The following is a 57,109-nucleotide window of genomic DNA, read 5'->3' on the forward strand; positions in this document are numbered from 1 at the left end:
GGGTCGTGGCCTGGCCGTTCGGCAGGGTCGTGGGCTGGCCGTTCAGCTGGCCCGTCGGCTGGCCGTTCGACAGGGTCGTGGCCTGGCCGTTCGGCAGGGTCGTGGGCTGGCCGTTCAGCTGGCCCGTCGGCTGGCCGTTCGACAGGGTCGTGGCCTGGCCGTTCGGCTGGCCCGTGGGCTGGCCGTTCGGCTGGCCGTGTGCCGGGGCCGTGGCCCGGGTGTGTGCCGACGGTGTGCGGAGGGGTACGGACACCGGCCCGGCCTGGCCACGGCCCAGCAGGCCCGGCGGGATCCCGCCGGGGGCCGCGCTCCGGACCACGACGGCGCGGGGCAGCCCCAGGGGGTCGTCCTCGGCCATCCCGCGCGCGACGGCGTCGGCGACGATCACCTCGACCCCGGGCCCGGGAATCCGCCCTTCCTCCTCACCGGAGCCGTTCGACCCGCTCGCCCCGTTCAATCCGCCGGGCCCACTCGACCCGCTCGGCTCGCTCGCCCCTGGGCGCCCGATGGCCGCCGGGGCGGCCGCGGCCTCGGCAACCTCCCTCAACGCGGGCCCCGCCACACCGGGGCGCCCGAGGGCCCTCGCAACACCCGCCGGCTCGACAACCTCCTCCAACACCGGCCGCCCCACACCGGGCCATCCGATCGCCGCGGACGCGACAGCCGCTCCGGCCGGCTCCTCCAACGCCTGTACCCCAGCACCGGGCCGCCCGACCACGGCAGGAGCACCCACGGCCTCGGCCGTCGCCCCCAACGCCGCACCGGGGCGCCCGATCGCCGCCGGGTCGGTCGCAGCTTCGGCCACCTCCCGGAACCGCCCGATCGGAGCAGCCTCGGGCACGCGTCCGGGCCTGCCGTACCCGCCGGCAGCGGCGCTGACCCCGGCGAACGCCGAGGCAGCCTCCTCGGCGGCCCGGATCGCGGCGAACGCGACCTCGTCCGCCGAGGCCGGGGCGGCATCCTTTCCGCGCCCGGCGTGCACGACCTCGGGCTCCGCCTCCCGCGCGAACACCGGACCGGTCCGCTCCGCGGCCCAGCCGGGTGCGAGCAGGTCCGGCCCGGACCCCGGGGCGGTCGCCGCCGCGGCCACCCGCTCCGGGCTCCGGCCCGAACCCGCCGCCTCGGCCACCGGCGCTTCGGCAGCCTGCGCCCGGCCGCCCAGGAACGGGCCGAAGGCCCGGGCCTCCGCGGGAGCCGCCGCAGCGGGCGCTTCCGCATGGCCGAAGCCCGACCCGGCCCGCGCCACTTCCGGCACCCCCGAAGACCGCCCGCGCAGCGGGTCCGTGCCCTGGCCGACAGCCGCGCCGCGCGCGGTGCGCGCCACCTCAGGCTTCGCCTCACGGCCGAACACCGAACCGGCCCGCTCCGCGGCCCAGCCGCGCACCGGCGCCTCCCGGCCGGACTGCGCCCGGCCGGACTGCGGCAACGCCGGGTCGGGGCCCACCGCCTGGGCGGGAGCCGCCGCAGCCGTAGCCTCCACGTGGCCGAAGCCCGACGCGGCCACCGCCACTTCAGGCGCCGCCGAAGACCGCCCGGCGAGGGAGTCCGCACCCCGGCCGACCGTCGAGCCACGCCCGGCACCGGCCACCTCCGGCTCGCGGGCCCAGCCGGGCACCGCCGCCGCGGCCGCCCGCGCCGGGTCGATGGGCAGAGGTGCGGCGAGCGGGCCACTGTCCACCGTGGCCGGGGACGCCGCCGCAGGGGCGCCCAGGAACGGGCCGAAGGCCCGGGGTGCGGCCGGAGCCTCCGCGTGGCCGAAGCCCGGCCCGGCCCCCGCCACTTCGGGCGCCGCCGAAGACCGCCCGGCGAGCGAGTCCGCACCCCGGCCGGGGGTCGCCGGGGCACGGGCCGCTTCCGGCTCCCCTGCCCAGCCGGGCACCGGCGCCGCCGCCGGGGCGCCCGTAAACGGGTCGAAGGCCCGGGTTGCGGGCGGGGCCGCTGCGGCGCGGGCCGGCTCGGGGGCGGCCTGGGGCCGAGGAGCCGCCGCCGGGGCCGCGGACATCGTGCCCGTTGTGGAAGTCGTGCGCGTGGGGAACATGCTTGCCTCCGTCATGCGAACAGCCGTCGCCAGGTTTCCGGGCCGGGGTAGCCGTCGGCCGCAGCACCGCGCCAGCCCTGGGCGCGCTGGAAGGCCTCGACGTTGCGGCGGTCGGCCTCGGTCCAGCGGGAGCCGGGGCCGGGGCCGGTGCGGTAGTGCTTGCCGAAGCCCTTCTGGGCCAGCCGGCGGCCCAGCACTTCGATCGCCGGGTGGGTGCCGCCCGGCCGGAACACGCCCCCGCCCGGGTAGGGCGGGGCCTTCACCGGACGGGTGCTCGGCGCCGTGCCGCCGCCCACCGTGGGCAGGATGTCCTTGCCCTTGCCGGTGACCAGCAGCCGCCAGGTCTGCTGCCCGGGCATGCCGTCCGCGTCGTCACCGGTCCAGCCCTGGGCCTGCTGGAACGCCTGCGTGGCGAGCCGGTCCGCGTCGGTCCAGCGGGTGCTCGGCCCGTTGGGGTAGAAGCGGGTCGCCCCGCGGTTGATCAGCATCCGGGCGAGCTGGGCGACATACTGGTTGTCCGCCCCGGGGCCGAACTTCGACTCGCCGGGGAACTCCGCCGACCCGACGGGCACGGCCGGCGCGGCCGGGTTGGCGTCGTCCGGCTCCGGCGCGTCCGGCTTCGGGACCGTTGGGTTCGGGACCGCCGGGCTCGGCTTCGCCGGGTCCGGCTTCGCGGGGGTCTCCGGTTTCGGCGTCGCCGGTGCCGGCACCTCCGGCTTCGGGACCTCCGGGGTGCCCCCGCTGGTCACCCCGTTGAACCGGTACGGCAGGTACTTCGGCGCGTTCGTCCAGTACGTGTACGGCGTCGCCAGCTTCCGCGTCGCCGGCCGGGTCTGCTCGTACGCGATGTAGTGCGTCCGGGTCTCGTCGACCCAGCCGCCGAAGAGCGTCACGTGCGAGCCCTTGTTGGGGTCCGCCGGGTTGTGGAAGAGCAGCATGTCCCCCGGCAGCAGCTCCTCCTTCGTGATCTTGGTCGCGAACTTGTCGAGACTGCCGGTCCACTCGTTCGTCCCGAGGTTCCAGGCCATCGAGACGTAGCCCGAGCAGTCCTGCCGGTAGCCGTCCGACCAGTACGTGGTCATGCTGTAAGGGACCTTCGCGTCCAGCCACAGCTTGGCCCGGTTGATGATCGCGGCCCGGTCGATCCGCTTGACGGCGGGGTTCTTCGCCGGGTTGGCCTCCGGCGGGGGCGCTGGGGCGCCGCCCGGGCCGTGCAGCGGGCCGCGGGTGCCCTGCGGTGTGCCCGGCTCCCCGGACCCGGACCCGGGCCTGGCTCCGTCTCCGGCCCGCCCGGCACCGGAATCCTGGTTCGGCGGCGGCTCGGCCGCCGCGAGCGCCGAGGCACCGCTGCCGCCCAGCACCACTCCGGCGGCCGTCGCCAGGACCAGCGCGCGCCGGGCTCCGTGCGCCCCGGGGTGCCCGCCGTCGCGCAGCGGTATGGCCGGCGCCCCGGCCATGGCGCGGCGCCGCTGGACGCAGCCCCGGCATGCACAGTCGCCCGCGGGTTCGTATTCCTCGAAGACCGGCATCTGCATCTGCGTCGTCATGCGGTTCCGTCCACTCCTCACCCAGAGCTGGCGCAGCGTCAGATTCGACGCGACCAGAGATATAGTGCACGGAAAACCCCACGAAGATGGGTTAATCGGACAAGCCGGGCGTGGCTTGTCACGAGCACCACCGGAGGTGGGGTAGAGTTTTCCCTGTCAGCAGGCGCCGCTAGCTCAGTTGGTTAGAGCAGCTGACTCTTAATCAGCGGGTCCGGGGTTCGAGTCCCTGGCGGCGCACAGACGGAAGAAGCCCCTCGCATCAGCGAGGGGCTTTTTCGTCGTCGTCACCGGCGCGTCGCCGCCGTCAGGTAGGCAGAGACCACCACGTTCGCCGTGTACTCCTTGGCCACCTTGTCGTACGTACCGCCGCAGGTCACCAGCCGCAGCTCGGCGCGCCCCGGCACCCTCGGCCCGTACGCCTTGTGCGCGTCGAAGGACCGGCGCTCGAACACCCGGACCTCCTCGACGGTGAACTCGGCGACCGTGGCATCGGCCCGGACCACCCGCACCTTGTCGCCCGGCTTCGCCGAGCTGAGCCCGTAGAACACCGCCGGCTTCGAATCCGTGTCCACGTGCCCGACCATCAGCGCGGTCCCCGCCTCCCCCGGCCTGGCCCCGCCCGCCCACCAGCCGACCGTGCCCGGCTGGTCGTACGGCGGCGGCTCGATCGCCCCCTGGCGGTCCAGCCCCCGGGAGATCACCGGGGCCCGGATGCCCATCGACGGTACGTCGACCCGCTGCGGCGGCGCACCGGCCGGCAGCGGGGTCCGCGCGGCCGGCAGGCCGGCGCCGACCATCGCGCCGGCCTGGCCGGGGCGGCTGGGGGTCGGCATATCGGTGATCTCGCGGCCCCACATCCACAGGCCCAGGACGAGGACCGTCCAGGCGGTGACGGTCAGCAGCCTGCCCCCGCCGGAGGTCTTCGGCTCGGAGTCCGACATCGGTGCAGGTCCCTCCTTCTCCTCCTCCGTCCCGTCAGCGGCCGTCCGTCATTCGCCGCTGCGGCGGCGCCGCAGCTTCAGCGCCCGGGCCGCCACGGCGAGGGTGGCCACGGTGGCCAGGCCCGCCCCGATCAGGGTGTGGGGCAGGCTCGGGCCTTCCGGCTCGCGCTCCTTCTTCGTGGCGGCGAGCTCCGCCGCCATGCCGCCGCCGCCCGCGTGGACGGGCCAGCGCGGGGTGTGGTGGGGGTCCGGGCGGTGGTGGTCGGGGCGCTGGTGGTCCGGCCGCTGGTTCTGGTGATCAGGCCGCTGGTGGTCGGGACGCTGGTGGTCCGGCCGGTGGTGGTCGGGGCGGTGGTGCACGATCTGGAGGGAGCCGGTGGCCTTGCCTTCCCGGCCGTCGCAGGTCACCCGGATGTCGTGCCAGCCGGGTCGGGCGTGCGAGCTGATCATCGCCTCGCCGTACAGCGGGTTGCCTCGGCCGTCCCGGCCGGAGAGTTCCGCGTCCGCGACGAAGACGGAGGACTTGGCGAGACCGGTGGTGCCGTGGCACCCGCTGACGCGCAGCTCGATCTGCGCTCCCGGCTCCGCGGTGGACGGAGTGGCCCACACCGTTCCGCGGGGCTCTTCCGCGGCCAGGGCGCTGGGCACGGACACGGCGGAGACGGCGGTCAGGGTGATGACGGCCACTCCGGTGGCACGGCGAGCGAGCAGAGCAGTGCGCATGGTGAACCTCCTCGTCAAGGAGACTCACTCGCGGCACACCGCTCCGCATCCGGAGCAGCGCTCCACTGACCCGTACGGGTCCGCCAATCCGTCGACCGGCCCTGTCGGACGACGCTCGCAGTCGGAGACGATCTGTCGGGCAGTCACACAGTCAGACGGTCAGACGGTCAGACGAGGTCGACCAGGTCGGCGATCGAGTCGACCGTCTTGGTCGGCCGGTACGGGAACCTCTCGGTGTCCTCGACCGCGGTCAGGCCGGTCAGCACCAGGAAGGTCTGCATGCCCGCCTCCAGGCCGGCCAGCACATCGGTGTCCATCCGGTCGCCGATCATCGCGCTGGTCTCGGAGTGCGCGCCGATGGCGTTGAGGCCGGTCCGCATCATCAGCGGGTTCGGCTTGCCGCAGAAGTAGGGCTTCTTGCCGGTCGCCTTGGTGATCAGCGCGGCGACCGCGCCGGTGGCGGGCAGCGGGCCCTCCGTGGACGGCCCGGTCTCGTCCGGGTTGGTGCAGATGAAGCGGGCGCCGGCGTTGATCAGGCGGACGGCCTTGGTCATCGCCTCGAAGCTGTAGGTGCGGGTCTCGCCGAGGACGACGTAGTCGGGCTCGTGGTCGGTGAGCACGTAGCCGATGTCGTGCAGGGCGGTGGTCAGGCCGGCCTCGCCGATGACGTACGCGGTGCCGCCGGGGCGCTGGTCGTCGAGGAACTTGGCGGTGGCCAGGGCGGAGGTCCAGATGTTCTCGACCGGGACGTCCAGGCCCATGCGCTGCAGCCGGGCCTGCAGGTCGCGCGGGGTGTAGATGGAGTTGTTGGTCAGCACCAGGAAGGGCTTGCCGGACTCGCGCAGCCGCTTGATGAAGGCATCGGCGCCGGGGATGGGGGTGCCCTCGTGGATGAGGACCCCGTCCATGTCGGTGAGCCAGGATTCGATCGGCTTGCGCTCTGCCACTGGACTGTTCTCCGCTCTGCGGTGGCGTCTGACCACTGGTGACCACGGTGATCTCTGGTCTGAACCACCCTATCGATTCCGGTCCGCACCCGCCCCCGCCGTCCACAGGGCGGTCAGCTGCGGGTGCGCCGCCGCTCCAGGACGATGACCTCGAACCCGGCGCAGACGACCAACTCGCCGCCGGCGCCGAAGGCGACGGCGTTGCCGCGGAGGGGCAGGGCGATGTGGTGGAGGAGGCGGCCGGTGGCGAGGTCGTAGATGCACACACCGGCCCAGCCGGCAGTCACCACGACCTCCGTACCGTCCAGGACACCGCAGGCCGCGCCGGAGACCCAACCGCCGTCGTCGGGCAGGTCGTGCAGCTTCCGTCCGGTTCCGACGTCCCAGACCAGCGTGCCGGACAGGGTGGCGGCCACCACGACCGGCCGGAGGCTGAGGCTCCCGGACGCCACGGCGTTGATCTGTTCACCGGCATCCAGCTCCTGCAGGAGTTCCTGCCCTGCCAGGTTCCACAGCCTCACCGTCGTGGGGGAGGGATGAAAGTACCGCTCTCCGGCAATCGCGGCGATCGGCGCCCCGTCCCATGAGAAGCAAGCGGCCGAACCCCGCACGCCCAGGGGAGTGCCGATGAATCCCTCGACCGCCCCTGTTGCGAGGTCCCGGATCGCGGACCTTTGCGTGTACGGGTTCTCCCCGGCGTCCCCCGTCAGAACCACCGCACGGCCGTCCACCTCACAGCAGGCCGCGGTGTCCGCCCACACCTCGCCCCAGCCTCCGATCAAACTCCCCGCGGCCAGGCCCCAGATCCGGACCGACCGATCATGGGTGGCGGCGACGGCCAGCGCCTCCCCCGCGACGGTGATGCACGAGACGCTGCCCACCCAGCCGCAATGACCGACGAGCCGGTGCACCTGCCGACCGGTGGACAAGTCCCAGACCCGCACCGTGTGGTCGTGACTTCCGGTCACCGCGACCGCCGCCCCGTTCACCACGGTGCAGGCGACTGCCGACGCGTCATCGAGATGCCCGGCCCGCCCGGCCGGTTCCTGCTTCGGGTCCAGGCTCCACAGCCGCACCGAGCCGTCGGCACTGCCCGAGACGGCGAAGCATGCTCCGCCCATCGTGAAGGTGACGACCGTATCGATCCAGTCTTCATGCCCGTTCAACCTGCCGACGAGGCTGCCGTCGGCCAGGTCGCGCAGCTCGATCGCCCCGCTCGTGCATCCGACCACTGCCAGCTGCCGGTCCGCCACTTCGGCAATGGTGAGGGCGGCGACACCGTGGGGCGCGACGGAGTACGAGGCGACCCGGCGGGCCGCGGCGAGGTCCCACACGTCGAGCGTCCCGTCCGTCCATCCGAAGACACCGAACGGGACGCCGTCGCGCGTGGTGGACGCGATCGCCTGCGCATGGCGGGGGTCCGCGGCCAGCCGATCGCAGGTGCCGGTCGTCAGGCTCCAGCGGAACAGCGTGTTTTCCCGGGTGAGGAAGGCCACCGTGTCCTCCCCGGCGGGGCCCACGTGCAGGAGACGGCAGACTCCGTCCCCCGGCGACAGGCCTTCGGGCAGGCAGCCGCGCAGCGCCCCGGTGGCCAGGTCCCGGACCCAAGCACGCCCGCCGTCCCCGGAGCCGACGAACACAGGGGTGTTCCCGATCTCGGTGAAAAAGATGTCCCGGACGGTGCCGTCGACCGTGACATGCGCCGGTTCGGCCCGGCCCGCTAGGTCCCAGATCTTCAGCGTGTGGTCGAACGAGGCGCTCACCACGAAGGTCGTATCCCCTTCGGTCGTGCTCGCCAGAGCCGACAATGGCTTCGTGTGGCCCTCCAGCCTGCCGATGCGCGTCCGGTCGGCAGGGTCCCAGACGTCCACCGCGCCCGTGCCGTCGTCGGTGAGGAGCACGTCGCGGCCGTCGAGGCGGGCCACCGCAAGGGGCTCCGACGCAGCGGCGTCATCGGACGTCAACTCCGCGTGGAAATAAGGGCTCGTCTGACCCCCCGTCGCCCACCTCGGCGCCCACTCCAGCCGCTCCGCCAGCACGCGCCGGTGCGACTCCACCCCGTGCCGGGCCGCGTCGATCGCCAGGACCTGGGTGCGCTTCGCGTAGTCCACGCCCGCATACAGGTGCGCCGACGCCCGGTACAGCGTGCGGATGCGGCCGGCCTCCGGGCCCCGTACGCCCTCCAGTGCCGCCAGCAGCGCCGGCGGGTCGGCGTGGACCAGGAACCAAGGGTCCTCCAGGAGGCGTTCCAGGTCGCCCGAAGCCGCCGCGTGGCCCGGGAGGTGGGCACGGACGTACGGGTGGGAGCGGGCCCAGTCCGGGGTGCCGTCCGGGCGGGTCGGAATCGAGGTGAGGAGGGCGGAGGTCATCCGGCGCTGGTCCTCGGCCGCCCGGCGCGGGTCGCGCAGGTGTTCCGCCAGCGCCTCGTGGTAGAGGCGGAACACCGACCGGTCGCCGGACAACGGGACTTCGAGGACGTACGCGCCCGCGTGGCGCAGCAGCCAGTCCACGTCGTCGTCGGTGCACGGCACCCCCGACAGGGCGCCGGCCAGCGGCGCCCACAGCGAGTCCCAGGGCAGGCCGGCGCCCTCCGCGTACGCGAGGGGGCGCAGCAGGCGGCGGACCCGGCTCTCGTCGTCGCCGTAGCGGGCTAGGTAGGCGTCGAAGGCCTGGCCGACCTCGGACGGGAGGTCGGCCTCCCAGCCGGGGCGGGTGACGTCCACGGTCAGGTCACCGAGTGCGAGGGCGCGGACCGTCATCCGCGCGACGAGGAAGGAGCGGCCCGCGCGCCGCGTCACCGCCCGGGCCAGAGCGGCGCGTTCGGGGGTGTCGGGCAGCAGGGCGAGGGCGTAAGCGCCGATGTCGTCGCGGCCCGTGTACGCGTCGGTGTCGAGGTCGATGATCTCGACCGCCCGGCCCAGGTCGGCGACGCCGCTGCGCCGGGTGCCGACGATCAGCCGGATCCGGGGCAGTGCCGACAGCGGGCGCAGGAGTTCGCGGGCGATGCGTTGGGGTTCGCGGCCGCCGACGCCGGTGCCCGCCTCGTCCAGCGCGTCGATGACGACGGTGCGCAGCGGGGCGTCGGACTCGGCGAGGCGGGCCAGGAGTTCGGCCGGGGTGTCCGCCTCGACGCCGAGGGCTGCGGTCAGGCGGGCGGTGAGCTGTTCCAGGGTGATGCCGTGGGCGTGCACGGCTGCGGTGACGCAGCCGGTCGGCGGCAGGAGGTGGGCGGGGGCGGCGGGCCGGTTCGGGCGGGCGAGGGCGAGCAGCCGGCCGAGGACGGCGGACTTGCCGGAGCCGGGGGCGCCGGTGACCACGCGGGCCCGGGCGTCGTGCAGCGGGGCGCGTAGCCAGCCCGCCAGCGCGGCGAGGGCTTGGCGGCGGCCGGTGAAGTGGTCGCCCTGCTCGCTGGCGTACTCGACGCCCCGGCCGCGCGGGTCGAAGTGCGCGGTCCATTCCCGCTGGGCCTCGACGTCGAGCGGGTCCTCCGGCAGTCCCGGCCGGTGCTCGCGGTTGGGGAAGAACGGCGGGACCGCCTGGCCGGACGCCGCGTGGAAGGTGGCGGTCTGGTCGGGTCGGTGCTCCGCGAGGTGAGCGTTGATCCGGGCCGTGATCGTGGCGATGTCGAGGTAGGGCGGGCGCATGCCGGCGGTGCTGCGCCGGACGGCGTGTTCCAGGCCGTCCACGAAGGCGTGGTCGTGGGCGATCCCGCGGGACCGGGCGGACGCCAGCAGCCACAGCCCGTCCGCGCCCGCCGGGCGTACGTCGACCAGGTCGGCGGCCGTCTTCGCGATGCCGGCCGCGCCGAGCTCGCCGTAGCACGTGTCGAGCATCATCAGCACGTGGCCGACCCGGGATTCGGCGAGCAGCTCGGCCAGTTCGCCGGTGCGGATCATGGTGGCGGCGGGGCGGTCGAGGCGGCTGGTGCGACAGGACAGACGGTGCTGCGGCTCGCGCAGGCCGTGCCCGGCGTAGTAGACGGTGAGGACGTCGTGCTCGGTGCGGGCCGGGTCGCGCAGCCAGTCCTCCAGGCCGGCGAGGATCTGGCGGGCGTCGGGCGCGTCACCGAGGTGGGACAGGATGCGGCGGTAGCCGAGGTCCTCGAACAGGGCGTTGACCCGGCGCAGGTCGGCCTCGGCGCCGGGCAGGTCGTGCAGGGCGGGGTCGGCGGGGTAGTGGCCGGTGCCGAAGGTGAACAGGTGGCGGGTGAGGCCGTCGGGCGAGGGGCCGGCCCCGGCGGAGGCGGGGCCGTCGGTCATGGTGCGGGCGTCCGTCACGCGGTCAGCCCGGCCGCGATGGCCGCGCCCGTTTCGGCCGCGGTCAGGTAGGCGGTCATGCTGTGCATCTGCGCGCCGTTGTCGACGGTCCCGTCCTGCACGTCGGGGCCGAAGCGGCCCGCCAGCTCCCGTACGAGGGCGACGACATCGCCGGTGTCGGCCAGGTTGTGCCAGGTCTTCACGGGCGCCGGCCAGCAGCCGCGGCCGTGTTCCGGGGCCGGCTGGAGCCGGTCGAAGACCAGGCCGCCCAGGCCCAGCGGCGAGCCCAGGGTGACGAGGGTCAGCGGCTGCACCGCCTGGACCGGGCGGAGGGTGCAGAGGGTCTCGTAGGCGACGACCGAGCCGAGGGAGTGCGCCACGAGCACCCGGGTGCGGGGGGTGATGCATTCGGCGACCCGGTCGCGGGCGGCCTGGCGCAGCTCGGGCTCGGTGAAGTAGCGGCGCACCTGCTTGAGGTCGGAGATCAGCAGCCGGTCCGAGACGGCCGCGAAGAAGCGGCTGCGGGTCAGGGCGTCGAGGGCGCGGCGCACGGAGTCGATGCCGAGCGGGCGGGTCGCCAGGTGGCCGAGGGCGCCGCGGCCCTCGGCGCCGGGGGGCGTGACGGCGGGATCGAGGCGGGCGGCCTCCTGCCACCACTGCATCAGCAGCTCGGTTTCGAAGCCGGGCTCGACGTCCTCGGCGCGGTAGTACGGTTCGCCGCGGGTGCCGGACTGCCGGTAGAGGTCGCCGTAGCCGGCGCAGACGACGTCTCCGTCGTCCACGTCGGCCAGGTCGGCCAGGTCGGCCAGGTCGGAATCGCGTCGCCGGGCGAGCGCGACGCCGCCGCGCAGCGCCGGCTCGATGTCCGCCTGCAGTGTTTCGGCGGTGCCGAGCTGGTGTCCGACGCCGTGCACGACCACGATCCGGCTCAACGGTCTTCCCCTCCCCCTGGGTTCCAGGGGTCAGGCTAGCCGGGCGGTCAGCTCAGGGTGACGTTGTCGACGGTCCAGAACCAGTTGTTGTTGCCGGTGTAGCGGAAGCGGATCTGCACGTCGGTGGCGCCGGCCGGGACCTGGAGGGTGAGGGCCTCGGACTTGGCGACGGCGTCGGCGGTGTGGCTCTTGACGACCGTGGCGGCGCCGCCGTTGTAGGAGACCAGGACCTGTGCGGTCTGGCCGGTCTCGTGCCGGTAGTGCGTCTGGTACTTCAGGGTCTTCGTGGTGCCGCCGACGACCGCCCACTTGGGGGTGATCAGGGTGGAGTCGAAGGTGCCGGTGTGGGCCTTGTCGTCCCACTCGTCGGAGTCGGCGACGGCGAACACGTCGCGGGAGCGGACGTTCAGCTCGCGCCACTGGTCGCGCTGCGACTGGCTCCAGAACTCGTCGGTGGCGAAGGTCCAGCCGGCCCACTCGGTGACACCGCCGGTGCCCATCTTCGAGTTGTCGACCGACCAGCCGGCCGGCGGGGTGCGGGTGAAGCCCTTGGTGCCGACCGGGATGCCGGTCTCGTCCACCCGGGCCTGCAGGCTGGGGCGCAGGGTGTCGAAGGGGTCGCTGTCGGGGGCGTTCAGGGGTACGCCGTCCAGCCCGGCGGTGGAGACGCCGACCTGCTGGAGCGCGACCGCGGCGACGTCGACCAGGCGGACGTCGTCCCGTACCGAACCGGCGGGAATTCCGGGGCCCTTGGCGAGGACGAAGGTGCCGCGTTCGGCGATGGAGGAACCGCCGTGGCCGCCGGCGGCGGTGTGGCCGTGGTCGGTGGTGACCAGGATCCGCCAGTTCTCCTGGGCGTAGGACGGGCGGTTCTGGATGGCCGTCAGGAGCTGCCCGACCAGGGTGTCGACGCGGGCGATGGAGTCCAGGTACTGCTGGCTGGCGGCTCCGTTGGAGTGGCCGACGACGTCGACCTCGCCGAGGTAGACGAAGGCGGCATCGGGGTTCCGGTCGCGCAGCTCGGCGGCGGCCGCGGCGGCGATCTTGGGGTCCTCGTTGCGGTAGCCGTCGCGGTCGCCCTTGAGGGACAGGCGCTTGTCGACCTTCGGGGAGAAGATCGGGCCGTTCTGGTCGGTGGAGGTGATGGGCTCCCAGTCGGCGGCCGCATAGGTGTTGAGCGCCGGGTTGGCGTTCTCGATGCGGGTCAGGAAGTCCGGGTGGGCGGTGTAGTTCTTGCCGGTGAAGGAGTTGTCCCTCACGCCGTGCTTGTCGGGCCAGACGCCGGTGGCGATGGTCGACCAGCCGGGCCCGGAGGAGGTGGCGGCCATCGGGTTGGCGTAGAGGTTGCTCTTGGCGGTGAGGCCCTGGGCCATCAGGCCGTTGAGGTGGGGGGCGTTGGCGGCCTTGACGCGGTCGAGGACCACGCCGTCGAGGCCGATGACGAGCACCTTGTCGGTGTTGGCGGCGACGGCGGCCACGGCGGCCTCTTCGGCGCCGGCGGGACCGGCGGCGACGGCCGTGGCGATCAGGGCGGCGGCGGTGAAGCCGACCACGGGGACACGTCCGGGCAGGACAGTGGACACGTACTCCTCCTGGGAGCAAGTGGGGCGACGGGGTGCGGGGACAGGGGGCGGGTCCGGGCCGAAGGTGCGGTCTTCGGTCCAGACCCGTTATCCGTGCGTCACTCTCGCGGACGAGGGTGACCGGGGGGTTACCGGTCAGCTGCCGGTGGCAGACTTCCACGCGTCGACGTACGAAGCCAGGTTCTTGTCGATGTCGGCCCAGTCCGGCTCGAAGATCTCGACGCCCTTCATGATCTTGGTGAGTTCGACGGCGTTGGCGTCCGTGGGCTTGACGTCCGTACGGGCCGGGAAGCCGCCGCCGACCTGGCTGACCAGCTTCTGGGCCTCCTCGCTGAGCAGGTGGTCGAGGAGCTTCTTGCCGTTCTCGGTGTGCGGGGCGTCCTTGACCAGGCCGGCCGCGTACGGGAGCGCGAAGGAGGTGGGCGCTCCGCCCTCCTTCGCCGGGAACCAGATGCCCAGGTTCGGCATGGACCGGGACTGGGCGAAGTTCATCTGGACGTCGCCGTTGGCGACCAGGATCTCGCCCTTGTCGGTCTTCGGCGCGAGCTTGCTGGTCGAGGAGGACGGGCCGACGTTGTTGGCCTGGAGCTTCTTCAGGTACTCCATCGCCGGCTCCTTGCCGCCGAAGTCGTGCATCGACTTGATGACCACGGCCGTGCCGTCGCCGGCGACGCCCGGGGTGGAGTACTGGAGCTTGCCCTTGAACCTGGGGTCGAGCAGCTGCTCCCAGGTCTTGGGGGCCTCCGGGAGCTCCTTCTTGTTGTAGATGAACCCGAAGTAGTTGTTGACGACCGAGGTCCACTTGCCGTCGGCGGCCTTGTCCCGGCCGTTGACCTTCTCCGAGCCCTGCGGCTGGTAGGACTCCAGCAGGCCCTTGCCTTCGGCCTGCTGGATGAACGGGGGCAGGGTGATCAGTACGTCGGCCTGGGTGTTGGTCTTCTCGCGTACGGCGCGCTGCACCATCTCGCCGGAGCCGCCCTCGACGTACTTCACCTCGATGCCGGTCTTCTTGGTGAAGTCGGCGAAGACCCTGTCGTACCAGCCGTCGCCCTTCTCGCCCTTGAGGCCGTCGGCGCTGTAGACGGTGACGACCTTCTCCCTGCCGTCCTCGGAGTCGGCGGTGGTGGAGCCGCCGCAGGCGGTGAGGGCGGAGGTGAGGGCCAGGCCGGAGGCGACGGCGACGGCTGTGCGCAGGAGCTTGCGGGACATGACGCTTCCTTACGGGGCAGGGGGAATCAGCGGTAGGAGGCTCTGGTGCGGATACGGGAGACGGCCAGCAGGACGAGCAGGGTGGTGGCCATCAGGACCACGGCGACGGCGGTCCCGCTGAACAGCGATCCGCGGTCGGTGGCGGTGAACACCCGGACCGGCAAGGGCATCCAGTCCGGCGGGTAGAGCATCATCGTGGCGCTCAACTCGCCCATGGAGAGGGCGAAGCAGAGCCCGGCTGCCGCATTGAGGGACGGCAGCAGGAGGGGCAGCTTCACCCGCCACAGCACATATCCCGGGCGGGCGCCGAGGCTGGCCGCCGCCTGCTCGTACGCGGGGTCGAGACGTACGATCGCGGCCGACACCGACTGGTAGGCGAACGCCGTGACGAGGATGGTGTGCGCCAGGATGACGATGCTGCCGGTGCCGTTGAGGAGCAGCGGGGGCCGGCTGAAGGCGACGAGCACGGCGAGGCCGACGACCACCGAGGGCACGGCCACCGGAAGCATGAACAGCGCGTCCAGGGAACGCTTTCCGTGCTTCTTCAGCCGGGCGGCGGCCAGCGCGGCCCAGCCGCCGGTGGCGAGGGCGAGCAGGCTGGCGGTGACGGCGGTGACCAGGCTGGTGGTGAGGGCCTGCAGGGATTCACCGCGGACGGCGGAGGCGTAGTGCTCGGAGGTCGGGCCGGAGGGGAAGGCGCCCGACCAGTTGGTCGCGAAGGAGGCGGCGGCCACCACGAGCAGCGGCAGGGCGAAGAGGGGGAGGAAGAGCAGGCCGAACAGGGCCCAGGCGGCCCAGCGGCCCGCCTTGCTATGCACCAGCACGCTTGCTCACCACCCGGTACAGGCCGAACAGGCCGACGGAGATCGCGATGTTGACGACGGCGACCACGCAGGCGGCCGGGTAGTCGGACTCGAGGATGGCCTTGCCGTAGACCAGCATCGGGAGGGTGGTGACGCCCTTGGCCCCGGTGAACAGGACGATGCCGAACTCGTTGAGGCACATGACCAGGACGAGGCTGCCGCCGGCGGCGAGGGCGGGCAGCGACTCGGGCAGGATCACCCGGCGGATGATCCGGGCGGGCCGGGCGCCGAGGCTGGACGCCACCTCCAGCTGGGCGGTGTCGATCTGCGAGAACGCGGCGAGCAGCGGGCGCATCACGAAGGGCGTGAAGTAGGTGATCTCCGCGAGGAGCACGCCCCAGGGGGTGGTGAGGAAGCGGAAGGGCCCTTCGGCGGCGCCGGTGAGGTCGGTCCAGACTCCGTTGGCCATGCCCACGGTGCCGTAGATGAACAGCAGAGCGAGGGTGATCAGGAAGGAGGGGAAGGACAGGAAGACGTCGATGAACCGGGCGACGGAACGGGCGCCGGGGAACGGCACGAACGCGATGACCAGGGCGAGGGTGAAGCCGAGGACCAGACAGCCGACGGTGGCCCCGACGGCCAGCCACACGGTGGTCCCCAGCGCCTCGCGGAAGGACTCCGATGCGAAGACCCTGCCGTACGCGTCGAAGGCGCCGCGCCCGTTGTCGGGGGTGAGGGACTGCTGCACGACGAGCGCGAGCGGATAGAGGAACACCAGACCGAGCACGGCGACCGGCGGCAGCGCCCACACCCAGCCGGGCACGGCGGGGCGGGGGCGGGGGGCGGCGGGGCGGCCGATTGCGGGGCGGCCGCCTGCGGGCTCCGGTGCGGAGGAGCTCTGGTGCGTACCGTCCTGCCGCGGCGGGACGGGCGCCGGGCGCGGGACGGGCGCCGTGTTCGGGTCGGCCGTCTTTTTCGGGTCGGCCGTCGTTTTCGGGTCGGCCGCCGTTTTCGGGGTGGCCGTTGTGGACAGGCCAGCCGTCGTTTTCGGGTCGGCCGTCGTGGACGGGCCGGCCGCCGTGGACGGGCCGGCAGCCACGTGCCCGGCGGCGGGCTCAGCCATCGGACACCCCCGCCGACAGCAGGACCGCGTCCCGGGGTTCGAAGTGCAGGGTGACCTGCTCGCCCAGGGCCGGGGTCTCCCGGAGTTCGGGCAGGTCCGCCTTGACGCGGTGGCCGTCGACGTCGACGTACAGGCGGTGGGTGGAGCCGCGCCACTGGACCTCGGTGATCCGGCCGCGCAGGGCGTTGGGCCCGTCGCCGAGGCCGAGCAGGTGCGGGCGGACGCACAGCGTCGCGCCGGCACCGGGCGCGGCGCGGCCCGGGTCGAGGGTCAGCGGGCGGCCCGCGAAGACCGCGCCGCCGTCCGCGACGGTGACCGGCAGCAGGTTCGCGTTGCCGACGAAGGAGGCGGTGAACGCGGTGCGCGGCGACCGGTACAGCTCCTGCGGGGTGCCGCAGTCCTGCAGCCGGGCCCGGTCCATCACCGCGATCCGGTCGGCGAGCGTGAGCGCCTCCACCTGGTCGTGGGTGACGTACAGGATGGACACGTCGGGCAGTTCGCGGTGCAGGCGGGCGAGTTCCGCCAGCATGCCGGACCGCAGCTGCGCGTCCAGCGCGGACAGCGGCTCGTCCAGCAGCAGTACGCCCGGCCGGATGGCCAGCGCCCGCGCGATCGCGACCCGCTGCTGCTGGCCGCCGGACAGCTCCCGCGGATAGCGGGTGGCGTACGCGGACATGCCGGTCATCTCCAGGGCCTCGGCGACCCGTCCGGGGATCTCCGCGTTGGGCGTCTTCTGGGCCTTGAGGCCGAAGGCGACATTGTCCGAGACCCGCATGTGCGGGAACAGCGCGTACTGCTGGACGACCATGCCGATGCCGCGGCGGTGCGGCGGCAGCGCGGTGACGTCCCGGCCGCCGATCAGCACCCGCCCCGCGGCCGGCCGGACGAATCCGGCGACGGCGCGCAGGGCTGTGGTCTTGCCGGACCCGGACGGTCCGAGGAGCGCCATGACCTCGCCGGGCTCGACGGTCAGGTCGAGGGAGTCCAGGACGGCGTTGCCGCCGTACGCCACCGACACCGAGTCGAAACGTATGCCGCTCACGGCTGCTCCAGCAGGGCGGGCAGTTCGGCCACCGAGCCGAGGACGTGGGTGGCGCCGTTCGCCAGCAGGGCTGCCCGGTCGTGCGCCCCGGTCAGCACTCCGGCGACCAGACCGGCTCCGGCCCGGCTGCCGCTGAGCATGTCGTACGCGGTGTCCCCGGCCACCACCACCTGCCGTACGTCGTCCACCGCACCGGTCCGCAGGAACGCGGCCAGCACCATGTCCGGGTAGGGCCGGCCGCGCCCGCCCGCGTCGGCCGGGCACAGGGTCAGTTCGACCAGGTCGCGCCAGCCGAGGGCGTCGAGGATGGCGTCCTGGGTGACTCGGGCGAAGCCGGTGGTCAGGACGACGGTGCGACCGTCCGCGCGGAGCTTCTCGATGGCCTCGCGGGCGCCGGGCAGGGGCGCGATCAGGCCGCCGTCGACCAGCTCTCCGTACGCCGTCTCGAAGGCGGAGTTGGCCTCTTGGGCCAGTTCCTCCGTACCGAAGAGGTGGCGGAAGACGGAGATCTTCGACTCGCCCATGGTGTCGCGGACGTACCGGAGCTTCGCGGCGTGGTCGGCGGTGCCGGGCCGGACGCCGAGGCGTTCGGCGGCCCGCTCGAAGGCCCGCTCGACGAGGCCGCCGTCGGCGACGGTGGTGCCGGCCATGTCGAGGACGACGAGGTCGCGCCGCCTCCCGACCGGGCGCGTGCCCGCCGCGTCCGCCACGTCCTTCGTCGTTTTCTCGATCGTTTTCTCGGGGGTGTTCTCGGTCGTGCTCTCGGTCGTGCTCTCGGTCGTGCTCATGTGGTTCACCAGCCCAGTTCGTTCGCGGTGGTTTCGGCGATGGCCGGCGAGCAGGTCATGCCGCGGCCGCCGGGGCCGGTCACCAGCCAGACGCGGTCGCGCAGCTGCTCGCGGTGGACGACCCGGGTGGTGTCGGTGCACTGCGCGTACACACCCGCCCAGCGGCGCCGGATCTTCGGCAACGGACGGCCCAGGAAGGTTTCGACCACCCCGGTGAGGTGCTCGTAGGGGTCCTCGACGGTGTCGAAAGCGAAGGGGTGCTCGTATTCGTGGGTGTCGCCGATGGTCAGGCCGCCGTCCAGCCGCTGCACCATCAGCAGCTGCATCTTGTGCGCGGCGGCGGTCTCCGACTGGAGTTGCGCGGCGTTGAGTTCGTCGAGTGCCGCGGACCGGTAGGCGGGGTAGTAACGGAAGCTGTCGGCGTCCGCGACGGAGGTGGTCAGCGGCTCGCCGAGCGGCTCGGTCTGCATCATCTGCAGGCGGACCCGGCGGACCGGCAGCTCCGGTGCCAGCTCGCGGACGAGGCCGGTCAGCCAGGCGCCGGTGGCCAGGATCACCGCGTCGCCCTGGTGGACGTCGCCGTGGTCGTCCCGGACCGCGCCGGGCCCGGCGATGTCGCGGACCTCGCGGCCGGGCAGGAAGGTGTAGCGGCCGGACTCCAGGAGCGCCCGGCGGAGGGCGAGTTGGGCGGTGCGCGGTTCGACGGCGGCGTCGCGCTCGCACCACAGGGCGGCCTCGAAGCTGCCGCGCAGGGCCGGGTTGATCTCCCGGGCCTCGGCAGCAGTGATCAACTTGTAGCCGCGGGCGGCGGCGTCGGACCGCTGGGTGGCGGCCTCGGCGACCGCGTATTCGCGGGCGTTGCGGACGGGGGTGAGCGAGCCGATGGCCCGGAACCCGAGCTCCGGTACCTGCGCCCCGATCCCCTCCCACAGCTCGCGGGCCCGCAGCGCGGTCTCCAACTCCGCACCGCCGGCCCGGCCACTCACCCAAATCTGGCCGAAATTGCGCAGCGAGGCGCCGCGCGCCTCGGCTTCGCGCTCGATCTGTACGACCTCGTGGCCGCGCTGGACTGCTTGCCAGGCGTGCATGGTGCCGACCACGCCGCCTCCGACGACTATGACTCTCACGCCGACCACGGTGTTGGGGACCCGTGACCCGGGAGGATCCCCCCGGCAACGCGCCGGTGAACAGCCCTCGACTCTTGGACTAGACCCGTTATCGTTCCGTAACCGCACGGCACGTCGAATGGTTGAAATCCTCGCCCCCCCAACGCCCCTTACGCCCCTTACACCCCTTACAGCCCTCCCGCTCTGGGGGCTACTGGGGCTACTGGGGCTTCAGGTGCGTCGTGAAGCTGAACCGGTCACCACGGTAGAGCGAACGCACCCGCTCGAGCGGACGCCCGTCCCGGTCCCGCGAGAACCGGTGGATGAGCAGCATCGGGAGCGCCGGTGGGGTGCCGATGAGCAGGGCCTCGCGGGGCGTGGCCAGCACGGTCTCCAGCTTCTCGTCGGCGTCCCCGAAGACGATGCCGAGCCGGTCGTGGAGGTAGCCGTAGAAGGAGGAGTCCGGCTGGAATTCGGTGTCCAGGCGGGGTACGCGGGCCACCCGGATGTACGTGCTCTCCAGCCCGACCCGCTCGTCGTCGGCGAGCAGCACCCGCTCCAGGTGCCAGACGGGCTCGCCGGGCTCGGCGCCGATGCCGGGAGCCAGGTCGGGCGGACAGGGGAACTGCTCCAGCCCGATCAGATTGCGGCCGGGCCGGCGCCCCTGCCGCCGCACCCCCTCCGTGTAGCTGGCCAGGGAAAGGGGCTGCTCCAGCTTGGGCCCGGCGACGACGGTGCCGCGCCCGGAGCGGCGCAGCCGCCCTTCGAGGAGCAGCTCGCGCAGGGCCTGCCGTACGGTCTCGCGGGCCACGTCGTACCGCTCGGCGAGATCGCGCTCGGTGGGCAGCAGCCCGCCCTCGCCCAACTCCTCGATGAGATCGGCGATGCGGGCCTTGACGGCGTAGTACTTGGGGATGCGGCCGTGCTCGGGGATCCCGGAGCGGACGGGCGAACCGGGCCGGTGCTCCGTCACCGGCCGTTGCCCGGCCCCACTCTCGGCGGCGCTGCGGGCACGACCCTCGGCCGGGCTCTGGTGCCGGCTGTCCTGCCGATCCTCCGGACGGGCCTCCGGGAGGCCGGCGGGGAGGTCTCCGGGGACACTTTCGGGGAGGCTTTCGGGGCGGTGCTTCTCGCTCGGTTCCACGCTGGGACTGTACGGGCGATCAGCGCCCGCGCAGCCGCCGGGCCCCGGCCAGCAGACCGCCGCCGCCGACCAGCGCCCCGGCGGCCAGGCCTGCGTACACCCACTCCCCGGCTCCGGTGCGGGCCAGCAGTCCGGGCTCCCAACCGGCCTCGGCGGCGGGCGCCTCGGGCCCTTCGACGGAGAAGCGGTAGCCGCCGGCCTCGCCGATCCAGTCCCCGTCGTCCCCCCTGCGCTGGACGAGGGCGGCATCGGCGACCACCTCACCGGTCGGGGCGGTGGGGGTGAAGGAGAGCGCGACCTTGACGGTGACGGAGCCGCCGGGGGCGACGGAGTAGCCGGGGAAGGCGCTGCCGCCGTCGAAGACGGCGATGATCTCGTCGCGGTCGGTGCGCTCCAGGCTGGCCGGATAGGTGCCGGTGGGGGCCTGGAACTCCATCCGGAGGTGCTCGGGGCGGAGGGTGCGGGCCTTGTCGGCGAACACGACGACGGGGTGGACGGCGGTGCAGGGGGTGCCGGTCGAGTTGGTCAGGTCCAGGTACCAGGTCTGGGGGTCCCCGCCGGTGCGGTAGACGGCGGGGCCGCCTCTGATCCGGGCGCCGATGGGGAATTCGGTGGCTTTGGCGTCGCCGCAGACGGCCTTGGCCCGCGAGGGCAGCGCGGGCGCGGGCTTGGCGCCGCTGCCGGCGCCGATGTCCTGCGGCGCGTCGGCGTGCGCGGCGGCCGCCGGCCCGGCCAGGGCGAGCAGCACGCCGGGGAGGGCAAGGGCTTTGCGCAGTCGCATGAAGGGCCTTCGCTGCTCGCCGGACGATGATCGGACGAAGTGACTATCACCCCGCCACGCCCGGCACTTTCCCACGCGCGCGACCCCCTTCCACCCGCCACGCCCACAACTCCGCCGAATTCCCCCCAAATGGCCGCCCCCGCCACACACTACTGGCCCTGAGACCTGGGCGAGCCGCCGCCCTGGCCTCGACTACGCGGAGCGGGGGCCAGATGCACCAGCCGGGCGGGGCTCACCGGCCCCCGGGTGGTGGCCCGCGCAGCAGCGCGCGCGGCTGCGGCTGCGCTGGGGACACAGGCCGGGGGAGCCGAGTGGGCCGCGGGCGGGGCGCTGACTCCCCTGAGGCCCACGCCCCCGGCTGCCGGACACGATCTGGCCGGGGCAACGCCCGGTGGGACTGCGGGCGCCGGCACGTCGCATTCCGGTCGGACCACTGCCCGGCATCGGCATCGACAAGGCGAACGGGTCCGGGCGCAGCCTGGCGGGCTCACCGCCCCTGGCCGCCCATCCGGCGGGCGGGACCGGGCCGCAGCCACGCCGGGTCCGAACCGGCCGGAACACGTCCGAGCAGAGCCCGACGGGCAGGGGGCCGCAGCCGGACCTGGCCAACCGCCCCGCGACGGCAACGCGGGGTTGAACGAGTCCGGGCGCAGCCCCGCGGGCTCACCGCCCCTGGCCGCCTAACCGGCCGGCGACACCGGGTCGCAGCCACGCCGGATCCAACCGGGCCGGAACACGTCCGAGCAGAGCCCGACGGGCAGGGCCGCAGCCGGCCTGGCCAACCGCCCCGCGACGGCAACGCGGGGTTGAACGGGTCCGGGCGCAGCCCGGCGGGTTCACCGCCCCTGGCCGCCTAACCGGCCGGCGAGACCGGGCCGCAGCCACGCCGGGTCCGAACCGGCCGGAACACGTCCGAGCAGAGCCCGACGGGCAGGGGGCCGCAGCCGGACCTGGCCAACCGCCCCGCGACGGCAACGCGGGGTTGAACGAGTCCGGGCGCAGCCCGGCGGGCTCACCGCCCCTGGCCGCCCATCCGGCGGGCGGGACCGGGCCGCAGCCACGCCGGATCCAACCGGGCCGGAACACGTCCGGGCAGAGCCCGACGGGCAGGGCCGCAGCCGGCCTGGCCAACCGCCCCGCGACGGCAACGCGGGGTTGAACGGGTCCGGGCGGAGCCCGGTTTCGGGAAGGGGCGGGGTGGGGGAACAGCCCCGCAGGGTCCCGCCCGCCCTCCGCAGCCCGACGTCGGGCGGAGCCCGGCCGGGCCACGGCGCCGCCGGCCGTAAGCGCAGGCCCGGCCGGGAGAAGGCCGGCACCGCGGGCGAGGCCCCCGGCAGCCGCCGGGCCGGGCTCCCAGCAGCCGCCGGACCGGGCCGGGCCGAGCAGGGCCAGACAGGGCCGGGCTGGGCCGGGCCAGACAGGGCCCGGCCAGGGCCAGGGCCGGGCCAGGGCCGGTCAGGTGTGGCCGAAGAGGGGGGCCAGGATTAGTTCCGCCGCGCCCTCGGCCACGCCTCCCCCGGCCAGCCCCACCTCCGCCGCCCCGGCCCCCATCCCCCCGGCCCGCTCCCTCAGCACAGCCCCCACCCCGGCCAAGAACACCCCCGGCGACTCCGCCACCACCCGCCCGCCCAGCAGCACCCGCTCCACGTCCAGCAGCGCCACCAGGTTCGCCGCCGCCTCCCCCAGAATCCTGGCCGCCTCCGCGGCATCCCCGCGGGCCACCGCCGCCAGGCACAGCACCTCCACGCAGCCGCGCGCCCCGCACCGGCACGGCGGGCCGTCCAGCAGCAGCACCTGGTGGCCGAACTCCCCGGCCCCCGAGCGGCCCTCCCGCCCGCCCCGGTACACCGCCCCGTCCAGCCAGAGCCCCGCCCCCAGCCCGGTCCCGAGGTGCAGGTACACGCCCGCGCCCGGGCCGGCCCATCCCGCGGCCGCAGCCCCCGCGTGAGTGTCCTTGTCGAGCTCCACGCGCAGCCCGAGCCGCGCCTCCAGCGCGTCCCGCAGCCCGTAGCCCTGCCAGTCCGGGAACCCGGTGACCCGCCCGAGCACCCCGGTGCGCCGGTCGAGCGGGCCCGGTGCCGCCACCCCGACGCCGAGCACGGCCGACCCCGACCCGCCGCCGGCGCACGGTACCGCCCGTACCCGCACCTCCCGTACCGCCCGTACCACCTCCTCCACCACCACCTCCGGCCCCGCCCCGAAGTCCAGCCCGGACCGGAATTCCGCCACCACCCGCCCGGCCAGGTCCACCCGGACCGCCCGCAGCCCGTCCCGGTCGAGGTGCACCCCGACCGCATGCCCGGCCTCCGGCACCAGCCGCAGCAGGGTGCGCGGCTTCCCCCCGGTGGACTCCCCGCGCCCGGCTTCGGCCACCAGCCCCTCGGCCCGCAGCCGTGCCGTGATCTTGCTGACGGCCTGCGGGGTCAGCCCCGTACGCCCGGCCAGCTCGCCGCGCCCGAGCCCCCCGGCGCCCGCCCCGCGCAGCAGGTCCAGCACCAGCGCCGCGTTGTGGCCGCGCAGCCCCGGCAGATTGACCCCAGTACCCCTGTTCACCCGACCCATTCTCCCCGCTCCTTGCACTTCGGCAACACTGTTGCCAAAGTAGTCGCATGAGTACCGCTCTCCCCCCGCTCCGCGTCGGCCTCATCGGCTACGGCCTGGCCGGCTCCGTCTTCCACGCCCCCCTGGTGGCCGCGACGGAAGGGCTGGTCCTCGACACCATCGTCACCTCGAACCCGGAGCGCCGCGCCCAGGCCCGCGCCGAGTTCCCCGAGGTGCGCTTCGCCGACTCCCCCGCGGACCTTTGGACGCGCACACCCGCCCTCGACCTCGTGGTGATCGCCTCCCCCAACAAGACCCATGTGCCGCTCGCCACCGCCGCCCTGGAGGCCGGCGTTCCGGTGGTCGTGGACAAGCCGCTCGCCGCGACCGCCGACGAGGCCCGCGCCCTCGCCGATCTCGCCGACCGCCGCGGTACCTTCCTCTCCGTCTTCCAGAACCGCCGCTGGGACAACGACTTCCTCACCCTGCGCCGGATCATCGCGGGCGGCGAGCTCGGCGAGATCCAGCGCTTCGAGTCCCGCTTCGAACGGTGGCGGCCGCAGCTCAAGGGCGGCTGGCGGGAGTCCGGCGCCCCGGAGGAGATCGGCGGACTGCTGTACGACCTCGGCAGCCATGTGGTCGACCAGGCCCTGGTCCTGTTCGGGCCGGCCGTACGGGTCTACGCCGAGACCGACGTACGCCGCCCGGACGCCCAGACCGACGACGACACCTTCATCGCGCTCACCCACGCGAACGGGGTCCGCTCCCACCTCTACATGAGCGCGACCACCGCCCAGCTGGGCCCGCGCTTCCGGGTGCTGGGCGCCTCGGCGGGCTTCGTGAAGTACGGGCTGGATCCGCAGGAGGCGGCCCTGCGCGAAGGCCGCCGCCCCGGGCAGCCCGACCAGCCGTGGGGTGTGGAGCCCGAGCACTGCTGGGGCACAGTCGGCTCCGGGGAGTCCCCGCTGACCGGCGGCGGGCGGCCGGTGCCGACGGCGCCGGGCGACTACCCGGCGTACTACGCGGCCGTCGCGGCAGCGCTGCGGGAGGGCGGCCCGGCACCGGTCACCGCCCGCGAGGCGGCCCACACCCTGGCGGTGCTGGAAGCGGCCCGCCGGTCCTCCCGGGAGGGCGCCACCGTCCGCCTCGACCAGAACTGACCGGGCCGGAAAACGGAATCGCAGCGGGCGGTAGCAACACTGCAGGCGGGCGACCGCACGACGGCCGCACAGCACGCTTCCGGCGCGGGCGGACGAATGGATGGACGGCGAGCAAGGCTGCTCCCGGCGCCGCAGGCCGGGCGCACAGCAGGCCGGGCGCTGCCCGAAAGGCAGCGCCCGGCCACTCCCCCCACCCACGCGCGGTGCTACCACGCGCGGTACTACGCGCTCTTGAACTCCTGGCGCTGCCGGCCCAGCCCGGAGATCTCCAGCTCGACCACATCGCCGGCCCGCAGGAACGGCATCGGCTCCGGCTGGCCCGCGGCCACGCCGGCCGGCGTGCCGGTGACGATCACATCGCCGGGGTACAGGGTCATGAAGTGGCTGAGGTACCGGACGACCTCGCCGACCGGGAAGATCTGGTCCGAGGTCGAGCCGTTCTGCTTCAGCTCGCCGTTGACCCACAGCTTCACGTCGAGGGCCTGCGGGTCCGCCACCTCGTCGGCGGTGACCAGCCAGGGGCCGAGCGGCGTGAAGGTCTCGCAGTTCTTGCCCTTGTCCCAGGTGCCGCCGCGCTCGATCTGGAACGCGCGCTCCGTGACGTCGTTCGCGAGGACGTACCCGCCGACGTGCGCGAGGCCCTCCTCGGCGGAGGACAGGTAGCGGGCGGTGGCGCCGATGACGACCGCGAGCTCGGCCTCCCAGTCGGTCTTCACGCTGCCGCGCGGGACCAGCACGGTGTCGTCCGGGCCGACGACCGTGTCCGGCGCCTTGAGGAAGACGATGGGCTCGGCGGGCGCTTCCGCGCCGACCTCGGCCGCATGGCAGTGGTAGTTCAGGCCGATGCCCACGATCTTGCCGATCCGGCCGACGGGCGCACCGATGCGCAGCCCCTCGGCGTCGAGCACGGGAAGCTCGCCGGCGGCCGCCGCGTCCCGTACCCGGGACAGCACGGACTCGTCGGCGAGCAGTGCGCCGTCCACGTCCGTGACAAGGCCGGACAGGTCCCGCAGGGTCCCGTCCTGGTCGAGCAGTGCAGGGCGCTCAGCCCCCACCGGGCCGACACGCAGCAGCTTCATGGGCATTCTCCCGTGGTCGAGGGTGGTCGGCCCATGGGCATGCCCCGGGCCGGACGATGGGTTGCGGCCATCGGAGGATTGGCCGATCCTCCAAGAAGCCGGTCCCATCCGCAAGACCCTGTTCACAGACTGGACCGTCACTTGGCCCCAGCCGCCTTCTTCGCCACCTTTTCGCCCGCTATCTCCTTCTTGTCCCAGTGGTACTGGAGCCAGGCCCGCTCGCCGGCCGTCCACGCGGTGGTGGTCAGCAGGTAGAGGCCTGCGGCCAGCGGTACGAACGCCGCGGTGATCAGCGTCCCGAACGCCATCAGTGGCATCACCTTCAGCATCCGGCCCAGCAGGGCCGCCCCCGGCTCGTCCCCGGCGGACGCACCCGCCCCCGCCGCCAACCCGGCCCGCCCCGACCGCCCCCGCTGCACGGCGGCGGAGAGCCCCGCCGGGCCGTTGCCCGCGGCCATGGCCCGGCGCGCTCGCAGCACCGTCCAGCCGGCCACCGCCGCGATCGCCGCGAACAGGCCGAGGAACACCAGCCCCTGCGGCCCGAACACCCCGCCGTCGGCCAGGGCGTCCGTCCACCGCCCGCCGAGCGGAGCCCCGAGCAGCCCCTCGCCCAGCAGGCCGTTGACCTCCCCGCCGAGCCGGCCCGCCGAGAACACCCGGTACATGACGAAGAACACCGGCAGCTGCACCAGCATCGGCAGGCACCCGGCGAGCGGAGACGTACCGGCTTCCGCGTGCAGTTCCAGTACGGCCTTCTGGAGCCGGTCCGCGTTCTTGGGGCCGGGGTAGCGGCGCTTCAGCTCGGCCAGCCGGGGCGCGAGCGCGGCCCGGGCCCGCTCACCACGGAAGGCGGCCCGGGTGAGCGGGTGCAGGGCGACCCGTACGAGCACGGTGAAGACCACGATCGCCGCGGCGGTTGCGGAGGCCGCGAAGACCGGCTCCAGCAGATCGGCGAGCTGGGAAACGAAGGTTGCGAAGACAGCGAAAACGGACACGTGAACCCTCCGAGGGTCTCGTCCTGCCGCCACGGCACACACAGCACAGGTGTGTGAGGTGATGGGAGCGGCGGCACCGAAAGATGAGATTTCGGCGTGACGAGCCACGTGGGGGCGCGCGGAACAGCGAGGTGGTGCGGAGCGGACCCCTACGCGGCCGTCAGGGACGGCCGGCCGGGAGCCCTGGGCCGCGACCGGCCCGAGGCGTCGGGATCACGCTGCGGCAGGAACGCCGTACGCTGCTCGCGATCGCGGATCGCGGTGCGTATTCGGGTGGGCGGCACGGGCGAGGCGCTGCGCGCCACCAGCGCGGCACAGCCCAGGACGGCGGCGCTCACGGCCGCGGTCGCCGCGAAGGTCACGGCGGAGGCGAAACCGCCCTCGCCCAGGACGGCGGCGGCCACTCCGGCCACCCCCAGCACGAGGAGCACGGCAACCGGCGCCACGCGCGCCGTCAACGCCCGCATCCACTCGCCCATCCGTACCCCCCTCCCCGTTCCCATCCGACCTCTCCGACTCTCCGGCCCGCTCCGACCCACTCCGACCCTCTTCGATCGTGCCTTCGATACTAGCCACGCCCACTGACAGCCGGGGTCCTCCGCTCGGAGGATTTGAGCGTCCCCCACACCACCAGCCGGTACTTGGAGCTGTACTCGGGCGTGCACGTGGTCAACGTGATGTAGGCACCCGGCTCGCTGTACCCGTACTGGGGCCGGACCGTGCTCCGCGGCACCGCGGCGATCACCCCGGTGTCCCGCTCGGAGGTCTCACCCAGCGTCTTCCCCACCACGTACACGAACCGCTTCCCCTTCACATCGACGACCAACTCGTCGCCCACCCGCAGCCGGTTGATGTAGCGGAACGGTTCGCCATGCGTGTTCCGGTGCCCGGCCAGCGCGAAGTTCCCCTGCGCGCCCGGCCGCCCGGTGCCCGGGTAGTGCCCCACGTACCCCTTGTCGAGCACCCCCCTCCGGCTGACCCCCTGGGCCACGGGCACAGCCACACCCAGCCGCGGGATGCGCAGTACGGCGTACGCCTGCTCACGCGCGGCCGGACCCTCCGCCGGCACCGACGTCCGGGACGGCGCGGCCACCGGCGGCCCATCCGGCAGGGGCGCCCCGGACGAAGACGGATCGGACGGGGTCTCGGAAGGATACGGACGGGGGACTGCCTCGGGGTCGGGCGGTGCGGGCAACTCGGCCCCGTCCCCCCTCCCCCAAGCCTCCTCCAACACCGCCACCTGCTCCCGGGCGTCGGCCACCGCCTGCCGGTTGGTCCACCACACCTGATGCACCACCAGCAACATCACCACCACCCCCGCGGTGACCGCCAGCTCGGCCGCACCCCACAGCCCCCGGGCCAGCAGCCCGCGCCGCCGCCCCTGAACCACCACCGGTATGCGATCCCTCACGGCCGGCACCCTAGGTCCTCCCCCGTCAACTGACCAGCAGCAGTACCGTGTGAACCATGCGCCCCGACACGCCTGCCGAGCACATCGCCGAAGCCGAGCGCCTGATCCGCACGGCGACCCGCTACCCCGAGGACCAGGAGCCCTTGCTCCTCCAGGCCGCGGCCCACCTCGAACTGGCCGACGCACGCGACCGGGCGAGCAGCCTGTACGACCAGCTCCTCTCCTCCTCCCCCGACAACCCCCACCTGATCAAGGCCCTCCAGGCGGCGAACCTCTGGGAGTACGGCCACGAGGCCGAGGCCCGCGCCCTGATCTCCGGCATCCGCGCGGCCGCGCCCGCCGACCCGGCCCCGTGGGAGGTGATCGCCGAAGCCCTGGAAACGCACGACGAGTTGACGGCCTCCGAGGAGTGCTTCACCGAGGCGGCGACCCTGCTGATCTCGGACAACGTGCCGCTCACCCCGGCCACCACGGCCCTGCTGACGGGCCGCCACCGGGTCCGCCGCCTCCTCGGGCTCCCGCACGACGAGTGGGACATGGTCGCCGACACCCGCCACACCGGTCCCGTCCCGCTGGACGAGCTCCACGACCCCAAGCGCATCTGGGCCCTCGGCTCCGACGACCCCGCCGAGCTCCGCGCCGAGATCGCCCGCCTCCGCGCCGAACTGGGCGACCGCCGCGCCGCCCTCTCCCGCCCGTTCCCGGTCGCGCTCCTCCACTGGCCGGTCGAGGAACTCACCGAGCTCCTCACCGCCTACCCCACCCTGACCACCGAGTACCCCTCGCACGCGGCGCACCTGACCGCCGTCGAAACCTCCCTCCGCACCCTCGCCGCCTCCGGCACCCACAACCTCGGCATCGTCACGGCCAGCGTCCCCTCGTACGAGGCCTTCGCCGCCTCGGAGAAAACCTCCCCGGCCTCCCCGTCCCTCCTGGCGGAATACGCCACCACCCTCGCCGCCCGCGGCAAAGCCACCCCCTGGCCCCCCACCCCAACGGCCCCGTGCTGGTGCACGTCGGGCAAGCCTTACACGGAGTGTCACGGCGTCAAGGAGTGATCAAAACCGGCTCCGAGCTCCTCGAGCCGGTCATCGGACTGCACGAGACCCTGATCACCAGCGGGCTCGAGGAACAGCTCAAAGAACTCATCGTCGCGGGCGGCACGGATGGCGTTTGCGCTGGTCAGCACGTCGCCCTGACCTGGTCCGGAGGGCTCTCGGAGCCGGTCGGTCCCCCGTTCGGTTCCCGGGGGCACGAGGTACGCCATCGAAGACCTGGCTAACGGCCGTCTGCCCTAGCGACCCTCCGGCGACCTCCGGCCGTCCGCTTCGGCGAGGGCCCGCAGGACGATCTCAAGTGCTTCGTCCGCGGGCGTGTGTTCCCACACTCGGACGACTGCCCACCCCGCCTCGATCAGATATCGGTCCGTCTCCCTGTCTCTCTTGACGTTGGTCTCGATCTTCGTGCTCCAGAAGTCCCGGTTCGTCACGGGGACCGACCGGTGCTCGGTGCAGCCGTGCCAGAAGCAGCCGTCTACGAACACCGCCACCCTGGCCCTTGTGAAGACCACATCCGCCGTTCGGCGCAGACCTGGGATCGGTTTGGCGGACACCCGGTACCGCAGCCCGGCCCCATGCAGCAGGGAACGCAACCGAAGCTCGGGCTTGGTGTCGCGGCTCTTGTTGGAGCGCATCGAAGCGCGAGTGCCCGGCGAAGAGGCCCACGACCCCCTCATGTCCTCCCCGGCCAGGGCGCCAGCTTCTCCCGCCAGGCGCCATGCCTCCCGCAGGTTGGCGGAACGCGTCGGGAGGGCAACCGTCCCGAGAGAGAGTTTCCGCCTCCTCCCGTCCGCCGTCCACTGCAGGGCTGCCGATACCCGGCCAGTTCTACGGGACGGGGTCAACGTCACACTCGCCGTCCCTAGGCGCCCGCCCCCTACGTCCACCAGGCGATTCGACGCACCCCCGGCCGCGCGATCCTGTTCCCTCGAGCGTTGCGTTTTGGTCAGCCCCGGCCGTGGACGCCACGAGCGAGGGGGCACCTCCCCGCGGGCGAGCGGGGCCTTCCCCTGGCGCGCCTCCGGCCTCGCATTCTTCTCGACATTTGCCACTCTCGGAAGGTACGACGTCTCAACCGTGCCGGTCCACGCCTCCCTGGACCGGCAAGGGGGCCGGCGCAAAGAGAACAGGCGTAGTACCCTACTTATGTCCTGTGCCCGTTGTCAGGCGAGATAGGGCCGGCTAGAGTTCGCGCATGACCCACGCACTACCCGACGCGGACAATCCGGACGATCTCCTCGGTGGCGTCAGCGCCCCCGTTCGCCCCCTCCGGACCATCGACCTCTTCGCGGGTTGCGGTGGCCTCACGCAGGGGTTCGCGGATGTCCGGCACGGGGGGCGCGCCGTGTACAAGCCGATTGCCGCAGTGGAGCTCGATGAGGCCGCGGCGGCCACGTACGCGGTCAACTTCGGTGGGCACGTCTACCAGGGTGACATCGCGAAGTGGGTTGCGAGGGTGGACGGCATTCCCGAGGCGGACATCGTCCTGGGTGGACCGCCGTGCCAGGGATTCTCCCGCCTCGGCAATCAGGATCCGGACGACAAGCGCAACCAGTTGTGGCGGCACTACCTGACCGTGGTGTCCGCGGCCCGCCCCAAAGCCTTCGTCATGGAGAACGTCGACGCTTTCAGGCGTTCGCCGGAATTCAAGCTGCTCGTCGACCAAACCCATCCGGGCGGAGCCCTGTCCGACTACGTGATCCGTGACGAGATCATCAACGCGGCCGACCATGGCGTGCCGCAGCGGCGGTTGCGCACGATCCTCGTAGGACTTCGCAAGGACCTTCTGGTCCCCGGGACGGTGCAGCGCGTCGAGGACGTGTCCGAGCTGGAGCTGCAGCCGCTCTTGATCCCCGGACCCCGTCAGACTCCACAGCAGACGGTCTGGGAGACGATCTCGGACCTCGTGTTGCGGAAGCCTTCGCGGGAACTGCCGGACAGATGGGAGGAGATCAACGGGCGACGGGTTGCGGGGCGCTTCACCATGGACGAGTTGCACCTTCGTCGCAACGGGATCACCGACCGGTCCATGGAGCGGTATCGGGCGATCCCCGAAGGGGGTAACCGCTTCAATCTGCCCGACGAACTCCTCTCCCCTTGTTGGAGGAAGCACAAGACCGGATCTGCTGACGTCATGGGGAGACTCTTCCGGGACAAGCCCTCCGTCACCATCCGCACGGAGTTCTTCAAGCCGGAGAAGGGGCGCTACCTGCACCCCTGGCTCCACCGCCCCATCACCCACCTCGAGGCAGCCCTGCTCCAGGGTTTCCCGCCCGGATTCGTGTGGTGCGGGAGCAGGAATCAGATCGCACGCCAGATCGGAAATGCCGTGCCCGTCGGGCTCGGGCGAGCCATCGCCGAGCATCTGGCGCCGTTGTTGCTCGCCCAGGTTGAGCCCCTCGCCGCACAGCCGATCCGCGCGCCCCGCGCTCGTGGGGGGAAGCGGAATCTCGCCGTGGTGTAAGACACCGACGGCGTGCCCGTGCCGGCTTGAAAGCGACGAACCCACGTGGGCCCACTTATGGTCGCGACCCCCGAGGGTCGCCCATCGGGGGATAAAGTTCGTCGTGAACCACCGTGTACCGCGCGCGACCGTATGGAGTGCCCGTAGGCGAGGTGTGGGTCTCCGACGGTCCCGGGGGAGCGTCGCCCGAACCCCAGATCGCCCGCCCCTACTCCCGTTCGTGTCCGCATGTGTATGCGTTGCGACTCGGAACGAGGAAGATCGTCGACGCCGGACGAACGTGGCGCTCGGCGCGGAATAGGGGTGGGGACCTTGAACGAGTTCGACGACCAATATGAGGCGTTCCGCCGTCTCATCAAAACGCATACGCCCGAGCAAGCGTTGGCGACGATCAGGCTCTTCGGCATGGAGGAGCAGCTGGCCAGACAAATCGCCGAACGTCATCAGCGGGAGACCATAGAGGTCCGCGACAGGCGTGAACCCGGATCCGTCGTCCGGCACAACCGCGTCACCTGGTACGTGGGCCCGCAGGACGACGACCGTTGTTGGCCCGCCCTGCGCGAGCTGCTTGGCAAGCAGTCGTGGAGCGAGGAGAGCCTCCGCGACCTGGACGTAGCGTCCACCAAGGTCGTCTCAATGCTCGACCATCCTCTGGAGAGTGAGTTCTCCACCAGAGGTCTCGTCGTCGGGTACGTCCAGTCGGGTAAAACCACCAACTTCACCGCTCTGATCGCGAAGGCCGCGGACGCGGGGTACAAGTTCTTCATCGTCCTCGCGGGAGTCCACAACGGCCTGCGACGTCAGACCCAGCTCCGTCTGGAGCGACAGCTCGTAGACCCCGTCATCGATCAGTGGCATCCCCTGACCGCACGGGAGGGGGACTTCGAGCCGCCCACCGGCAACCCGGCCGCCTTCTTCGGTGACAAGAGCCAACAGCACGTGCTCTGCGTGATCAAGAAGAACGTACCCCGGCTGAGGAAGCTGAAGGCCTGGCTCGAGAAGGCCCCCGACTACTTGCGTAACTGCCCCACCCTGATCATCGACGACGAGGCCGACCAGGCGAGTGTCGCCTCGAAGAGCACCAACCCGTTGATCAGGGAGATCATCGACCTGTTCCCCCGCGGGGGATACGTGGGCTACACGGCGACGCCGTTTGCCAACCTCCTCATCGACCCCGCGGCCAAGGACCTCTACCCGGAGGACTTCGTCGTCAACCTGCCCAAGCCTCTGGGTCACTTCGGCACGGAGGTCCTGTTCGGACGGGAGGCCCTCGACGGGGAGGACCCCCAGGACGTGCCGGACGGGTACGACATGATCCGCAGCGTGCCCGACGACGAGGTCTCCCTCGTCCGGCCGGGGCGCGACGAGATCGAGGGCTTCGTACCGGAGATCGACGGTGCCCTCCGCACGGCCGTGCTTTACTTCTGGCTCGTGACCGCGGCCCGGCGGGTGCGGCGCCGCGGCACTCCCCATTCCACGATGCTCGTCCACACCAGCGTCAGCACCCTGGTCCACGAGAGCTTCAAGGCGCCCCTGGAGGCGTTCAGGTCCCGCTCCGCGCTGAAACTCGAGGACCCCGACCCCGCACTAGTGGCCGAGCTCCGGGGCCTCTGGGAGACGGAAACGGCTCGCGTACCCGGCTCCGAGCCGGACCTCGGCGAGGAGCCTGTGCCGTTCGATGAACTCCTGCCGTGGCTGGGCGGGGTCGTGGACGACTGCCGCATCATCATGGACAACTCCAAGAGCGTGGAACGGCTTGACTACGAGACGGGGCCGGTCGTCGCGATCGCCGTAGGCGGCAACACGCTCTCCCGCGGGCTCACGCTCGAGGGCCTTGCGGTCAGCTACTTCGTACGCGGGGCGTCAACCTACGACACCCTTCTCCAAATGGGTCGTTGGTTCGGATTCCGGGAGGGATACTCGGACCTGCCGCGCATCTGGATGACCGATGAGCTGCGGGACTGGTTCCGCCATATCGCCACCGTCGAGTCGGAGATGCGCCGGGACATCGACCTGTACATGGTCGAGGACAAGACTCCCCTGTCGTTCGCCGTCCGATTGCGCAACCACCCGGCGCTACGCATCACCGCAGCCGCGAAGATGCGTGACGCCGTGAAGGCCAGTGCGTCCTATGGGGGGCAGCGGGTCCAGACCCGCTATTTCCGGACCCGGGATGCTGACTGGCTGCGCGCCAACCGGGATGCAGCCCACGAACTGGTCGACCGCTCCCTGCGCGTCGCGGGAGCCAGGCACGAGGACCGCAGCGCCGAGGGCCGGCACGTGCTGCGGAACGTCCCCTACGACCTAGTTTTGGATTTCCTGGACCGCTACCGCTTCCACGAAAAGTCGATGGAGTGTGACGCGAAGCTGCTTCGGAGCTACGTCGAGCGCCGGGTGCGGGCCGCAGGCGGCGGCGCGCTGAAACGGTGGAACGTAGCGGTTATCGGAAACCCGCTGAACGGCGACGCCGACAGGCGTTACGAGTTCGCACCGGGCATCGCCGTCGACCGTGTCATCCGTGCGAGGCTCCAAACGAGCGGACACGACGCGGCGGACATCAAGACCCTCATGAGCCGTCGCGACGCCGGCGTGGACCTCGATCTCGCCAAGATCGGGGAGGTCACGGAGGCCGCCCTCAAAACGGCTCGGCGTATCCAGTCCCCGGACACGGCCCTGCTGACCCTCTACCCGATCGACGCTCTGTCCCCCTCGCCCGCCAAGCGCGCCCTCCGCGCTCCGTTGGACGCCGTCGACCACGTCATCGGCGTCGGGCTGGTCTTCCCGATGCCGCGGGGCGAGGACAGCGAGGTGGAGTGGTACAGCGCCGACCTGTCCGCCGTGACGGACGAAGAGGAAGAGGACCTAGCCCTCCTCTTCGACGAGGACGACCGGTGAGCGGCACCGACCTGCGGCTTGCCCTCGATCGACACTGGGCCGAACTCGCCGCGGCCCCGGTACACCCAGGAGCAGCTCTCAGAGTCTCGGAGCTGCACGTTCCCACCGACCACGGGCCCGTCTCGGCCGCGATGGACGCGGACGGGCTACGACACCTGTTGATCCCCTTGAAGGGGCGTCGGGGTATCCCCACGGGGCGTATCGGCGGCGCCTTGCGCATCTCCGAGCGGCGACTCCAAGACGACGAGGTCTATGGACGCTTCGCCGACCTCGTTTGCACCCGACGCGACCTCGACGACGTCTTCACGGGGCTCTGCGGCGACGTGCTCGTGGCACTCGAGGCATACGGCCGACGCCCCTATCGCACCACCCTCGCGGTCGTGAACCGCTGGCGTCAGCTCTTCAGCGGAGGACCCCGAGGGCTCACGGTCACGGAGGAGGTCGGCCTGGCTGGCGAACTCCTCGTGCTGATCCGGCTTCTGAACGACGACCCCGGTGCCGTGCGGCATTGGACCGGCCCCGAGGGTGCGCGGCACGATTTCTCCGACGGGGTCCGTGCCGTCGAGGTGAAGAGCACGCTCGCCGCCCCCGGACGACGCACGTTCGAGGCACATGGGCTCGATCAACTCGAACCCGCGCAGGACGGACAACTCCTGTTGGCTTGGTACCGGTTCGAACGTCGACCCGACGGACGTACCGTGGGCGAACTCGTAGCCGAGGCCGCACAGATCTGTGACGACGAGTCGGAACTCTCGGCCCGACTCGCGCGCCTCGGGTACCCCGTCCAACCGACTGACGGCGGAGGCGAATCGCGTCTCATACCGGTTGAATCACGCTGGTACGAGGTCGACGACGAGTTCCCCCGCCTGACCTGCTCATCTCTGGCCGGCACGGTTCCGGACGGCGTGTACGACGTGCGATACACGGTCGACCTCGCCGGTGTCCGGTCCGACCCGCTGGACGACCGGGCCGTCGCCACGTTGATCAGCAATATGGGGGGGTTCTCGTGAACACGTACGGCGCCCGATGGCTCTCTGAACCCTACGGACCGGGCGGCGGAGGCGCAGCCGAAGGCGCGCTCAAGAACCTCGACGCCACAGAGTTGGACCCGTTGACCCTCTTGGTGAGGGAGTCCGTCCAGAACAGCTGGGACGCGCGTACCAACGACGGCCCGGTCGACTACAGGGTCGAGCTGCGCACGCTCGGGCCTGGTGAGGCTCCGGTCTGGCGCGATCTGCTGTCCGAGGGAGTTCCGCGGGCGGACCATCTCAAGCTTCGTGCGTCCCTAGCCCGGACGGTAATGCGCGTGCTCACGGTGACGGACACGGGCACCAGAGGCCTGGGCGGACCAACCAGGGCCGACGTCGCGATTCCCGGGGACTCCGATTTCGTATCGTTCGTACGCAAGATCGGCAGCTCACGGGACGCGAGCGGCAGGGGCGGCACCTACGGGTTCGGCAAAGCCGTATTCCACCTGATCTCCGCTTCGCACACAGTCCTCGTCCACACCCGATGCCGGGTTGAGGGCCGCCTGGAGACCCGACTCATCGGGTGGGCCGTACACGAGAGCTACACCACTGATACCGCGGGGGAGTCCAAGACCTACACCGGACGTCACTACTGGGGGAAGGTCGGCGGCGACTACATCGAGCCCCTCGTGGGCGACGAGGCCGACGAGGTCGCCCGACGGCTGGGCCTAGCGGGATTCCCCGAAGGCGGTACGGGAACCACGGTTGCCGTCGTCGACCCGGCGTTCGGCGAGCGCGCCGACGATGAGGCGATGCGGTGGGTTGCGGATGCCCTTGTGTGGAACCTCTGGCCCAAAATGTTGCCAGAGGGTGGAGATGCGCCGATGCGTTTCACGGTCCTCCACGAAGGCCGCCCCGTGCCCGTGCCCCGGCCCTCGGAAGTACCCCATCTGCGTCCGTTCATCTGGGCGTACGACGACATGAACCTCCTCATCGAGCACAAGTCGCTGCAGCGAGACCTCGGGCGCCTCGGCATGAGGAAGGTCCTCGCCCCCGCCGGCCCGATGCCCGAGGCGGCGCGGGAGGCCGGCCTGGGGGACCGTCTGCACCACACCTGTCTGATGCGCCCGGTGGACCTCGTGGTCAAGTACATGGAGGGTCCTCCCTTCTACGAGGAGCACGGCGGGTACGCAGCGGTCTTCCGTGCGGACCCGGGCATGGACCGAGTATTCGCAGCCACCGAGCCCGCCACCCACGACGACTGGCTGGTCGACAAGCTTCAGGGAGAGGAGCACAGGCTGGCCAAGCATGCGTTGCGGAAGATCTCGGACGTGATGAAGAAGGCCTCCGGCCCGACCCCGGTCGTCAACGGGGCCGGTGAGGGTGTCTCCCTCGCGGGTATGAGTCAGTTGATGGCTGGGCTGATGGCTGGTGCCTCGGGTGAGGGGGCGGCAGCTGTCTTCCCCGACGCCCGCGGGACGACGGCCATCGCGGGGGGCAACGGTGGTGCGAGCGGAGTCGGCGGCTCGCCGGCACCCACTGGCAGGCCGGGACGCGCCCGGGGCCGGCAACGGGTCGTCTATATCGGGGACCCAGTACACGACGTGCTCGACGGACAAGCCGTGATCGTTCAGCACTTCACCCTGCCGGACCCCGGTGTGCACATCGTGCACGGCAGACCCGCCATCGCCCTCGGCGACGGACAGGGCAGCGAGACGGAACCTCCACTGGGCGCCTCGACCCCCACCGTGCTGGGGTGGCGTTCGGACTCGGGTGCCGTCGAGGAGGGGCGCAGCCTTTCGACGCAGGGCGGGGACGGTGTGGTCTGGTCGCTCGTCGTCAGGCCCGCCCCCGACACCGTCACCGAGCTCATAGTGGTGGTCGAGCCGGGGCAGGTGGTCGTGTGAATCGCCGCGCCTATCCGTATCGCATGGCCGCCTCGGACAGCGTGTCCATCACCGTCTGGTCGCTCAAGTCCGACGACGGCGAGGCGGTGCCGCTTCCCTCGTCCATCCCGGACTGGGACTTTCAGAGGGACCTGCCCCTCGAAGCCGTCCTCGACGTCGACCTCGATGCGGTCCGGGAGTCGACCGCCCTCCCCCCAGAGGCCGAGCTCGCCCTCACGGCCGTATGGAGTTCCTCTGGAAGCGGCATCCGAAGATTGGCCGACCAGGTTCCGCTAAACGGGACGGGCCAGAGGTCCGCCCAACTCGCCTTCATAGTGCCCGGACGCGACAGCGGCGGCACGCTCTCCGTCGAGACGCAACTCGTGCTCGCGAAAGGCGTGGAGAACCCCGATCCGACCGGTCCCCGACGCGCGGGCTCGATCCTGTGGCGTCACGGGGTCAGCGTCCGGCTGCAGGGGGACGCCTCTCAATTTCCGATGGCCGTGGTCGACTTCAAGGAGGCTGGCTACCCGGAGAACGCCCCCTGGTACCTGGACATCGGTCCCAACCTCGAGGCGGCGACCATGGGCGCCGTCGTCCTGTTGGTGAACAGCAATAGCCCGGTGGTGCTGAACGCACTACGCAGGGCGGATAAGGCGTCGTACGCGGAGCGGCTCATACACTCGGCCCTACGACAGGACGTGCTGCGCCTGATGGTCGAGCGTGCAGTCGCGGACGACGAACTCGACGACGACTCGGTGTTCGAACCCGACACGCTCGGGCACACGCTCCTCGGCATGATCCGCACCTACCTGCCGAGCACGACTCTGGCCTCGCTGCGCACGATGCGCCGCAGCGACCCGGCGCTCCTCTCCGCACGGGTCCAGCACGCCGTCGGCCTCTTCAAGAAGGAGCCCTAATGGCGTACCTGTATCCGCGTCTGCTGCCGAAGGCCGCTACGTCACTTCGGGAAGAGTGTCTGGGGAGGAGTGTCGAACAACTGCAGGAGCGGGCGGACCCCTCCCATCCGGCCGTGTTCTACGCGGCGACGGGAGGTGTCAGGCTCCCACAGCAGCAGTTGCGGACGCTACGCGAGGCTGTGGTCGGATGCGCCGTCGACCGGGGCTACCCCGCAAACCCGGCGAGACGGCAGGCAGCGGCCTTCGACATCGCTGTCGCGGAGATCCTCCACCGGGAGTCGGGAATCATCCCCGCAGAGGCCGTCGCTGGCGACCTGTGGGCGTTTCTCTCGCTGGTCTCCATGCCTGATGTCGCGGCGTGGCGCTTCCCCGACCTCCACCGTGACCGCGTCCTCGGAACCGACGTTACCCGCCACGTGTTCGGGCGTCTCTGGTGGCGGGCCCACCTGCTCCATGACGAGGGGGCGGACAGAGAGGACGTCTACGCGGCGTTGTCCGTCCTCGGTGAGGCCGCCTTCGACCAGATCTACGCCCGACGCACTTCGATCGGTGGAAGCCCTCACCTTGTCCGGGCGATCGTCAGGACCTGGGAAGGCGTGGATGTCCCCCACGATGACGCAAGGGAACGTGACCTGTTTCGCGACTTCCTCAAGCGGGTGCGCAGGCTCAACGCATTCATCTCCTTCGACTCGCTGCCAGCAGAAACGCTGGACGCTGAGCTCAGCGCGCTCGTGGAGGAGTCGCTGCGCGCTGTGACGCGGGTGGGTACCTACTGAACTTGATTGGGTGATGTCGGGGCCGTTCGCCTGATAGCTCCTGGCCGGTTCCGGTAGCCCTGGACCGTGAGATACGCGCAGGGCGGCGGGTTGACCGACGCCGGGGGGCCGCGCGGGAGCGGATCCGGCTGCAGGCCGTGGAACACTTCGAGGGCGGGGAGAAGAACCGGGAGATCGCGTCCGCGCTGCGGGTGTCGGAGCGGTCGGTGGAGCGGTGGCGCCGGCAGTGGCGGGCATTTCAGCCGCCCTCAGCCATCGTGATCCTGGGGAACGGGGTCTCCGGCACGACGAACTCGACGCCGATGACCTCCCGGATCGCCTCGCCGTGGACCTCGGCGACCTCCGCGATGGCGTGGGCGAGCATCCGCTCCTCGCACTCCATCACGTCCTCGACGTCGATCCAGACAGCTCCCCGTCCGCGCCGGTGAATTCGGTGGCGTGCCGGGAGGTGAACGACGGCTCGGCCCGGAAGACGGGACCGATCTCGAAGACCCGGTCGATGCCGGCCGCCACGGCCATTTGCTTGTAGAACTGGGGCGACTTCGCGAGGTAGGCCGACCGATCGAAGTACCCGAGCTTGAATACCTCCGCGCCGGACTCCGAGGCGGTGCCCATCAGCTTCGGAGTGTGCATCTCGGTGCAGCCGTTCTGCATGGCGTACTCGCGCAGCCCCTGCTCCAGGGTCGTCTGCGCGGTGAACACCAGTTGCGCCGTCGCCCGCTTGCGTACGTCGAGGAAACGCCAGTCGATATCTACGGTCGCTGCGGCCCAGCGAACTCCGGCGCCTCGCGCTACCGGGCCAAGATGCACTTCACCTCCGCCTGGAGGGACGGAGCACTGCGCAAGATCAGAGGTAGACCCGGGGCAGTAACGCTGCCAGGGGCCGCCCGGACGGGTCCGGGAGGTGTGCGTGCCGTGATCCACAGGACACCCGACGACCAGTCCATCGGTCGGTCAGGCCGGGATAAGAGAGCGGGCTCTGGTGCGTGCGTGCGTGTCGGGACACGCCAGCCCGGCCTGACCGACCGGCGGACATGTCTTAGCGGTTCGGGTGGTCCGGGGACAGGAAGACGATCACGCCCGTCTCCGTACCGGGGCGTGCGGGGACCTCGTGCCAGCCGAGGCGGCGGTAGGTGGCCACCGTGTCGACTGCCGCGCGGGCGGTGAGCAGCCAGGCGCGCCGGTCGGGTGCGTCGGCGGCGATCTCGGCGAGGAGGGCGCGGCCGGTGCCGTGGCCGCGGGCGTGCGGGCGGACGGCGAGTTCGTCTATCTCCAGGGCTCCGACGAGGAGTTCGCGGACCCGGGCCGCGCCCAGCTGGGCGGTGACCTGGGCGTAGCCGCGGTCGGCCGGGAAGGGCGACTTGGTCAGCCAGGCGGTGGCGAAGCCGTCGATGCCGGCCTCGGACTGGGCGAGGGCGGCCCGGAAGCCGGCCCGCCGGGTGTCGGCGGTCAGTCGCGACGCGAACTGGCGAATGGTTTCTTCGTCTTCGTTCCACGGCGGGGCGGAGAACACCTCGGCGTAGGTGTCGAGCAGTTCGTCCGACAGGTCGAGGACGGTCGGTCCGTAGCAGATCACGGGTGGCCGCTCCTGGGGGTGGGGGAAATACTCCGGTTTTGGAGAGTGAATCTACGCCTGGGGGGTTCCGTTCTCCGGCCCTTCGGCAGATTCGGCGAGTGTGCGACAAATCCGCCCGTGTCGGGTGCCCGTCCCCAGCCGTTGAGCGGGCGTGGACAGATTCATCGGGATGCTGGGCGCGTGCGCGCTCGCCTTCCTGCTCGTGTTCCTGCTCGTGCTGGGCTTCCTCGCGCTGCTGCCCGCGCCCGTGCAGGAGGCCGTACCGGATGCCGCGATCGGCGGGGTGGTGCTGCTGCTGGGTCTGCTGGGCGCCCGCCGGTTCGCCCGGCGCTCGCGATAGCCTCGGAAGACTCGGTAGGACTACGTGGTTTGGCGGAGGGAATGATCATGGCTCAGGTTCCGACCTCGGCGGTGGCTGCCGCAGGGCTGGTCGGCGGGTACGCCGTTGCGCGGTTCACCCGGAAGCGGCCCCTCGGCGGGGTGGTGCTGGGCGCGGCCGGGATCGCGGCCGGCCGGGAGTGGCACCGCCGCGCCGGCACCCCCGCCGCGGCCGCCCTCGGCGCCCTGTACGTCGCCGCGTTCGCGGGGTCCCACCCGCTGGCCAAGAAGGTCGGCGCCTGGCCGGCCGTGCTCGGGGTGGCGGGTGTGGTGGCCGCCGCCTCCTGGGCCGTCGCCGACCGGGGGTAGGGGCACCGACCCCCGGACCGGACCGCAGCACCGGACCGGACCGGACCGCAGCAGCCGTCCCGCCGCGACCGCCGCGCCCCCAGATGGCCAAACCGTACGGCCCGTACCCCGTACGGCCCCCGTACCGGCCCCCGGGCGTGGCGGTCCTGACGGCGGTCCGCGCTACGCCCCGAAGGCCTGGCTCACCGAGTAGATGAGCAGGCCCGCCAGCGCGCCGACCACCGTGCCGTTGATCCGGATGAACTGGAGGTCGCGGCCGATGTGGGCCTCGATCTTTCGGGAGGTGTGCTCGGCGTCCCAGCCGGCCACGGTGTCCGTGATCAGCGAGGTGATCTCGGTGCGGTAGGTGGTGACCACGTACACCAGCGCGCCCTCGATCCAGCCCTCCACCTTGGACTGGAGCCGGCTGTCGGTGGCCAGCCGCGCGCCCAGGGACATCAGGGAGGCGCGCACCCGCATGCGCAGCTCGCTCCGCTCGTCCTCGGCCGCCGACAGGATCATGGACCGGATCGCCGACCAGGCCGAGGCGATGACGTCCTGGACCTCGCCCCGCGCCAGGATCTCCGCCTTCAGCCGCTCCACCCGCACGCGCGTGTCCGTGTCCTCCTGCAGGTCCGCCGCGAAGTCCCGCAGGAAGCGGTCGACCGCGCCCCGCGCCGGATGTTCCGGCATGTCCCGCATTTCGGTGACGAAGCGCAGCAGCTCCTTGTAGACGCGCTCGCCGACCTTGCGGTCCACGAAGCGCGGGGTCCAGCCGGGGGCGCCGCCCTGGACCGCGTCCATCACCGAGTCCCCGTGGAACACCAGCCAGTCGTGGGCCTTCACGCACACCAGGTCGACCACCCTGCGGTGCCCGCCGTCCGCGACGATCCGCTCCAGGGTCTTGCCGACGCCCGGCGCGATCTCGGCCGTCTCGGCCCGCCGCGTGATGGCCTCGCCGACGACCGCCTGGACGTCGGAGTCCCGGAGTACGGTGAGGGCGCCGCGCAGGGCGGTCGCGAGTTCGGCCGTGACCCGGTCGGCGTGCTCCGGCTCGGCCAGCCAGGCGCCGAGCCGGCCCCCGATGCCGAGGGCGTGCAGGCGGGCGCGTACGACCTCGGGGGAGAGGAAGTTCTCGCCCACGAACTCGCCGAGCGAGACCCCCAGCTGGTCCTTCTTGGTGGGGATGATCGCGGTGTGCGGGATCGGGAGTCCGAGGGGCCGCCGGAACAGCGCGGTGACGGCGAACCAGTCGGCCAGCGCACCCACCATGCCGGCCTCGGCGGCGGCGGCGACGTAGCCGGCCCAGCCGCCCGCGCCCCAGGCGTTCTGGGCGATCTTGGCGAAGACGTAGATCAGCGCGACCAGGACCAGCAGGCCGGTCGCCGTGGTCTTCATCCGGCGGACGCCGCGCCTGCGCTCCTCGTCCGCCGCGCTGAACAGGAAGGCCCCGGCCCCTGCCCCCGCCCCGCCCGCGCCGGGCTTCGGCCCGGACCCCGACGCGCCCCCAGCCGCACCCGCAGCCCCGCCGGCGCCTGCGCCCGAGCCCGTGCCCGCGCCCCCGTCTGTGCCCCCGCCCCCGCCCGCGCCCGATGCCGCGTCCGGTTCTGGTTCCGCTGTACGTTCCACGAACTCCTGCCTTCCCCCGGGGGCGCCGGTTTTGTCTGCATAGCATCCGACTCCCGGCGGCCTCCAGGAGTTCCCGGCACGCCATACCGGCCGGGACAGCCCTTACAGCTCCTTGCGCAGCGGGGGCGGCGGCAGCGTCCGCGGCGAGCGCACCTTCACCTCCACACCGCCCCAGAACGCCAGCCCGGTCACCACCACCCGCGGCGCGCCCGGCTCCGGCGGCCCCGGCATGTCCTGCTGGTCGAAGGCGCCCATGAAGCCGAAGCCCCGTACGTCGACCTCCACGCCCGGCGGTACGACGATCTCCACGCCGCCCATCACGGCCACGCAGTTGATCACCACCTCGCGCTGCGCGAACCGGGCCTCGCGCAGGTCGAGCTCCACCCGGCCCCAGAACGCCACGGCGTCGAACCGCGCCGGGACCGTCCAGTGCCCCTTGCGCTGGACCCGCGACATGACCGCGACTCCCGCGGACGAGGTCGCCTGCCCGCCGACCCGGACCGGCCAGTCCGCAGCCGCGCCGGGCCCGTGGGCCGGCCCGCCCGGGACCTGCCCGCCCGCCACCGGCACCCCGGCCATCGGCGCACCCGGCACGCCCGGCGCACTCATCGCCGAAACACCGGGCCCCGGCAGGTCCCGGGTCAGCGGTTCCAGATCGGCGTAGGTGCGGGACGTGTACGCCGCCTCCAGCCGCTCCTCGAACTCCTCCATGTCGATCCGGCCCTCGGCGACGGCATCCCGCAACCGCTCCGCCACCCGCTCCCGGTCGGCATCGGAGGCCCGCAGATCCGGCAGCTTCCCGGTCCGATCGGTCCGGTCAGGCCGGTCAGGCCGGTCAGGCCGGTCAGGCTGGCCGGGCCGGTCGCGCTGCCCGGACTGGTCGGGCTGCCCGGGCTCGTCATCGCTCATGAACAACAGCCTAGCCAGTCATACGACTTATCCGCGGCCCGCGTACATCCGCGCGATCACGTCCTCGATGTCCGGCTCCCGCACCGACAGGTCCACCAGCGGATACGCGGCCGCCACCGCCGCCACCAGCGGCGCGGCCGACTGCGCCGCCGGGAAGGCCAGCCACTGCCGCGGCCCCTCCACCTTCACCGTGCGTGCCCCGTCCACCACGATCGGCGGAAGCTCCCGCTCCAGGTCCACCACCAGGGTCCGCTCGCTCTCCCCCACCGACCCGGCCGCGTGCAGCCCGCCGAGCGGGCCGTCGTACATCAGCCGCCCGTGGTCGATCACCATCACCCGCTCGCACAGCTGCTCGATGTCCTGCAGGTCGTGGGTGGTGAGCAGCACCGTGGTGCCGAGCTCCTCGTTCAGCTGCCGCAGGAAACCCCGGACCTTCGCCTTGCTCACCACGTCGAGCCCGATCGTCGGCTCGTCCAGGTACAGCACGTCCGGGTCGTGCAGCAGCGCCGCCGCGATGTCCCCGCGCATCCGCTGGCCCAGCGAGAGCTGCCGCACCGGTACGTCGAGCAGCTCGGCCAGGTCCAGCCGCTCCACGCACCGCTCCAGGTTCGAACGGAACCGGGCGTCCGGGATCCGGTACATCCGGCGCATCAGCTGGTACGAGTCCTTCAGCGGCAGGTCCCACCACAGCGTGGTCCGCTGCCCGAACACCACCCCGATCCGGTGCGCCAGCCGCAGCCGCTCGCGCGCCGGGTCGATGCCCGCGACCCGCAGCCGGCCCCCGCTCGGCGTCAGGATCCCGGTCAGCATCTTGATCGTGGTCGACTTCCCGGCGCCGTTCGGCCCGATGTAGCCGACCATCTCCCCGGCGGCGACCTCGAAACTGAGCCCGTCCACCGCCCTGACCTGGTGTTTTTCCCTCCGGATCAGGCCTGCCCGACGCCGTACGTCGAACACCTTCTCCACCTCGTGCAGCTCGATCAACGGTTTGGCCGGCGGCTTGGCCGGCGGCGTTGCCATCAGGTTCGTCATCAGTCCCACTCAGCTCCCCGTGCTCCGGTACGAACGAAGGCCCGCCCGCCACGCCATCGAGGCCGGCACGAAGACCAGGAAGGCCACCAGCGGGCTCAGGTACGCCGCCCAGCCCGGCAGCCCCAGCGGATCGGGCCGCCCCAGGATGTGGAGGGCGGGCAGCCAGTTGACGAAGGCCAGCGGGACCACGAAGGTCACCCCGCGCAGCAGGTCCTTCGCGAAGAGCGTCGGCGGGTACTGGAGCATGGTGCAGCCGCCGTACGTGAACGCGCTCTGCACCTCGGCCGCGTCCCCGGCGAGGAACTGGAAGGCGGCGCCGGCCACCAGCACCGCACCGAAGATCGCCGCCCCGGCGAGGATCATCACCGGCACCAGCAGCACCCTGCCGGGCGTCCACTCCACGTGCAGCGCCGAGACCGCCCAGACCAGCACCCCGATGCCCTGTACGACCCGGCCGATCCGGCGCAGCGCGAACCGGTCCGCCGCGACCTGCGCCAGCACCGGCAGCGGGCGCACCAGCATGGTGTCGAGCGAGCCGTCCCGGATCCGCCGGCCGACCCGGTCGGTGTTGCCGAGCAGCAGGTCCGCCAGTCCCAGCGAGGCCGAGCACGATCCGTACAGCAGGGCGATCTCGGGCAGCGAGAACCCGCCCAGCACGTCCACGTGCCGGAACATGATGTAGATCGCGACGAAGTCCAGCAGGGTGATCGCGGCGTTCCCGAACGCCGACAGCAGGAAGGACGTCCGGTAGGTCATCGTCGCGCGGATCCACATCCCCACGATCAGCCCGTAGCCGCGCAGCCCCTCCAGAGCCCGGTTCCGCCGCGGCACCTCCAGGACCACCGGGTCCCGCTCCAGCACCGCCTCAGCCACCCTGGACCACCACCTTCCGCGTCGCCGCCGACTGCAGCAGCCGCCCGGCTCCCAGCAGGACGAGGGCCCAGCCGAGCTGGAACCCCAGGGCGGGCACCGCCGCGCCCGCCCCGGCGTGCTTGCCCAGCAGCACGTCCATCGGCACCTGGAGCATCGCGGCCCACGGCAGCGCCCGGACCAACTCGCCGAACCCGCCCGGGAACACCGTCAAGGGCAGCAGCATCCCCGAGAAGAAGATGGACACCACCGTGGCCATCATGTTGATGCCCTGCCCGTCGAGCAGCCAGAACGCCGCCAGCCCCAGCAGGTAGCGCAGCGCGAAACTCACCACCAGCCCGAGGAACACCGACACCAGGAACAGCAGCCAGCGCCCCGGTTCGGCGGGCAGCGCCAGCCGGAACGCGACCGCTCCCGCGACCAGCGGCACCACCCCGCGCCCCAGCAACTGGAAACCGGCCCGGCCCAGATCCGCGGCCAGCCACCACATCTGGAGATCGGCCGGCCGGTACAGGTCGACCGCGATGTCGCCCGTACGGATGCGTTCCTGGAGCTCCTCCTGGAAGCCGCCGCCGATCAACGCCCCGGCGGCGAGCAGCGACTGGCTCATCCACACGAAGGTGAGGGCCTCCGCCTGGTCGTAGCCGCCGAGATCGGGGCGCTCGGACCAGAGCGCGACGTAGGTGTACGCCACGATGAACCCGAAGACGGTGTTGGTGAACACCCCCGCCGCCGTCGCGGTTCCGTAGGTGGCGAAGCGGCGGAATCCGCCGGCCGCCACGGTCAGGTACAGACGCACCGTCAGGCGCACCGTTTCTCTCCCACTCCTGCGTCGTTCCCACGTCGGCCAAAGCGCGCGAGCTTAGTACGGAGGGGCGAGCCACGCGAACGAATTACGCCCGCCCGGAGCGGAATCGTCCGGTGTCGGGTAGACACCATTGGGTACAGACATGCATATTTCGTGCGGCGCCTAGGAGTCCCGGAGATGAGCGACCAGTCACCACCGCCGGCCTGGACTCCCCGCGACCCGGACACCCCCGGCCGGCGGGCTCCCCAACCCGCCGACCCACGGCAGCAGAAGAGGCAGGCCGAGCAGCAGGCGAAGCAGCAGGCGAAGCAGCAGGCGAAGCAGGCCGGGAAGCAGGGGAGGAAGCGCACCGGCCGGCGCCGGATCCTGCCCACCTGGCGCATGGTCCTGGGCGCCGCCCTGCTCCTCGCCCTCCTCCTCGGCGGTGCACTGATCGCCGGATACCTGCTCGTGGCCATCCCGCCCGCCAACGCCGCCGCCACCGCCCAGTCCAACGTCTACCTCTACGCGGACGGTTCGCCGATCGCCCGCGACGGCGAGGTCAACCGCCAGAACGTGGCGCTCTCCCAAGTCCCGCGGACCGTCCAGGAAGCCGTACTCGCCGCCGAGGACCGGGACTTCCACTCCGAACGGGCCGTCGACCCCAAGGCCATGCTCCGCGCCGCCTGGAACACCGTCACCGGCAAGGGCAAGCAGTCCGGCTCGACCATCACCCAGCAGTACGTCAAGAACTACTACCTGGGCCAGGAACAGACCATCAACCGCAAGGTCAAGGAGTTCTTCATCGCCGTCAAGCTAGGCCGGGAGAAGTCCAAGAACTACATCCTCGAGGGCTATCTGAACACCAGCTACTTCGGCCGGAACGCCTACGGAGTCCAGGCCGCCGCCCAGGCCTACTACGGCAAGGACGTCGGCAGGCTCACCACCACCGAGGGCGCCTACCTCGCCACCCTCCTCAACTCCCCCTCCGCCTTCGACGTGGTCACCCACCCCCAGAGCCGCCCCCGGGCGCTGGCCCGCTGGAACTACGTACTCGACGGCATGGTCAAGAAGCAGTGGATGACCCCGGCCGAACGCGCCGCCGCCACCTTCCCGGAACCCCAGAACCTACGCCCGGCCGCCGGCCTCTCCGGCCAGCGCGGCTACCTCGTCGAAGCCGTCAAGGACCACATCACCGGCAACAGGATCCTCGACGAGCACACCCTCGCCGAGGGCGGCTACCGGATCACCACCACCATCGACAAACGCCGCCAGACCGCCTTCACCGACGCCGTGGACGACAAGCTGACGAGCCGGCTGAACCCCGCAACCCGCAAGGCGGACAGGCTCGTCAGGGCCGGCGGCGCGTCCATCGACCCCGCCACCGGGAAGGTCGTCGCCCTCTACGGCGGCATCGACTACACCAAGCAGTACGTCAACAACGCCACCCGGCACGACTACCAGGTCGCCTCCACCTTCAAGCCCTTCGTGTTCGCCTCCGCCGTCGAGAACGGCTCCCGCACCCAGGACGGCCGCCGCATCACCCCCAACACCCTCTACAACGGCGACAACAGGCGCCCCGTCGTCGGCAGCCGGATCCCCTACTCCCCCGAGAACGAGGGGCAGGACTCGTACGGGGACATCACCGTGCGCACCGCCACCGACCTGTCCGTCAACGCCGTCTTCGCGCAGATGGTCGTGGACGTCGGCACCACCAAGGTCAAGGACACCGCGATCGCCCTCGGCATCCCGGCGAACACCCCGAACTTCGACCCGGGCCCGGCCATGGCGCTGGGCACCATGCAGGCGTCCGTCCTCGACATGGCCCAGGCGTACGCGACCCTGGCCGACCACGGCCGGTACACCCCGTACACCCTGGTCGAAAAGATCACCAAGAGCGGTGACACGGTCGGTCTCCCACAGCGGAACCCGCGCCAGGCCATCAGCCGGGAGGCCGCCGACACCACCACCTCGATGCTGGTCAGCGTCGTCGACAACGGCACCGGCACGGCCGCTCTGGCCGCCGGCCACCCGGCCGCGGGCAAGACCGGCACGGGCGAGCTGGACCGCTCCGCCTGGTTCGCCGCGTACACCCCGGACCTGGTGACGGTGGTCGCGATGATGGGCCAGGACCCGGACACCGGAACCCTCCAGTCCCTGTACGGGGCGCTGGGCGAGGCCCGCATCGGGGGCGGCGGATATCCGGCCCGGATCTGGGCCGCGTACACGAAGACCGCCCTGGAGGGCTCCGACCCGCTCGACTTCGACCTGGAAATCCAGCCGGGCGCCGACCAGCCCCTGCCCCTGCCGCCGCCCCCGTCCACCCGGCCGCCCCGCTTCACGGGCCGCCCACCCTCCCCCGCGCCGGACGGCACGGCCACGGGCGGCCAGAGCCCGACGAACGGGGGCACGGACACGGGCGGCCAGACGAACGGGGGCCCGGCCAACGGCGGGCAGACCCAGGGAGGCCAGGGGAACGGCGGGCAGACCGGGGGCCGGACGGACGGCGGACAGACCACCGGCGGTGAGACGGACGGGGGCCGGACGGACGGGGGCCGGGTGGACGGCGGCCAGACCCAGGGCGGTCCGACCCAGGGCGGTACTCAAGGCGGCACCACCCAAGGCGGCACCACCCAGGGCGGTACGACCACCGAGGGTCTGCCCGGATCCGGCGGCACCTGGGGTCAGTGACCGGAGGTCGCCTTCAGCCCCACCACCGCGACCAGCAGCAGGCAGATGAAGAAGATCCGCGCGGCGGTCACCGGCTCACCCAGCACGGCCATCCCGAGGACCGCCGCCCCGGCCGCACCTATGCCGACCCAGACTCCGTACGCCGTACCGATCGGCAGCGTCCTGGCGGCGTAGGACAGCAGCACCATGCTCGCGACGATGCCGGCACCGGTGAACACGCTCGGCCAGAGCCGGGTGAACCCGTCGGTGAACTTCATTCCGATCGACCAGCCGACTTCGAGCGCACCGGCGAGCAGCAGCAGAACCCAGGCCATGACAGGACCTCCGAGACGAGAGCGGTACGGGGGTGCGTCGTCTTGTCGTACCCGGTACGGCGCGTCTCGTCGGGGTTCCTCCCCACCGTAGCAAAGACCACGGAAAGGGCCGGTGACAGCGGTCACCGGCCCTTCGAACACTCACTTCCCACCGGCCGCACGGGGCCCGGCAGGTCCTACAGGTACAGCCCGGTGGAGTCCTTGGACCCTTCCAGCCGCTCCGCGGCCACCGCGTGCAGGTCCCGCTCCCGCATCAGCACGTACGTCGCGCCCCGCACCTCGACCTCGGCCCGCTCCTCGGGGTCGTACAGCACCCGGTCGCCGGGCTCCACGGTCCGTACGTTCTGCCCGACCGCGACCACCTCGGCCCAGGCCAGCCGCTTGCCCACCGCGGCCGTGGCCGGGATGAGGATGCCGCCGCCCGAGCGGCGTTCGCCCTCGGGCGAGTCGGACCGGACGAGCACGCGGTCGTGCAGCATGCGGATGGGCAGCTTGTCGTGGGTGGGGTTCTCGCTCACGTCTGCGAACCTACCTGGCGCGCTCAGCCGCGCTTGCGGCGGGCCGACAGGGCCAGCAGCCCGACGACGCCGACCGCGAGCAGGGCGACGGGCACGATCCGCTCGAACCGCGGCGCGCCGGCCTCGTCGTGCAAACTGCCCTTCACGTCCGTGACCAGGCGGTTCACGGCGACGACGGCCCGGCCTGCGGTGTGGTCCACATGGGAGGCCACCCTCGCCCTGGCGTCCCCGATGATCGTCTTCGGGTGCATGCGCACGCCGATCTCGTCGAGCGTCTCGGCGAGCTGCTCGCGCCGGCGGACGATGTCCGCCTCGATCTGCGCTGGGGTCCTGACTTCCGACACCGCGCTGCCTCCGTCGTCGTCTGTGGCTGGGCATGGTCCTTCATGGACAGTCTGTCAGCTTAGTCTCGTCGGATACCGATCCCCTCCCGAGGAGACTGTGGACATGAGCGAGCGACTCCAGCCGGGCGACACCGCCCCCGCCTTCACCCTGCCCGACGCGGACGGCAACGAGGTCTCGCTCGCCGACCACCTGGGCCGCAAGGTGATCGTGTACTTCTACCCGACGGCCCTGACCCCGGGCTGCACCAAGCAGGCCTGCGATTTCACGGACAACCTGGAGGTCCTGGCGACGGCCGGCTACGACGTGATCGGCGTCTCCCCGGACAAGCCGGAGAAGCTCGCGAAGTTCCGCGAGAAGGAGAGCCTGAAGGTCACCCTGGTCAGCGACCCGGAGAAGGCGACCCTGGAGGCCTACGGCGCGTACGGCGAGAAGAAGCTGTACGGCAAGACGGTGACGGGCGTCATCCGCTCCACGGTGATCGTGGACGAGGCGGGCAAGGTCGAGCGAGCGCTGTACAACGTGAAGGCCACCGGCCACGTCGCCAAGATCATCAAGGACCTGGGCATCTGACCCGTCCCGCACTTCTGCTCTGCGAGCGGCCCGCACCGAAACCGGTGCGGGCCGCTCCGTTTATCGGACGACATCAACCGTGACCGTCCGACTAATGGTCCGTTATTCAGTGCGAGGGCCGCACGTTCACGCGGCTGATCGGAGGGCTGGGAATGGCGGTGCGGTACACCCGAGAGCTACTCGAAGAGGCCGCTCGGGAGACGAAGACCTGGGACGATGCGGTGCGTTGGTGCGGCGGCACACCCACACCCGGCAGTCGGCGCTATCTGCGCACGAAGATGACCGAATTCGGAGTGGACACCTCCCGCTTCCCCGCCAGGTGGGCGAAGCACACGGAGGAACGCCTGCGCGAGCTGGTTGCGGTCTCCACATCCGTGTCGGAAGTAGTCGGCAGGCTCGGCATCAGTCAGATCGGCGGCAATCAGACGCACATCTCGCGACGCATCGCGGAGCTGGGCATCGACATCTCGCACTTCATCCCGCACTCCCGCACGCCTCGGCCGAAGGGTGCCTTGGGGCCTGTGCTGTCACTCAGGGATCCGCAGCACGGCCGGGTACCGGGCGAGCGCCTGAGGCGCGAGTTGCTGAAGTCCGGAGTCCTCGAGGTCTGCGCCGAGTGCGGTGTCGGAACGCGGTGGAACGACAAGCCGCTGCGCCACGAGGTCGATCACATCAATGGGGACTGGTGGGACAACCGCCGGGAGAACCTGCGGCTGCTGTGCCCCAACTGCCATGCGGTCACGGACACCTACCGCGGCCGGAAGCCGAGGAGGCCGGCGTGACCAAGCCCAGGTTCACACGCGATGTGCTCAGCCGCACCGCGGCCGACTCCACCAGCCTGGTCGATCTCATGCGGCGACTGGAGACACCGCTGCTCAGTGGACCGTTCCGCTACCTTCGCGCCCGACTGGCGTACTACGGCATCGATACGTCCCATTTCTCGGACGAGCCCCTCCCCGCCCGCGCCCGCCAGCGCTATACGAAGGAACGCCTGCGGGAAGCCGCAGCCGCGGCGGACAGCATCGCCGGGATGCTCGCGCACATGGGCATCGAGCCGTACAACAGCGTGTACGTCCATCTGCAGACTCTGCTGGACAAGTTCGGAATCGACACATCCCACTTTGCGGCGCCGCGCGGCGGGTCCGAGCGCGTCTTCACCCGTGAGGAGCTCACTGCAGCTGTCGCTGCCTCGCACGGACCGGCAGGGGTTATTCGCGCCCTGGGGCGCAAACCCGGTGACGGTGCGACGCGCGTAAAGGTCAAGCGCAGCATCGAGGAATACGGTCTCTCGACTGACCACTTCCTCGGGCAGGGGCACGGCGCCGGGCGTCCATCCCCCACACGCAAGCCCGCGGACGAGATCGTGCGGCGAATCCCACCGGGCGCGTCCCGGACCAGCACGGCATTGCTGCGCCGGGCGCTGGATGACCTCCGGGTACCGCCCCAGTGCGCGGAGTGCGGCACTGGAGAGAGTTGGCGAGGCCGCCGTCTCGTCCTGGAGATTGATCACATCAACGGCGACAGGCTGGACAACCGGCGGGAGAATCTCCGGTACCTGTGCCCTTCCTGCCACAGCCAGACCCCGACGTTCGGAAAACGATCAAGGCTCGCCATCCCTTCGCAACGAGCCTCTGTCGACCAGTAAGGTAGTCAGCGCGGGTCCGTACCCCAGCTGGCCGAGAGGGCGCCGGTTTAGGTCCGGTGTGTCGTGGGTTCGAGTCCCACCGGGCCCACAGCAGCGGCCGGTCACCTCAGCGCAGGTGACCGGCCGTCGGCGTACCTGGCGTCAGCCCAGGAGCTCCCGGACCACCGGGACCAGGGCGCGGAACGCCTTGCCGCGGTGGGAGATCGCGTTCTTTTCCGCCGGTGACATCTCCGCGCAGGTCCGCGTCTCCCCCTCCGGCTGGAGGATCGGGTCGTAGCCGAAGCCGCCCGTGCCGGACGGGGCGGGGCGGAGGGTGCCCAGGAGGCGGCCTTCGACCACGCGTTCCGTACCGTCCGGGAGGGCGAGGGCGGCCGCGCAGGCGAAGTGGGCGCCGCGGTGTTCCGGGGCGATGTCGGCGAGCTGGGCCAGCAGGAGGTCCAGGTTGGCGCGGTCGTCGCCGTGCCGGCCGGCCCAGCGGGCGGAGAAGATCCCGGGGGCGCCGTTCAGGACGTCCACGCAGAGGCCGGAGTCGTCGGCGACGGCCGGCAGGCCGGTGGCCCGGGCGAGGGCGTGGGCCTTGAGGAGGGCGTTCTCGGCGAAGGTGACGCCGGTTTCCTTGACGTCGGGGATGTCCGGGTATGTGTCCGCGCCGACCAGCTCGTGCGGCAGGCCGGCGTCGGACAGGATGGCGCGGAGCTCGGTGACTTTGCCCGCGTTGCGGGTCGCGAGGATCAGGCGGGTCATGGTCACCGATTATCCAGGGTCAGGGGGTGCAGACCTTGGAGAGCTCGGAGGCGGCGTCCGCGACGGGCTTGATGTCGGGGGTGGTGTCGCCCTGTTCGATGGCGGTGCGGACGTTCTTGACGGCCGTGCTCATCGAGTCGACGGCCTTGCTCAGGTCCGTGTTGTCGCTCTGGTCGCCGACCTTCTTGAGGTTCGCCTCTATCTCGTTGAGGGCGTTCTTCGCGTCCTCCGGGCTGTTGCCCGCGTTGGAGACGGCCTGCTGGAGGTCGTTGGCGGCGTCCGCGATGGCCACTGCGGTGTTCGCGCAGTCCAGGGCCGTGGAGATCGCGTCGCATGCGGAGAGCGCGGGGATGGTCAGGACGGCGGCCAGGGCCATGGCTGCTGCGCGGTGCTTCTTCTGCATCGGGACGGCTCCCCCTCGGGTGCGGATACATGGACGGGCGCACGGCTTCGACACCGTGCGCCCGTACCGGACAGGACGCCCGCGGTGGGGCTTCCGGTTGCCTGGGTGGCGGGTGTGCTGGTGAGCGGGTGGGCAGGTGACCGGCGGGGCAGGCGGGTGGGCAGGTGACCGGCCGGGCAGCGACCGCCCGGTGGTCAGCCTTCCAGCGCGTGCAGCTGGATGGCCTCCAGGTCGGCGCAGCCGCCGGCCGCGAGGTCCAGGAGTGCGTTGAGTTCCTTGCGGTCGAAGGGCTCGCCCTCGGCGGTGCCCTGGACCTCGACGAAGCGGCCGTCGCCGGTGCAGACCACGTTCATGTCGGTTTCGGCGCGGACGTCTTCCTCGTAGCAGAGGTCGAGGAGCGGGACCCCGTCGACGATGCCGACGCTGACGGCGGCGACGGTGCCGGTGAGCGGCTTGCGGCCGGCCTTGATCAGCTTCTTGGACTGACCCCAGGAGACGGCGTCGGCGAGGGCGACGTAGGCGCCGGTGATGGCCGCGGTGCGGGTGCCGCCGTCGGCCTGGAGTACGTCGCAGTCCAGGACGATGGTGTTCTCGCCGAGGGCCTTGTAGTCGATGACGGCGCGCAGCGAGCGCCCGATGAGGCGGGAGATCTCGTGGGTGCGGCCGCCGATCTTTCCGCGGACGGATTCGCGGTCGCCGCGGGTGTTGGTGGAGCGGGGCAGCATGGAGTATTCGCTGGTGACCCAGCCTTCGCCGCTGCCCTTGCGCCAGCGCGGTACGCCTTCGGTGAAGGAGGCGGTGCAGAAGACCTTGGTGTCGCCGAAGGAGATGAGGACGGAGCCCTCTGCGTGCTTGCTCCATCCGCGTTCGATGGTGACCGGGCGGAGCTGTTCGGGCGTACGGCCGTCAATGCGAGACATGACTCCGAGCCTAGTCGCTGCCGGGGTGCGCGAAGACCCCGTCCGGCGGGTCCGGGACGGGGTCTGTCCGTGCGTGCGGGAGAGAGATGAGCGAGCGGGGGGCTCAGCTCACATCATGTCTTCGATCTCGCCGGCGATCGGGTCGGCGTCGGTTCCGATGACGACCTGGACGGCGGTGCCCATCTTGACGACGCCGTGGGCGCCGGCGGCCTTCAGCGCGGCCTCGTCGACGAGGGCGGGGTCGTGGACCTCGGTGCGGAGGCGGGTGATGCAGCCCTCGACCTCTTCGATGTTGTCGATGCCGCCGAGCCCGGCGACGATCTTCTCAGCCTTGGTGGCCATGTGTTCTCCCTGAGTCCCTGAGTGCGGGGTCCGCATGCTGGTCCGCTTTGCCACGGTAGCCCACGGTTGGCCCAGCTTCGCGAGCGCGCGTCTGCCTTCTGCCGAATGATGACGATCAGCAGCAACCTGCCTGCCGGGCGGGTGATCTGCGACCGCATCACAACTGGTCTACACCAGCGTGGCGCAACTGCCAAAACGGGCCCGTCAGGGAGGACTGAGATGAGCGCGAGCAGCGCCGCCGCAGTGCCACGGAAGACGTGGTGGAACGGCTTGTTCCAGGGCCTCCAGAAGATGGGACGCAGCCTGCAGCTGCCCATTGCGGTCCTGCCCGCGGCGGGCATCCTCAACCGGCTCGGCCAGCCGGACGTGTTCGGCAAGGACGGCCTTGACTGGACGAGCGTCGCCAAGGTGATGGCGGGGGCGGGCGGCGCCCTGCTGGACGCGGACCTGGGGCTGCCGCTCCTCTTCTGCATCGGTGTCGCGATCGGCATGGCGAAGAAGGCGGACGGCTCGACGGCGCTGGCGGCCACGGCCGGATTCCTGGTCTACCGGGGGGTCCTGCACGCGTTCCCGAAGGACTGCCCGCCGGGCACGAAGGACGTCGGGGGCGGCTGCCTGACGCCGACGGACACGTTCCAGGGATTCACGTACCAGAACCCGGGGGTGTTCGGCGGCATCGTGATGGGGCTGCTGGCGGCCTGGTTCTGGCAGCGGTACCACCGGGTGAAGCTGGTCGACTGGCTGGGCTTCTTCAACGGCCGCCGGCTCGTCCCGATCATCATGGCCTTCGTCGCGATCGCCTTCGCCGTGCTCTGCCTGTGGGTCTGGCCGCCGGTCGGTGACGCGCTGGAGAGCTTCTCCGACTGGCTGGTGGGCCTGGGAGCCTGGGGCGCCGGGATCTTCGGCGTGGCCAACCGCGCCCTGCTGGTGATCGGCCTGCACCAGTTCCTGAACGTGCCGGTGTGGTTCCAGTTCGGCTCGTACACCACGCCGGACGGGAAGACGGTGCACGGCGACATCAACATGTTCCTCAACGGGGACCCGGAGGCGGGCCAGTTCCTGACCGGGTTCTTCCCGATCATGATGTTCGCGCTGCCGGCGGCGGCGCTGGCGATCACGCACTGCGCGAAGCCGCTACGCCGCAAGGAGGTCGGCGGCCTGATGCTGTCGGTGGGCCTGACCTCGTTCGTCACGGGCATCACGGAGCCGCTGGAGTACTCGTTCCTGTTCGTGGCGCCGGCGCTGTACGCGGTCCATGCGGTGCTGACGGGTGTGTCGATGGCGGTGACCTGGGCGCTGGGGGTCAAGGACGGCTTCAGTTTCTCCGCCGGCCTGATCGACTACGTCATCAACTGGAGTCTGGCGACCAAGCCCTGGCTGATCATTCCGATCGGCCTGGCTTTCGCGGTCGTGTACTACGCGGTCTTCCGGTTCGCGATCACCAAGTTCGACATTCCGACGCCGGGGCGGGAGTCGGACGAGGAGATCGCGGAGATGCAGGCGGAGAACACGAAGGCCTAGGCCGTGCCGGGCCTTTGAGCCCGGTCCGCAAAGGCCCTCGGATCCTGCGCTCCGGGGGCCTTTCGTCGTGCGCGAGGGCGCTGCCGCGGGGGCTTCGGCCCCGACCCCGCGGATGTGGTCCAGACCACAGGAAATCGAAGGTTCCTTATCTAACCCCGACCATGCTACAACTGGTCTACACCACCCAATGGTGTAGACCACGCGCCTTGCCCAGGCCCGTGGGCCCCCCTTTCTGAGACGCCGCCGTCCCCCCTTGCTTTCTGTCCTCGGCGGCGCCTTGCCCACTGGAGGAAGCTCATGTCCACAGCCACCGCTGCGGCAAACAAGAAGGGCGCTGGCGTGATGGCCGTCATGCAGCGCATCGGCCGGAGCCTCATGCTCCCGGTCGCCGTGCTGCCCGCCGGCGCGCTCCTGCTCCGCCTCGGCGCGGACGACATGCTCGGGAAGGACTCCTTTCCCGCCTTCGTGAACAAGATCGCCGGCTACATGGCCGCCGGTGGTGGCGCGATCC

At 71.7% G+C, this 57,109-nt stretch carries 51 protein-coding genes, 2 tRNA genes, 3 pseudogenes and 1 riboswitch (1 of these 57 only partly in view); of the genes and pseudogenes, 19 read left to right on the plus strand and 37 right to left on the minus strand.

Annotation, left to right across the window (positions count from 1 at the left end; all coding sequences use genetic code 11):
• Together AB0447_RS16190 and AB0447_RS16195 are read right to left on the minus strand one after the other, a co-directional pair.
• Positions 1-2,002, minus strand: a pseudogene (locus tag AB0447_RS16190) (hypothetical protein); the annotation flags it as partial.
• 47 nt (positions 2,003-2,049) lie between these two features.
• Positions 2,050-3,573: a peptidoglycan-binding protein gene (locus AB0447_RS16195; protein WP_366477429.1), complete on the minus strand. Its 1,524-nt coding sequence runs from the start codon at positions 3,571-3,573 to the stop codon at positions 2,050-2,052.
• Positions 3,574-3,748: 175 nt separating this feature from the next.
• Between AB0447_RS16195 and AB0447_RS16200 the strand changes: the two genes are divergently transcribed.
• Positions 3,749-3,822, plus strand: a tRNA-Lys gene (locus AB0447_RS16200).
• A gap of 47 nt (positions 3,823-3,869) precedes the next feature.
• Here the strand turns inward: AB0447_RS16200 and AB0447_RS16205 are convergent.
• From AB0447_RS16205 to AB0447_RS16275, 15 genes are all read right to left on the minus strand, one after another.
• Positions 3,870-4,526, minus strand: a complete 657-nt coding sequence (locus AB0447_RS16205) for a class F sortase (protein ID WP_366477302.1) — start codon at positions 4,524-4,526, stop codon at positions 3,870-3,872.
• Positions 4,527-4,574: 48 nt separating this feature from the next.
• A complete protein-coding gene (locus AB0447_RS16210; protein ID WP_366477303.1) occupies positions 4,575-5,249 on the minus strand; it encodes a hypothetical protein in 675 nt (224 codons plus the stop codon).
• Positions 5,250-5,416: 167 nt separating this feature from the next.
• Positions 5,417-6,196, minus strand: coding sequence for an HAD-IIA family hydrolase (locus AB0447_RS16215; RefSeq protein WP_366477304.1), 780 nt, complete (start codon positions 6,194-6,196; stop codon positions 5,417-5,419).
• Between the two features lie 113 nt (positions 6,197-6,309).
• On the minus strand, positions 6,310-10,473 hold the full coding sequence (locus AB0447_RS16220) for a caspase family protein (RefSeq protein WP_366477305.1): 4,164 nt from the start codon (positions 10,471-10,473) through the stop codon (positions 6,310-6,312).
• The gene (locus AB0447_RS16225; protein ID WP_366477306.1) at positions 10,470-11,384 is read right to left on the minus strand and encodes an antibiotic ABC transporter ATP-binding protein; all 915 of its coding nucleotides are present in this window, start codon (positions 11,382-11,384) and stop codon (positions 10,470-10,472) included. The genes AB0447_RS16220 and AB0447_RS16225 overlap by 4 nt, the downstream gene beginning before the upstream one ends.
• A 47-nt stretch (positions 11,385-11,431) precedes the next feature.
• Positions 11,432-12,967 carry an alkaline phosphatase family protein gene (locus AB0447_RS16230; RefSeq protein WP_366477307.1) on the minus strand — a complete coding sequence of 512 codons (1,536 nt, stop codon included), beginning with the start codon at positions 12,965-12,967 and terminating at the stop codon, positions 11,432-11,434.
• A 135-nt stretch (positions 12,968-13,102) separates the two neighbouring features.
• Positions 13,103-14,176 (minus strand): 2-aminoethylphosphonate ABC transporter substrate-binding protein, encoded by a 1,074-nt coding sequence (locus AB0447_RS16235; protein ID WP_366477308.1) that lies wholly within the window; start codon positions 14,174-14,176, stop codon positions 13,103-13,105.
• Positions 14,177-14,202: 26 nt separating this feature from the next.
• Complete coding sequence (locus AB0447_RS16240; protein WP_366477309.1) at positions 14,203-15,000, minus strand: ABC transporter permease subunit; 798 nt, start codon at positions 14,998-15,000, stop codon at positions 14,203-14,205.
• Positions 14,987-15,838 (minus strand): 2-aminoethylphosphonate ABC transporter permease subunit, encoded by an 852-nt coding sequence (locus tag AB0447_RS16245; protein WP_366477430.1) that lies wholly within the window; start codon positions 15,836-15,838, stop codon positions 14,987-14,989. Before AB0447_RS16245 ends, AB0447_RS16240 begins: the two co-directional genes overlap by 14 nt.
• A 256-nt stretch (positions 15,839-16,094) precedes the next feature.
• Complete coding sequence (locus AB0447_RS16250) at positions 16,095-17,144, minus strand: ABC transporter ATP-binding protein (RefSeq protein ID WP_366477310.1); 1,050 nt, start codon at positions 17,142-17,144, stop codon at positions 16,095-16,097.
• The gene (locus AB0447_RS16255; protein ID WP_366477311.1) at positions 17,141-17,932 is read right to left on the minus strand and encodes a phosphonatase-like hydrolase; all 792 of its coding nucleotides are present in this window, start codon (positions 17,930-17,932) and stop codon (positions 17,141-17,143) included. Before AB0447_RS16255 ends, AB0447_RS16250 begins: the two co-directional genes overlap by 4 nt.
• Positions 17,933-17,937: 5 nt before the next feature.
• Complete coding sequence (locus AB0447_RS16260; RefSeq protein ID WP_366477312.1) at positions 17,938-19,059, minus strand: TIGR03364 family FAD-dependent oxidoreductase; 1,122 nt, start codon at positions 19,057-19,059, stop codon at positions 17,938-17,940.
• A 199-nt stretch (positions 19,060-19,258) separates the two neighbouring features.
• A complete protein-coding gene (locus tag AB0447_RS16265; RefSeq protein WP_366477431.1) occupies positions 19,259-20,011 on the minus strand; it encodes a GntR family transcriptional regulator in 753 nt (250 codons plus the stop codon).
• Between the two features lie 190 nt (positions 20,012-20,201).
• Complete coding sequence (locus AB0447_RS16270) at positions 20,202-20,963, minus strand: hypothetical protein (protein WP_366477314.1); 762 nt, start codon at positions 20,961-20,963, stop codon at positions 20,202-20,204.
• A gap of 1,455 nt (positions 20,964-22,418) precedes the next feature.
• A complete protein-coding gene (locus tag AB0447_RS16275; RefSeq protein WP_366477315.1) occupies positions 22,419-23,525 on the minus strand; it encodes an ROK family transcriptional regulator in 1,107 nt (368 codons plus the stop codon).
• Positions 23,526-23,572: 47 nt separating this feature from the next.
• On the opposite strand from AB0447_RS16275, the gene AB0447_RS16280 reads away from it, so the two are divergent.
• Positions 23,573-24,664: a Gfo/Idh/MocA family oxidoreductase gene (locus tag AB0447_RS16280; RefSeq protein WP_366477316.1), complete on the plus strand. Its 1,092-nt coding sequence runs from the start codon at positions 23,573-23,575 to the stop codon at positions 24,662-24,664.
• Positions 24,665-24,885: 221 nt separating this feature from the next.
• Here AB0447_RS16280 and AB0447_RS16285 read toward each other — a convergent pair whose 3' ends face one another.
• The 4 genes from AB0447_RS16285 to AB0447_RS16300 all read right to left on the minus strand — a co-directional run bounded on the left by AB0447_RS16285 (position 24,886) and on the right by AB0447_RS16300 (position 28,149).
• Positions 24,886-25,743, minus strand: coding sequence for a fumarylacetoacetate hydrolase family protein (locus tag AB0447_RS16285; protein ID WP_366477317.1), 858 nt, complete (start codon positions 25,741-25,743; stop codon positions 24,886-24,888).
• A 137-nt stretch (positions 25,744-25,880) separates the two neighbouring features.
• Complete coding sequence (yidC, locus tag AB0447_RS16290) at positions 25,881-26,738, minus strand: membrane protein insertase YidC (RefSeq protein ID WP_366477318.1); 858 nt, start codon at positions 26,736-26,738, stop codon at positions 25,881-25,883.
• Positions 26,739-26,887: 149 nt separating this feature from the next.
• Positions 26,888-27,217: a DUF6412 domain-containing protein gene (locus tag AB0447_RS16295; protein ID WP_366477319.1), complete on the minus strand. Its 330-nt coding sequence runs from the start codon at positions 27,215-27,217 to the stop codon at positions 26,888-26,890.
• An 89-nt stretch (positions 27,218-27,306) separates the two neighbouring features.
• Positions 27,307-28,149 (minus strand): class E sortase, encoded by an 843-nt coding sequence (locus AB0447_RS16300; RefSeq protein ID WP_366477320.1) that lies wholly within the window; start codon positions 28,147-28,149, stop codon positions 27,307-27,309.
• A 56-nt stretch (positions 28,150-28,205) separates the two neighbouring features.
• Between AB0447_RS16300 and AB0447_RS16305 the strand changes: the two genes are divergently transcribed.
• Entirely contained in the window at positions 28,206-29,207 is a 1,002-nt protein-coding gene (locus AB0447_RS16305) for an SEC-C metal-binding domain-containing protein (protein ID WP_366477321.1), read from the plus strand.
• Here AB0447_RS16305 and AB0447_RS16310 read toward each other — a convergent pair.
• Both AB0447_RS16310 and AB0447_RS16315 read right to left on the minus strand, forming a co-directional pair.
• Positions 29,189-29,338, minus strand: coding sequence for a hypothetical protein (locus AB0447_RS16310; RefSeq protein ID WP_366477322.1), 150 nt, complete (start codon positions 29,336-29,338; stop codon positions 29,189-29,191). The two genes, AB0447_RS16305 and AB0447_RS16310, sit on opposite strands and share 19 nt — an antisense overlap.
• Positions 29,339-29,443: 105 nt before the next feature.
• The gene (locus tag AB0447_RS16315; protein ID WP_366477323.1) at positions 29,444-29,842 is read right to left on the minus strand and encodes a very short patch repair endonuclease; all 399 of its coding nucleotides are present in this window, start codon (positions 29,840-29,842) and stop codon (positions 29,444-29,446) included.
• Between the two features lie 560 nt (positions 29,843-30,402).
• On the opposite strand from AB0447_RS16315, the gene AB0447_RS16320 reads away from it, so the two are divergent.
• The 7 genes and pseudogenes from AB0447_RS16320 to AB0447_RS16350 all read left to right on the plus strand — a co-directional run.
• Positions 30,403-31,671 (plus strand): DNA cytosine methyltransferase, encoded by a 1,269-nt coding sequence (locus AB0447_RS16320; protein ID WP_366477324.1) that lies wholly within the window; start codon positions 30,403-30,405, stop codon positions 31,669-31,671.
• A gap of 312 nt (positions 31,672-31,983) precedes the next feature.
• The gene (locus tag AB0447_RS16325; RefSeq protein ID WP_366477325.1) at positions 31,984-34,566 is read left to right on the plus strand and encodes a Z1 domain-containing protein; all 2,583 of its coding nucleotides are present in this window, start codon (positions 31,984-31,986) and stop codon (positions 34,564-34,566) included.
• Positions 34,563-35,576, plus strand: a complete 1,014-nt coding sequence (locus tag AB0447_RS16330) for a PD-(D/E)XK motif protein (RefSeq protein WP_366477326.1) — start codon at positions 34,563-34,565, stop codon at positions 35,574-35,576. Before AB0447_RS16325 ends, AB0447_RS16330 begins: the two co-directional genes overlap by 4 nt.
• Positions 35,573-37,441, plus strand: a complete 1,869-nt coding sequence (locus tag AB0447_RS16335; protein WP_366477327.1) for a hypothetical protein — start codon at positions 35,573-35,575, stop codon at positions 37,439-37,441. Before AB0447_RS16330 ends, AB0447_RS16335 begins: the two co-directional genes overlap by 4 nt.
• Positions 37,438-38,340: a hypothetical protein gene (locus AB0447_RS16340; protein WP_366477328.1), complete on the plus strand. Its 903-nt coding sequence runs from the start codon at positions 37,438-37,440 to the stop codon at positions 38,338-38,340. The genes AB0447_RS16335 and AB0447_RS16340 overlap by 4 nt, the downstream gene beginning before the upstream one ends.
• On the plus strand, positions 38,340-39,116 hold the full coding sequence (locus AB0447_RS16345; RefSeq protein ID WP_366477329.1) for a DUF6339 family protein: 777 nt from the start codon (positions 38,340-38,342) through the stop codon (positions 39,114-39,116). Before AB0447_RS16340 ends, AB0447_RS16345 begins: the two co-directional genes overlap by 1 nt.
• A gap of 137 nt (positions 39,117-39,253) precedes the next feature.
• Positions 39,254-39,301: pseudogene (locus AB0447_RS16350) on the plus strand (hypothetical protein); the annotation flags it as partial.
• Between the two features lie 62 nt (positions 39,302-39,363).
• On the opposite strand, the pseudogene AB0447_RS16355 reads toward AB0447_RS16350, so the two are convergent.
• Positions 39,364-39,866 (minus strand): annotated as a pseudogene (locus tag AB0447_RS16355) (amino acid--tRNA ligase-related protein); the annotation flags it as partial.
• Between the two features lie 289 nt (positions 39,867-40,155).
• Positions 40,156-40,692 (minus strand): GNAT family N-acetyltransferase, encoded by a 537-nt coding sequence (locus AB0447_RS16360; RefSeq protein ID WP_366477330.1) that lies wholly within the window; start codon positions 40,690-40,692, stop codon positions 40,156-40,158.
• A 151-nt stretch (positions 40,693-40,843) separates the two neighbouring features.
• Between AB0447_RS16360 and AB0447_RS16365 the strand changes: the two genes are divergently transcribed.
• Both AB0447_RS16365 and AB0447_RS16370 read left to right on the plus strand, forming a co-directional pair.
• Positions 40,844-41,032: a hypothetical protein gene (locus AB0447_RS16365; protein ID WP_366477331.1), complete on the plus strand. Its 189-nt coding sequence runs from the start codon at positions 40,844-40,846 to the stop codon at positions 41,030-41,032.
• 47 nt (positions 41,033-41,079) lie between these two features.
• Positions 41,080-41,379, plus strand: coding sequence for a hypothetical protein (locus AB0447_RS16370; RefSeq protein WP_366477332.1), 300 nt, complete (start codon positions 41,080-41,082; stop codon positions 41,377-41,379).
• Positions 41,380-41,541: 162 nt separating this feature from the next.
• On the opposite strand, the gene AB0447_RS16375 is transcribed toward AB0447_RS16370, so the two are convergent.
• The 5 genes from AB0447_RS16375 to AB0447_RS16395 all read right to left on the minus strand — a co-directional run bounded on the left by AB0447_RS16375 (position 41,542) and on the right by AB0447_RS16395 (position 46,597).
• Entirely contained in the window at positions 41,542-42,987 is a 1,446-nt protein-coding gene (locus AB0447_RS16375; RefSeq protein WP_366477333.1) for a DUF445 domain-containing protein, read from the minus strand.
• A gap of 102 nt (positions 42,988-43,089) precedes the next feature.
• Positions 43,090-43,782, minus strand: coding sequence for a DUF1707 domain-containing protein (locus AB0447_RS16380; RefSeq protein ID WP_366477432.1), 693 nt, complete (start codon positions 43,780-43,782; stop codon positions 43,090-43,092).
• Between the two features lie 141 nt (positions 43,783-43,923).
• Positions 43,924-44,916: an ATP-binding cassette domain-containing protein gene (locus AB0447_RS16385; RefSeq protein ID WP_366477433.1), complete on the minus strand. Its 993-nt coding sequence runs from the start codon at positions 44,914-44,916 to the stop codon at positions 43,924-43,926.
• 21 nt (positions 44,917-44,937) lie between these two features.
• Positions 44,938-45,702: an ABC transporter permease gene (locus AB0447_RS16390; RefSeq protein ID WP_366477435.1), complete on the minus strand. Its 765-nt coding sequence runs from the start codon at positions 45,700-45,702 to the stop codon at positions 44,938-44,940.
• A 91-nt stretch (positions 45,703-45,793) separates the two neighbouring features.
• A complete protein-coding gene (locus tag AB0447_RS16395; protein WP_366477436.1) occupies positions 45,794-46,597 on the minus strand; it encodes an ABC-2 family transporter protein in 804 nt (267 codons plus the stop codon).
• 186 nt (positions 46,598-46,783) lie between these two features.
• Between AB0447_RS16395 and AB0447_RS16400 the strand changes: the two genes are divergently transcribed.
• Entirely contained in the window at positions 46,784-49,276 is a 2,493-nt protein-coding gene (locus AB0447_RS16400) for a transglycosylase domain-containing protein (protein ID WP_366477334.1), read from the plus strand.
• Here AB0447_RS16400 and AB0447_RS16405 read toward each other — a convergent pair.
• The 3 genes from AB0447_RS16405 to AB0447_RS16415 form a co-directional block, all read right to left on the minus strand.
• Positions 49,270-49,590, minus strand: coding sequence for a multidrug efflux SMR transporter (locus tag AB0447_RS16405; protein ID WP_366477335.1), 321 nt, complete (start codon positions 49,588-49,590; stop codon positions 49,270-49,272). The genes AB0447_RS16400 and AB0447_RS16405 overlap by 7 nt on opposite strands.
• Positions 49,591-49,621: 31 nt before the next feature.
• A riboswitch (guanidine-III (ykkC-III) riboswitch) is annotated at positions 49,622-49,692 on the minus strand.
• Between the two features lie 74 nt (positions 49,693-49,766).
• A complete protein-coding gene (locus tag AB0447_RS16410) occupies positions 49,767-50,108 on the minus strand; it encodes a co-chaperone GroES (protein ID WP_366477336.1) in 342 nt (113 codons plus the stop codon).
• 23 nt (positions 50,109-50,131) lie between these two features.
• Positions 50,132-50,452, minus strand: coding sequence for a DUF3618 domain-containing protein (locus tag AB0447_RS16415; RefSeq protein ID WP_366477337.1), 321 nt, complete (start codon positions 50,450-50,452; stop codon positions 50,132-50,134).
• A gap of 103 nt (positions 50,453-50,555) precedes the next feature.
• On the opposite strand from AB0447_RS16415, the gene bcp reads away from it, so the two are divergent.
• From bcp to AB0447_RS16435, 4 genes are all read left to right on the plus strand, one after another.
• On the plus strand, positions 50,556-51,023 hold the full coding sequence (bcp, locus tag AB0447_RS16420; protein WP_366477338.1) for a thioredoxin-dependent thiol peroxidase: 468 nt from the start codon (positions 50,556-50,558) through the stop codon (positions 51,021-51,023).
• A gap of 152 nt (positions 51,024-51,175) precedes the next feature.
• Positions 51,176-51,805: an HNH endonuclease gene (locus AB0447_RS16425; protein WP_366477339.1), complete on the plus strand. Its 630-nt coding sequence runs from the start codon at positions 51,176-51,178 to the stop codon at positions 51,803-51,805.
• Entirely contained in the window at positions 51,802-52,668 is an 867-nt protein-coding gene (locus AB0447_RS16430; protein ID WP_366477340.1) for an HNH endonuclease signature motif containing protein, read from the plus strand. Before AB0447_RS16425 ends, AB0447_RS16430 begins: the two co-directional genes overlap by 4 nt.
• 12 nt (positions 52,669-52,680) lie before the next feature.
• Positions 52,681-52,756 (plus strand) — tRNA-Leu (locus AB0447_RS16435).
• A gap of 53 nt (positions 52,757-52,809) precedes the next feature.
• On the opposite strand, the gene rdgB is transcribed toward AB0447_RS16435, so the two are convergent.
• The 4 genes from rdgB to AB0447_RS16455 form a co-directional block, all read right to left on the minus strand.
• Positions 52,810-53,412, minus strand: coding sequence for an RdgB/HAM1 family non-canonical purine NTP pyrophosphatase (rdgB, locus tag AB0447_RS16440; RefSeq protein WP_366477341.1), 603 nt, complete (start codon positions 53,410-53,412; stop codon positions 52,810-52,812).
• 19 nt (positions 53,413-53,431) lie between these two features.
• Positions 53,432-53,815, minus strand: a complete 384-nt coding sequence (locus tag AB0447_RS16445; RefSeq protein ID WP_366477342.1) for a hypothetical protein — start codon at positions 53,813-53,815, stop codon at positions 53,432-53,434.
• Between the two features lie 194 nt (positions 53,816-54,009).
• On the minus strand, positions 54,010-54,735 hold the full coding sequence (rph, locus tag AB0447_RS16450; RefSeq protein ID WP_366477343.1) for a ribonuclease PH: 726 nt from the start codon (positions 54,733-54,735) through the stop codon (positions 54,010-54,012).
• Positions 54,736-54,843: 108 nt separating this feature from the next.
• On the minus strand, positions 54,844-55,113 hold the full coding sequence (locus AB0447_RS16455; RefSeq protein ID WP_366477437.1) for a PTS glucose/sucrose transporter subunit IIB: 270 nt from the start codon (positions 55,111-55,113) through the stop codon (positions 54,844-54,846).
• Between the two features lie 183 nt (positions 55,114-55,296).
• On the opposite strand from AB0447_RS16455, the gene AB0447_RS16460 reads away from it, so the two are divergent.
• On the plus strand, positions 55,297-56,598 hold the full coding sequence (locus AB0447_RS16460; protein ID WP_366477344.1) for a PTS transporter subunit EIIC: 1,302 nt from the start codon (positions 55,297-55,299) through the stop codon (positions 56,596-56,598).
• Positions 56,599-56,895: 297 nt separating this feature from the next.
• Positions 56,896-57,109, plus strand: the 5' portion of a protein-coding gene (locus tag AB0447_RS16465) for a PTS transporter subunit EIIC (RefSeq protein WP_366477345.1). Its footprint extends 1,055 nt past the window's final position; the window shows 214 of its 1,269 coding nt (coding positions 1-214); it begins with the start codon at positions 56,896-56,898; the stop codon falls past the right edge of the window.

Origin of the sequence: Streptomyces sp. NPDC051211 (assembly GCF_040689505.1) — a bacterium.
GTDB lineage: Bacteria > Actinomycetota > Actinomycetes > Streptomycetales > Streptomycetaceae > Streptomyces.

Coding starts and splice junctions, on each gene's coding strand:
- AB0447_RS16195 (WP_366477429.1), bottom strand. CDS start 3,573: ATGCAGATGCCGGTCTTCGAGGAATACGAACCCGCGGGCGACTGTGCA.
- AB0447_RS16205 (WP_366477302.1), bottom strand. CDS start 4,526: ATGTCGGACTCCGAGCCGAAGACCTCCGGCGGGGGCAGGCTGCTGACC.
- AB0447_RS16210 (WP_366477303.1), bottom strand. CDS start 5,249: ATGCGCACTGCTCTGCTCGCTCGCCGTGCCACCGGAGTGGCCGTCATC.
- AB0447_RS16235 (WP_366477308.1), bottom strand. CDS start 14,176: ATGTCCCGCAAGCTCCTGCGCACAGCCGTCGCCGTCGCCTCCGGCCTG.
- AB0447_RS16255 (WP_366477311.1), bottom strand. CDS start 17,932: ATGAGCACGACCGAGAGCACGACCGAGAGCACGACCGAGAACACCCCC.
- AB0447_RS16270 (WP_366477314.1), bottom strand. CDS start 20,963: ATGCGACTGCGCAAAGCCCTTGCCCTCCCCGGCGTGCTGCTCGCCCTG.
- AB0447_RS16275 (WP_366477315.1), bottom strand. CDS start 23,525: ATGGGTCGGGTGAACAGGGGTACTGGGGTCAATCTGCCGGGGCTGCGC.
- AB0447_RS16280 (WP_366477316.1), top strand. CDS start 23,573: ATGAGTACCGCTCTCCCCCCGCTCCGCGTCGGCCTCATCGGCTACGGC.
- AB0447_RS16285 (WP_366477317.1), bottom strand. CDS start 25,743: ATGAAGCTGCTGCGTGTCGGCCCGGTGGGGGCTGAGCGCCCTGCACTG.
- AB0447_RS16295 (WP_366477319.1), bottom strand. CDS start 27,217: ATGGGCGAGTGGATGCGGGCGTTGACGGCGCGCGTGGCGCCGGTTGCC.
- AB0447_RS16305 (WP_366477321.1), top strand. CDS start 28,206: ATGCGCCCCGACACGCCTGCCGAGCACATCGCCGAAGCCGAGCGCCTG.
- AB0447_RS16315 (WP_366477323.1), bottom strand. CDS start 29,842: ATGCGCTCCAACAAGAGCCGCGACACCAAGCCCGAGCTTCGGTTGCGT.
- AB0447_RS16320 (WP_366477324.1), top strand. CDS start 30,403: ATGACCCACGCACTACCCGACGCGGACAATCCGGACGATCTCCTCGGT.
- AB0447_RS16345 (WP_366477329.1), top strand. CDS start 38,340: ATGGCGTACCTGTATCCGCGTCTGCTGCCGAAGGCCGCTACGTCACTT.
- AB0447_RS16370 (WP_366477332.1), top strand. CDS start 41,080: ATGGCTCAGGTTCCGACCTCGGCGGTGGCTGCCGCAGGGCTGGTCGGC.
- AB0447_RS16385 (WP_366477433.1), bottom strand. CDS start 44,916: ATGGCAACGCCGCCGGCCAAGCCGCCGGCCAAACCGTTGATCGAGCTG.
- AB0447_RS16390 (WP_366477435.1), bottom strand. CDS start 45,702: ATGTGGATCCGCGCGACGATGACCTACCGGACGTCCTTCCTGCTGTCG.
- AB0447_RS16400 (WP_366477334.1), top strand. CDS start 46,784: ATGAGCGACCAGTCACCACCGCCGGCCTGGACTCCCCGCGACCCGGAC.
- AB0447_RS16405 (WP_366477335.1), bottom strand. CDS start 49,590: ATGGCCTGGGTTCTGCTGCTGCTCGCCGGTGCGCTCGAAGTCGGCTGG.
- bcp (WP_366477338.1), top strand. CDS start 50,556: ATGAGCGAGCGACTCCAGCCGGGCGACACCGCCCCCGCCTTCACCCTG.
- AB0447_RS16425 (WP_366477339.1), top strand. CDS start 51,176: ATGGCGGTGCGGTACACCCGAGAGCTACTCGAAGAGGCCGCTCGGGAG.
- rdgB (WP_366477341.1), bottom strand. CDS start 53,412: ATGACCCGCCTGATCCTCGCGACCCGCAACGCGGGCAAAGTCACCGAG.
- AB0447_RS16445 (WP_366477342.1), bottom strand. CDS start 53,815: ATGCAGAAGAAGCACCGCGCAGCAGCCATGGCCCTGGCCGCCGTCCTG.
- rph (WP_366477343.1), bottom strand. CDS start 54,735: ATGTCTCGCATTGACGGCCGTACGCCCGAACAGCTCCGCCCGGTCACC.
- AB0447_RS16455 (WP_366477437.1), bottom strand. CDS start 55,113: ATGCGGACCCCGCACTCAGGGACTCAGGGAGAACACATGGCCACCAAG.
- AB0447_RS16460 (WP_366477344.1), top strand. CDS start 55,297: ATGAGCGCGAGCAGCGCCGCCGCAGTGCCACGGAAGACGTGGTGGAAC.